Origin of the sequence: Streptosporangium sp. NBC_01810, from assembly GCF_035917355.1 — a bacterium.
GTDB lineage: Bacteria > Actinomycetota > Actinomycetes > Streptosporangiales > Streptosporangiaceae > Streptosporangium.
The window spans coordinates 4690704-4746554 of sequence record NZ_CP109070.1; the positions used below are offsets into that span (position 1 = coordinate 4690704).

55 protein-coding genes, 1 tRNA gene, 1 pseudogene and 1 riboswitch (2 of these 58 running past the window's edge) are annotated in these 55851 nt (G+C 69.2%); of the genes and pseudogenes, 25 read left to right on the forward strand and 32 right to left on the reverse strand.

Features of this window, described 5'->3' with window-relative positions:
• Window positions 1-998: the 3' portion of a galactokinase gene (gene galK, locus OIE13_RS20305; RefSeq protein WP_326828561.1), read on the forward strand. It extends 151 nt beyond the left edge of the window; only the last 998 of its 1149 coding nucleotides appear in the window; its start codon lies off the left edge, out of view; it ends in the stop codon at window positions 996-998.
• Window positions 999-1126: 128 nt separating this feature from the next.
• Here the strand turns inward: galK and OIE13_RS20310 are convergent, their stop codons facing one another.
• Window positions 1127-2836, reverse strand: a complete 1710-nt coding sequence (locus OIE13_RS20310) for a methionine--tRNA ligase (protein WP_326828562.1) — start codon at window positions 2834-2836, stop codon at window positions 1127-1129.
• Between the two features lie 223 nt (window positions 2837-3059).
• On the reverse strand, window positions 3060-3794 hold the full coding sequence (locus OIE13_RS20315; protein ID WP_326828563.1) for an FAD/NAD(P)-binding protein: 735 nt from the start codon (window positions 3792-3794) through the stop codon (window positions 3060-3062).
• Window positions 3795-3943: 149 nt separating this feature from the next.
• A riboswitch (SAM riboswitch) is annotated at window positions 3944-4056 on the reverse strand.
• 52 nt (window positions 4057-4108) lie between these two features.
• On the opposite strand from OIE13_RS20315, the gene OIE13_RS20320 reads away from it, so the two are divergent.
• A complete protein-coding gene (locus tag OIE13_RS20320) occupies window positions 4109-4630 on the forward strand; it encodes a DUF402 domain-containing protein (RefSeq protein WP_326637512.1) in 522 nt (173 codons plus the stop codon).
• A 177-nt stretch (window positions 4631-4807) separates the two neighbouring features.
• Here OIE13_RS20320 and OIE13_RS20325 read toward each other — a convergent pair whose 3' ends face one another.
• The 6 genes from OIE13_RS20325 to OIE13_RS20350 all read right to left on the reverse strand — a co-directional run bounded on the left by OIE13_RS20325 (window position 4808) and on the right by OIE13_RS20350 (window position 10515).
• Window positions 4808-5575, reverse strand: a complete 768-nt coding sequence (locus OIE13_RS20325; RefSeq protein WP_326637510.1) for an ABC transporter ATP-binding protein — start codon at window positions 5573-5575, stop codon at window positions 4808-4810.
• The gene (locus OIE13_RS20330; protein ID WP_326637508.1) at window positions 5572-6522 is read right to left on the reverse strand and encodes an ABC transporter permease; all 951 of its coding nucleotides are present in this window, start codon (window positions 6520-6522) and stop codon (window positions 5572-5574) included. The genes OIE13_RS20325 and OIE13_RS20330 overlap by 4 nt, the downstream gene beginning before the upstream one ends.
• A gap of 16 nt (window positions 6523-6538) precedes the next feature.
• Window positions 6539-7543 (reverse strand): ABC transporter substrate-binding protein, encoded by a 1005-nt coding sequence (locus OIE13_RS20335; RefSeq protein WP_326830303.1) that lies wholly within the window; start codon window positions 7541-7543, stop codon window positions 6539-6541.
• Window positions 7543-8718: an agmatinase family protein gene (locus tag OIE13_RS20340; RefSeq protein ID WP_326637506.1), complete on the reverse strand. Its 1176-nt coding sequence runs from the start codon at window positions 8716-8718 to the stop codon at window positions 7543-7545. The genes OIE13_RS20335 and OIE13_RS20340 overlap by 1 nt, the downstream gene beginning before the upstream one ends.
• 236 nt (window positions 8719-8954) lie before the next feature.
• On the reverse strand, window positions 8955-10163 hold the full coding sequence (locus tag OIE13_RS20345; RefSeq protein WP_326828565.1) for a nitric oxide synthase oxygenase: 1209 nt from the start codon (window positions 10161-10163) through the stop codon (window positions 8955-8957).
• Between the two features lie 276 nt (window positions 10164-10439).
• Window positions 10440-10515: transfer RNA gene (locus OIE13_RS20350), tRNA-Asn, on the reverse strand.
• A 173-nt stretch (window positions 10516-10688) separates the two neighbouring features.
• Between OIE13_RS20350 and OIE13_RS20355 the strand changes: the two genes are divergently transcribed.
• Window positions 10689-10988, forward strand: a complete 300-nt coding sequence (locus OIE13_RS20355) for a YtxH domain-containing protein (RefSeq protein WP_326828566.1) — start codon at window positions 10689-10691, stop codon at window positions 10986-10988.
• A 131-nt stretch (window positions 10989-11119) separates the two neighbouring features.
• Here OIE13_RS20355 and OIE13_RS20360 read toward each other — a convergent pair whose 3' ends face one another.
• The 4 genes from OIE13_RS20360 to dnaG form a co-directional block, all read right to left on the reverse strand.
• Window positions 11120-11581, reverse strand: coding sequence for a hypothetical protein (locus tag OIE13_RS20360; protein ID WP_326637502.1), 462 nt, complete (start codon window positions 11579-11581; stop codon window positions 11120-11122).
• 99 nt (window positions 11582-11680) lie between these two features.
• Entirely contained in the window at window positions 11681-12979 is a 1299-nt protein-coding gene (locus tag OIE13_RS20365) for an MGH1-like glycoside hydrolase domain-containing protein (RefSeq protein WP_326637500.1), read from the reverse strand.
• Between the two features lie 157 nt (window positions 12980-13136).
• Window positions 13137-14273 (reverse strand): RNA polymerase sigma factor RpoD, encoded by a 1137-nt coding sequence (gene rpoD, locus OIE13_RS20370; protein WP_326647010.1) that lies wholly within the window; start codon window positions 14271-14273, stop codon window positions 13137-13139.
• A gap of 152 nt (window positions 14274-14425) precedes the next feature.
• Window positions 14426-16276 carry a DNA primase gene (gene dnaG, locus OIE13_RS20375; RefSeq protein WP_326637498.1) on the reverse strand — a complete coding sequence of 617 codons (1851 nt, stop codon included), beginning with the start codon at window positions 16274-16276 and terminating at the stop codon, window positions 14426-14428.
• A gap of 258 nt (window positions 16277-16534) precedes the next feature.
• Between dnaG and OIE13_RS20380 the strand changes: the two genes are divergently transcribed.
• On the forward strand, window positions 16535-17368 hold the full coding sequence (locus OIE13_RS20380) for a M23 family metallopeptidase (RefSeq protein ID WP_326828567.1): 834 nt from the start codon (window positions 16535-16537) through the stop codon (window positions 17366-17368).
• Window positions 17369-17394: 26 nt separating this feature from the next.
• Here OIE13_RS20380 and OIE13_RS20385 read toward each other — a convergent pair whose 3' ends face one another.
• The 5 genes from OIE13_RS20385 to OIE13_RS20405 all read right to left on the reverse strand — a co-directional run bounded on the left by OIE13_RS20385 (window position 17395) and on the right by OIE13_RS20405 (window position 24405).
• A complete protein-coding gene (locus tag OIE13_RS20385; RefSeq protein WP_326637494.1) occupies window positions 17395-18627 on the reverse strand; it encodes a deoxyguanosinetriphosphate triphosphohydrolase in 1233 nt (410 codons plus the stop codon).
• 249 nt (window positions 18628-18876) lie between these two features.
• A complete protein-coding gene (gene ppdK / locus OIE13_RS20390) occupies window positions 18877-21519 on the reverse strand; it encodes a pyruvate, phosphate dikinase (protein WP_326828568.1) in 2643 nt (880 codons plus the stop codon).
• A gap of 325 nt (window positions 21520-21844) precedes the next feature.
• On the reverse strand, window positions 21845-22516 hold the full coding sequence (locus tag OIE13_RS20395; protein ID WP_326828569.1) for a response regulator transcription factor: 672 nt from the start codon (window positions 22514-22516) through the stop codon (window positions 21845-21847).
• Window positions 22517-22609: 93 nt separating this feature from the next.
• Window positions 22610-23995: a glycine--tRNA ligase gene (locus OIE13_RS20400; protein ID WP_326637489.1), complete on the reverse strand. Its 1386-nt coding sequence runs from the start codon at window positions 23993-23995 to the stop codon at window positions 22610-22612.
• Between the two features lie 131 nt (window positions 23996-24126).
• On the reverse strand, window positions 24127-24405 hold the full coding sequence (locus OIE13_RS20405; protein WP_326637487.1) for an antibiotic biosynthesis monooxygenase family protein: 279 nt from the start codon (window positions 24403-24405) through the stop codon (window positions 24127-24129).
• A 73-nt stretch (window positions 24406-24478) separates the two neighbouring features.
• Here OIE13_RS20405 and OIE13_RS20410 point away from each other — a divergent pair, with 73 nt between their 5' ends.
• The 6 genes from OIE13_RS20410 (at window position 24479) to OIE13_RS20435 (ending at window position 29018) form a co-directional block, all read left to right on the forward strand.
• On the forward strand, window positions 24479-24868 hold the full coding sequence (locus tag OIE13_RS20410) for a DUF6703 family protein (RefSeq protein ID WP_326637485.1): 390 nt from the start codon (window positions 24479-24481) through the stop codon (window positions 24866-24868).
• 326 nt (window positions 24869-25194) lie between these two features.
• A complete protein-coding gene (locus tag OIE13_RS20415) occupies window positions 25195-26172 on the forward strand; it encodes a metal ABC transporter substrate-binding protein (RefSeq protein WP_326637483.1) in 978 nt (325 codons plus the stop codon).
• A gap of 36 nt (window positions 26173-26208) precedes the next feature.
• Entirely contained in the window at window positions 26209-26961 is a 753-nt protein-coding gene (locus tag OIE13_RS20420) for a metal ABC transporter ATP-binding protein (protein WP_326647009.1), read from the forward strand.
• A complete protein-coding gene (locus OIE13_RS20425) occupies window positions 26958-27791 on the forward strand; it encodes a metal ABC transporter permease (protein WP_326637482.1) in 834 nt (277 codons plus the stop codon). Before OIE13_RS20420 ends, OIE13_RS20425 begins: the two co-directional genes overlap by 4 nt.
• Complete coding sequence (locus OIE13_RS20430; RefSeq protein WP_326637480.1) at window positions 27788-28195, forward strand: Fur family transcriptional regulator; 408 nt, start codon at window positions 27788-27790, stop codon at window positions 28193-28195. Before OIE13_RS20425 ends, OIE13_RS20430 begins: the two co-directional genes overlap by 4 nt.
• Before the next feature lie 274 nt (window positions 28196-28469).
• Window positions 28470-29018, forward strand: coding sequence for a CGNR zinc finger domain-containing protein (locus tag OIE13_RS20435; protein WP_326637478.1), 549 nt, complete (start codon window positions 28470-28472; stop codon window positions 29016-29018).
• A gap of 82 nt (window positions 29019-29100) precedes the next feature.
• Here OIE13_RS20435 and OIE13_RS20440 read toward each other — a convergent pair whose 3' ends face one another.
• Window positions 29101-29880, reverse strand: a complete 780-nt coding sequence (locus OIE13_RS20440) for an isoprenyl transferase (RefSeq protein WP_326828570.1) — start codon at window positions 29878-29880, stop codon at window positions 29101-29103.
• Window positions 29877-30614 (reverse strand): DNA repair protein RecO, encoded by a 738-nt coding sequence (gene recO, locus OIE13_RS20445; protein ID WP_326637474.1) that lies wholly within the window; start codon window positions 30612-30614, stop codon window positions 29877-29879. Before recO ends, OIE13_RS20440 begins: the two co-directional genes overlap by 4 nt.
• Before the next feature lie 177 nt (window positions 30615-30791).
• On the opposite strand from recO, the gene OIE13_RS20450 reads away from it, so the two are divergent.
• The 5 genes from OIE13_RS20450 (at window position 30792) to rocD (ending at window position 35939) form a co-directional block, all read left to right on the forward strand.
• Entirely contained in the window at window positions 30792-32369 is a 1578-nt protein-coding gene (locus tag OIE13_RS20450; RefSeq protein ID WP_326828571.1) for a CDP-alcohol phosphatidyltransferase family protein, read from the forward strand.
• On the forward strand, window positions 32366-33073 hold the full coding sequence (locus OIE13_RS20455; protein ID WP_326637469.1) for a DUF5941 domain-containing protein: 708 nt from the start codon (window positions 32366-32368) through the stop codon (window positions 33071-33073). Before OIE13_RS20450 ends, OIE13_RS20455 begins: the two co-directional genes overlap by 4 nt.
• 193 nt (window positions 33074-33266) lie before the next feature.
• The gene (locus OIE13_RS20460) at window positions 33267-33764 is read left to right on the forward strand and encodes an Lrp/AsnC family transcriptional regulator (protein ID WP_326637467.1); all 498 of its coding nucleotides are present in this window, start codon (window positions 33267-33269) and stop codon (window positions 33762-33764) included.
• A 126-nt stretch (window positions 33765-33890) separates the two neighbouring features.
• On the forward strand, window positions 33891-34685 hold the full coding sequence (gene ddaH / locus OIE13_RS20465) for a dimethylargininase (RefSeq protein ID WP_326637465.1): 795 nt from the start codon (window positions 33891-33893) through the stop codon (window positions 34683-34685).
• A 42-nt stretch (window positions 34686-34727) separates the two neighbouring features.
• Window positions 34728-35939 (forward strand): ornithine--oxo-acid transaminase, encoded by a 1212-nt coding sequence (gene rocD, locus OIE13_RS20470; RefSeq protein ID WP_326828572.1) that lies wholly within the window; start codon window positions 34728-34730, stop codon window positions 35937-35939.
• Between the two features lie 159 nt (window positions 35940-36098).
• Here rocD and OIE13_RS20475 read toward each other — a convergent pair whose 3' ends face one another.
• Window positions 36099-37676, reverse strand: coding sequence for a DUF7800 domain-containing protein (locus OIE13_RS20475; protein ID WP_326637461.1), 1578 nt, complete (start codon window positions 37674-37676; stop codon window positions 36099-36101).
• Window positions 37677-37904: 228 nt separating this feature from the next.
• On the opposite strand from OIE13_RS20475, the gene OIE13_RS20480 reads away from it, so the two are divergent.
• On the forward strand, window positions 37905-39173 hold the full coding sequence (locus OIE13_RS20480) for a Glu/Leu/Phe/Val family dehydrogenase (RefSeq protein ID WP_326828573.1): 1269 nt from the start codon (window positions 37905-37907) through the stop codon (window positions 39171-39173).
• Between the two features lie 107 nt (window positions 39174-39280).
• Here the strand turns inward: OIE13_RS20480 and OIE13_RS20485 are convergent, their stop codons facing one another.
• Window positions 39281-39730, reverse strand: a complete 450-nt coding sequence (locus OIE13_RS20485) for an NAD-dependent epimerase/dehydratase family protein (protein ID WP_326637457.1) — start codon at window positions 39728-39730, stop codon at window positions 39281-39283.
• An 8-nt stretch (window positions 39731-39738) separates the two neighbouring features.
• The gene (locus tag OIE13_RS20490) at window positions 39739-40083 is read right to left on the reverse strand and encodes a YrdB family protein (RefSeq protein ID WP_326637455.1); all 345 of its coding nucleotides are present in this window, start codon (window positions 40081-40083) and stop codon (window positions 39739-39741) included.
• A gap of 114 nt (window positions 40084-40197) precedes the next feature.
• Here OIE13_RS20490 and OIE13_RS20495 point away from each other — a divergent pair, with 114 nt between their 5' ends.
• The 4 genes from OIE13_RS20495 to OIE13_RS20505 all read left to right on the forward strand — a co-directional run bounded on the left by OIE13_RS20495 (window position 40198) and on the right by OIE13_RS20505 (window position 44018).
• Window positions 40198-40896 carry a TetR/AcrR family transcriptional regulator gene (locus OIE13_RS20495; protein ID WP_326637453.1) on the forward strand — a complete coding sequence of 233 codons (699 nt, stop codon included), beginning with the start codon at window positions 40198-40200 and terminating at the stop codon, window positions 40894-40896.
• A gap of 71 nt (window positions 40897-40967) precedes the next feature.
• The gene (locus OIE13_RS20500; RefSeq protein WP_326828574.1) at window positions 40968-43211 is read left to right on the forward strand and encodes a DUF262 domain-containing protein; all 2244 of its coding nucleotides are present in this window, start codon (window positions 40968-40970) and stop codon (window positions 43209-43211) included.
• Window positions 43212-43572: 361 nt separating this feature from the next.
• A complete protein-coding gene (locus OIE13_RS36765) occupies window positions 43573-43818 on the forward strand; it encodes a Scr1 family TA system antitoxin-like transcriptional regulator (protein ID WP_442816073.1) in 246 nt (81 codons plus the stop codon).
• On the forward strand, window positions 43806-44018 hold the full coding sequence (locus tag OIE13_RS20505) for a DUF397 domain-containing protein (protein WP_326637449.1): 213 nt from the start codon (window positions 43806-43808) through the stop codon (window positions 44016-44018). Before OIE13_RS36765 ends, OIE13_RS20505 begins: the two co-directional genes overlap by 13 nt.
• A gap of 196 nt (window positions 44019-44214) precedes the next feature.
• Here the strand turns inward: OIE13_RS20505 and OIE13_RS20510 are convergent, their stop codons facing one another.
• Complete coding sequence (locus OIE13_RS20510) at window positions 44215-44442, reverse strand: hypothetical protein (protein WP_326637448.1); 228 nt, start codon at window positions 44440-44442, stop codon at window positions 44215-44217.
• Window positions 44443-44538: 96 nt separating this feature from the next.
• On the opposite strand from OIE13_RS20510, the gene OIE13_RS20515 reads away from it, so the two are divergent.
• The gene (locus tag OIE13_RS20515; protein ID WP_326637446.1) at window positions 44539-45180 is read left to right on the forward strand and encodes a type IV toxin-antitoxin system AbiEi family antitoxin domain-containing protein; all 642 of its coding nucleotides are present in this window, start codon (window positions 44539-44541) and stop codon (window positions 45178-45180) included.
• 82 nt (window positions 45181-45262) lie between these two features.
• Complete coding sequence (locus OIE13_RS20520) at window positions 45263-46069, forward strand: nucleotidyl transferase AbiEii/AbiGii toxin family protein (protein ID WP_326830304.1); 807 nt, start codon at window positions 45263-45265, stop codon at window positions 46067-46069.
• A gap of 44 nt (window positions 46070-46113) precedes the next feature.
• On the opposite strand, the gene OIE13_RS20525 is transcribed toward OIE13_RS20520, so the two are convergent.
• Window positions 46114-46317, reverse strand: a complete 204-nt coding sequence (locus OIE13_RS20525; RefSeq protein ID WP_326647008.1) for a D-arabinono-1,4-lactone oxidase — start codon at window positions 46315-46317, stop codon at window positions 46114-46116.
• A 32-nt stretch (window positions 46318-46349) separates the two neighbouring features.
• Here OIE13_RS20525 and OIE13_RS36770 point away from each other — a divergent pair.
• Both OIE13_RS36770 and OIE13_RS20530 read left to right on the forward strand, forming a co-directional pair.
• Window positions 46350-46556: pseudogene (locus tag OIE13_RS36770) on the forward strand (ATP-binding protein); the annotation flags it as partial.
• A gap of 49 nt (window positions 46557-46605) precedes the next feature.
• Window positions 46606-47163 (forward strand): LuxR C-terminal-related transcriptional regulator, encoded by a 558-nt coding sequence (locus OIE13_RS20530; protein ID WP_326637441.1) that lies wholly within the window; start codon window positions 46606-46608, stop codon window positions 47161-47163.
• Window positions 47164-47193: 30 nt separating this feature from the next.
• On the opposite strand, the gene OIE13_RS20535 is transcribed toward OIE13_RS20530, so the two are convergent.
• The 3 genes from OIE13_RS20535 to leuA form a co-directional block, all read right to left on the reverse strand.
• Window positions 47194-47835 carry a hydrolase gene (locus tag OIE13_RS20535; protein WP_326828575.1) on the reverse strand — a complete coding sequence of 214 codons (642 nt, stop codon included), beginning with the start codon at window positions 47833-47835 and terminating at the stop codon, window positions 47194-47196.
• A gap of 439 nt (window positions 47836-48274) precedes the next feature.
• Complete coding sequence (locus tag OIE13_RS20540; protein ID WP_326637435.1) at window positions 48275-48583, reverse strand: SSI family serine proteinase inhibitor; 309 nt, start codon at window positions 48581-48583, stop codon at window positions 48275-48277.
• 833 nt (window positions 48584-49416) lie between these two features.
• The gene (leuA, locus tag OIE13_RS20545) at window positions 49417-51129 is read right to left on the reverse strand and encodes a 2-isopropylmalate synthase (RefSeq protein ID WP_326637433.1); all 1713 of its coding nucleotides are present in this window, start codon (window positions 51127-51129) and stop codon (window positions 49417-49419) included.
• A 284-nt stretch (window positions 51130-51413) separates the two neighbouring features.
• Here leuA and OIE13_RS20550 point away from each other — a divergent pair, with 284 nt between their 5' ends.
• A complete protein-coding gene (locus OIE13_RS20550) occupies window positions 51414-51659 on the forward strand; it encodes a DUF2630 family protein (protein WP_326637431.1) in 246 nt (81 codons plus the stop codon).
• On the opposite strand, the gene OIE13_RS20555 is transcribed toward OIE13_RS20550, so the two are convergent.
• The 5 genes from OIE13_RS20555 to urtC form a co-directional block, all read right to left on the reverse strand.
• Window positions 51653-52759 (reverse strand): hypothetical protein, encoded by a 1107-nt coding sequence (locus OIE13_RS20555; RefSeq protein WP_326637429.1) that lies wholly within the window; start codon window positions 52757-52759, stop codon window positions 51653-51655. The two genes, OIE13_RS20550 and OIE13_RS20555, sit on opposite strands and share 7 nt — an antisense overlap.
• Window positions 52756-54210 (reverse strand): transporter substrate-binding domain-containing protein, encoded by a 1455-nt coding sequence (locus OIE13_RS20560; protein WP_326828576.1) that lies wholly within the window; start codon window positions 54208-54210, stop codon window positions 52756-52758. The genes OIE13_RS20555 and OIE13_RS20560 overlap by 4 nt, the downstream gene beginning before the upstream one ends.
• Before the next feature lie 112 nt (window positions 54211-54322).
• Complete coding sequence (gene urtE, locus OIE13_RS20565; RefSeq protein ID WP_326637425.1) at window positions 54323-55012, reverse strand: urea ABC transporter ATP-binding subunit UrtE; 690 nt, start codon at window positions 55010-55012, stop codon at window positions 54323-54325.
• Window positions 54990-55748 carry an urea ABC transporter ATP-binding protein UrtD gene (gene urtD / locus OIE13_RS20570; protein WP_326637424.1) on the reverse strand — a complete coding sequence of 253 codons (759 nt, stop codon included), beginning with the start codon at window positions 55746-55748 and terminating at the stop codon, window positions 54990-54992. Before urtD ends, urtE begins: the two co-directional genes overlap by 23 nt.
• Window positions 55745-55851 carry the final stretch of an urea ABC transporter permease subunit UrtC gene (gene urtC / locus OIE13_RS20575; protein WP_326637422.1) on the reverse strand. 1003 nt of this gene lie beyond the right edge of the window, so only the last 107 of its 1110 coding nucleotides appear in the window; its start codon lies off the right edge, out of view; the stop codon is at window positions 55745-55747. Before urtC ends, urtD begins: the two co-directional genes overlap by 4 nt.

Genomic DNA, 55851 nt, shown 5'->3' on the forward strand with positions numbered 1-55851 from the left:
CGGCCTCGCCGCGCGAGGACGGGGTGATCCGGCTGCGGTCGTTGCAGGCGGGCGAGCCGGTCACGCTCGCGACGCTCGACGAGGCCGAGAGCTGGGCCCGCTACGTGGCCGGGATGTTCTGGGTGCTCCGCGAGGCCGGGCACCGGGTCGGGGGCGCGGACGTGGTGATCGGCGGGGACGTGCCGCAGGGAGCGGGGTTGTCGTCGAGCGCGGCGCTGGAGGTGGTCGTCGGCACGGCGCTGAACGAGTTGTACGGGCTCGGCCTCACCAAGATGGAGATCGCGCTGGCCGCACAGAAGGCCGAGAACGACTTCGTGGGCATACCGTGCGGGATCATGGACCAGGCGGCCTCGGCGCTCGGCGAAGAGGGGAAGGCCCTGTTCATGGACTGCCGAAGCCTCGGCACCAGGAACATCCCGTTCGACCTGGCGAGCCACGGCCTCCAGTTGCTCATCATCAACACCGGAGTGCACCACGAGCTCGCCGACGGGCAGTACGCCCGCCGCCGCCGTGACTGCGAGAACGCCGCGAAGCACCTGGGCGTCGACGCGCTGCGCGACGTCACCGACCTGGGTGGCGCCCTCGCCAGGCTGAGCGGTGACGAGCGCAGGCGCACCCAGCACGTGGTGACCGAGAACCACCGGGTCGAGGCGGTGATCGGGCTGCTGCGGGCCGGGGCGGTACGGGAGATCGGCGCCCTGCTGAACGCCTCCCACCTGTCGCTGCGCGACCAGTTCGAGGTGTCCTGCGCCGAGTTGGACGTGGCCGTGGAGTCGGCGGTCAGGGGTGGTGCCCGGGGAGCTCGGATGACCGGCGGCGGGTTCGGCGGCTCGGCGATCGCACTGGTCACCGACGAGCGGGTGGAGTCCGTGCGGGAATCCGTTACCCGCGCCTACGCCGAGCGCGGCTGGGCCGAGCGCGGCTGGGCCGAGCGCGGCTGGGCCGCACCGGAGATCTACCCGGCGACTCCGGCAGCGGGAGCCCGTCGTCTGATCTGACCCGCACGCGAGCACATGCCCCCGTGCTCTGCCTCGGCATCGTTCCCCAGTGCGGTGACCGCCGCTCCGGCCAGGCCCGTATCCGTGGATCGCGGACCGCTCAGCCGGGTGAACGTTCCCGGCCGTTGCTAGCCCGCGACTCCCGCGACTCCCGCGACTCCCGCGGCTCCCGCAACTCCTGCGGCGGGGGCTCGAGCCGGGGCGGGACCCCGGGGGCGGTGGCGGGGGAAGAGCGGGACCGGGTCGGCAAGCCGCTCTCCCCTGCACTGGCCGGCGATCCGCGCCGAGGCGTCCGGGAGGAAGGGGGACAGCAGGTCCGCCAGCTCCCTGCAGGTGGCGACGAGGGTGCCGAGGACCTCGTCGAGCCGGGGCGAGCCCTCGCGAGCGAGGCGCCACGGCTCGGTGCGGTTGACGTACCGGTTGGCCTCCTCGGCGACCGCGTAGACGGCGGCGGTGGCCGCGCGGAAGTCGAACACCTCCAGAGCCTCGATCACCGCGCCTCGGGCATGACCTCTGACCTCGTCCAGAGCCGTCTCACGCTCTTCGGGCACGATTCCGCCCCGGTATCGGTGGACCATGCTGACCACCCGGTTGACGAGGTTGCCCAGCCCGTCGGCCAGTTCGCCGTCGTGGCGGGCGACGAGCCGCCTCGCGGTGAAGTCGACGTCGCCGCACCTGGGCACCTCGCGCAGCAGCCACCACCTGACCGCGTCCACGCCGTACACCTCGACGAGCCCGATCGGGTCGACGGCCGAGAGGTCGGTTCCCACGGGGCCGCCACCGGAGTGGCCGGAGACATCGAGGCCGCCCGGAACACCGGAACCGCCCAAGACTCCAGGGCCGCCCGGAACACCGAAACCGCCCGGGACGTCGAAGGCTCCGGTGGAGACGCCCACACCGCGAGGAGCAGCGGAGGCACCCTGCCCGCCGGCGACACCGTAGCGGGCCGATTTACTGATCTTCCGGCCGTCCACGGTCAGGTAGTCGTGGACCAGGATGTCCGTCGGCGGCAACTCCCCCGCCGACAGCAGCATCGCCGGCCAGTAGACCGCGTGGAAGCGCAGGACGCCCTTGCCGAGCACGTGGATCCGCCGGTCGGCACCGGACCACCAGCGGCCGTGCTCTCCCTTCGCGTAGTCCAGCGCGGTCAGGTAGTTGCCGAGCGCGTCCCACCACACGTAGATCACCTGTCCGGGGTCGCCCGGCACGGGGATGCCCCAGCCACGCGCCCGCGCCTGGGATCGAGAAACGCTGAAGTCGGACAGCCCAGCCGCGATGAAGGTGAGGATCTCGTTGCGGCGCTCGGCGGGCTCGACACGAATGCGGCCGCTGTCGATGAGGCTGTACAGCTCGTCGCGGTAGCGGGACAGGCGGAAGAACCAGTTCTCCTCGGACACGTGCTGGAGGGGGGCGTCGTGCTCGGGGCACTGTTCGTCGGGCGGGTAGAACTGCTCGCAGCCGACGCAGTAGAGGCCCTCGTAGTGCCTGCGGTACAGGTCGGCGGAGCAGGCCCGCCAGAACCGTTCGACGCCGGGCCGGTGCCGGGGGTCGGCGCTGGTACGGATGAAGTCATCAAAGGAGAGCGAGAGCGGTCCCGCCAGCCGGGCGAACTCGGCGGCGTTGCGGTCGACGAGATCCCGTACGGAGATCCCCTCGGCCTCGGCGGCCCGCACGTTCTTGAGCGAGTTGTCGTCGGTGCCCGTCTGAAGCCTGACCTCGTCACCGAGCAGGCGGTGGTGCCTGGCGAGTACGTCTGCCTGGACGAGCTCCAGGGCGAAGCCCAGGTGGGGGCGCGCGTTGATGTACGGGATGGTCGTGGTGAGCAGGATTCGGGACATCGGAACCTCCGCTGAAGCCCGAAAACAGATCGAGGCCCCGTTTCAGGGCCTCGAGAAGACGTCAGGCGACCCCGGTTTCAGGGGGAGAGCATCACCAGGAAAGTCATGTTCTCATGCTAGCGATCCGTTCCCCGGTTCGACATGCGGTTTTCCGCGCTCCGAGCCCGTCCCGGCCTCCGAATCCGCCTCCGGCACGGACCTCGACCGCGACCTCGACCTCGACCTACGGGCTGATGACCGGCGGTCTGGCGTTCATGTCCCCGCTCTGGGAGACCGCCGTGCAGGAACACATCCCCACCGAGGCGATCTCACGGGTGTCCGCGTACGACTGGCTGCTCTCCATCGGGCTGACGCCCCTCGGCATGGCCCTGGCCGGGCCGCTGGCCGGCGCGGTGGGCAGGTAGCGCAGCCCGTCGCGCGCGGCCAGGTCGGCCAGCGCCCGCTCCTCCCCGTTCGGGATCACGTCGCCGTGCCCCTGAGCCAGGATCACCGCGTCGGCCTCGATCGTCCGGCCGTCCTGCAGCAGCACCGCCTGACCGCCGGGGATGTCCGCGAGATCGACGGCGCGGGTGGGGTGCACGTGCACCCGGACCCCGCGCGGTGCGGTCGCCACCGCGTGCCTGAAGACGTGGGAGAGGTAGCCGTTCTGGGCCGGACGGGAGGCGAAGGTGCCGGGGTCCCCGCCGAGCCACTCGGCCAGCGTGGGGCCTGGACGGATCGGCCCCTCACAGCGCACCGACTCGTCGGTGAAGAGCGTCACGTCGGCGGCGGCGGAGTTCATCCAGAGCAGGTCGGGCTGGTCACGGCGCCAGACGCGGCCGCCGCCCGGCGGGTGGGGGTCGATCACGTGGACGTCCAGCGAGGGCCAGCCGAGCAGGTCGGCGGCGTTGGCGCAGATGCGCTCCACCAGGCAGGTGCCCGTCGGGCCGGCGCCGACGACGGCGATCGAGGCGCTCATACGGCGGCTCTGCGGTGCCACTGCCCCGGCTCGGCGGGAATCCCGGGGAAGGGGCGGCAGGTGTCGAGGCCGGCGGGGCTCGCCTGGTTCGATGTGCTGATCTTCGACATGTGGCTCTCCCGGGCATGTCTCGGTGACCCCGGTGAGGGGGTCCGCGCTTGCGGCACGCCGACCGTGCCGCCAGGTCTCCCCCGGGGGCACCCCGCCGCGGTGCGAGGGTTGCCGGTCAGCCAGCCGGGGCTCCGCACTGACGCTCGTAACCTACTTATAAAGTAGGAAATACATAGATCTCTGTCAAGCCTTATTGTCGGGGAATGCCCTATGAGACGGTGAATGTGGTCTACCGCAAGTACGACGGATCGCTGCACTGGCACCACCGCGGCCTGCTGCTCGGCGAGGACGAGCACGGGGTATGGACCGGTTGCGTGGCCAATTCCAGCGGTCGCAAGGGGGACGGACCCGAGATCGCCTGGCCTCACCCGTTCGTGATGCTCTTCCCCCACGACGCCTGGTGGACCGCGGCCTTCAACACCGCCCCGCACAAGCACGAGATCTACTGCGACATCTCCACGGTGCCGATATGGGGAGACGGCGAGGTCACCATGATCGACCTGGACCTGGATGTGATCCGGACGCGCCGCGATCTGGCGAGGGGCCGCACCAGCCGGGTCTTCCTGGACGACGAGGACGAGTTCGAGGAGCACAGGGTCAGGTACGCCTACCCGCCCGAGGTCGTCCGGAGCGCCCGCGCCTCGGCCGCCTGGCTGATGGAGGCCGTCGCCGCCCGCACGGCCCCCTTCGACACCGCCCCGCACTGGCTCACCCTGGTCAGCTGAGAGCGTCGTAGCGACTACAGCGGCGGGAAGCCGGCGACGCCCTCGGCGAAGTCCGGCCGGGTGAAGGAGTCGACCATCGCCTCTCCCTCCCGGAAGCCCTCGGGGCGCTCCCGCACAGGAGCTCCCCATTCGGAGAGCCACAGGAGCTCCCCGCCCGGAGAGCCACAGAATGTCGTTCTACACCTTTTCCTTCCCAGGTGTCAGCATGTGCGAGCGGACCAGGTCCTCGACGGTGGCGCGCAGGCCCAGGAAGAGGGAGGTCCGCTTGACGGCGAGGGCCCGGTAGGCGGGCAGGTCGATCGGGACCTCGGCGGCGACCCTGCCGGGCCCGCAGGCGAAGACGAGGACCCGCTGGGCGAGCAGGACCGCCTCCTCCACGTCGTGGGTGACCATCAGCACGGTCGTGCCCGTGTCGCGCCACACCTCGCGCAGGAAGAGCTGCATGTCCTCCTTGGTCTGCACGTCCAGCGCCCCGAACGGCTCGTCGAGCAGGAGCACGGCCGGCTCGCACGCCAGCGCCCTGGCGATCGCCACCCGCTGGCGCTGCCCACCGGACAGCTGCCGGGGCAGCGCGTCCGCCAGGGACGACAGCCCGACCTCGCCGAGATACCAGCGAACCCGCCGTTCCCGGTCGGCCCCGGAGATCGGCAGCAGCCGCAGTCCGAAGGCCACGTTCTCGGCGACGGTGAGGAAGGGGAACAGCGCTCCCGACTGGAAGACCAGCCCGCGCTCGGGACCGGGGCCGACAACGGGTGCCCCGCCGAGCGTGATGGAGCCCGCGCTGGCCGGGGAGAGCCCGGCGATCAGCGACAGCAGCGTCGACTTGCCCGAGCCGCTCGCCCCGACCACGCACACGAACTCGCCCGGCTCCATCGACAGGTCGATGCCGTCCAGGACGCGGGTGGTCCCGTAGTCCTTGGCCACGCCGCGCAGCACGAGGGTCATGCCGTCCACCTTCCGAGACGGTCGCGCAGCACGCGCAGCACGACGTCGATCAGCAGGCCGACCACCCCGATCACGATGAGCACCGCGAAGATCTTGTCGGTCTGCAGGAACCGCTGGGCCCGGATGATCCGGTAGCCGAGCCCGGACTCGGCGGCGATCAGCTCGGCCACCACCACGAAGTTCCACGCGGCGGCGGCGTTGATCCGCGCCGCGTCCACCACCGCCGGGAGCGCGTACGGCCAGATCACCTTCCTGAGGATCTCGCCACGCCGGGCGCCCAGGGTGGCTGCCGCCTGGCCGAGCTCGCCCGGCACCCGCCGTACGGCGTCGGCGACCATCAGCGTGTTGAAGAACACCACGCCCAGCAGCAGAATCGCGACCTTGGACGGCTCGCCGAGGCCCAGCCAGATGATCAGCAGGGGAATGAACGCGGCGGCCGGCATGTAGCGGAGCAGGCCGACCGCCGGTTCCAGCAGGGCCAGTGCCACGGCCGAGGTGCCCATCGCGACGCCCACCGGCACCGAGATCGCCACCGCCAGCCCGAACCCGGCCCCGACCCGGCCGAGGCTGGCGAGGGTGTCGTCGAGCAGCAGGCCGGTGCCCAGCATCTCCGCGAACGCCTCCAGGACGGCCAGCGGGGACGGCAGGAAGGTCGGATCGACCAGTTCCGCCATGCTGACGACGGTCCAGAGGGCGAGCGGGACCAGTACCGAGGCCGCCCGCAGACCCCAGCGGGCACGGACGGACACCCCGGAGCTCCGCTTCCAGGCCGGACCCGGCCGGCCCGCGCGCCGGGGCAGCGGCTCCCAGGCTCGCCGCCCCACCTCGGGGGGCGCGACGGACTCCGCGGTCCTCACGCTCATGACTGCCGCGACCTTCCTGGTGGCGAGCAGGGCGAGCTGAACCCGCCCCGGCCACAATCGGTCGTCGCCCGGTGTGCTCTCCATATCGGCGCTCCCGCACTCACGGCTTGAGGCTCCTGACGAACCTTGGCTCGAAAAGACCGTCCAGCGACGGCTCGGTGTCGGCCAGGCCCGACGCGACGAGGAACTTCGCGATCAGGGCGGCCTGGTGGTCGAGGTGGTCGTCGGTGTCGCCGGGCTCGAAGGCGGCCAGGTTGTCGTCCAGGGAGAAGATCGTGGTTCCCGCGTCGTAGCTCGCGTAGTCGGCCTCGTTCACCCCCGCCCGCCTGGCCATGATCGCGGTGGCTTCCGCTCTGTTGGCCGCGATCCACTCCAGGGTCTCGAACCAGGTCTTCACCAGTGCCTGCACCTCCTGCGGCCGCTCGGCGACCAGCGAGCCGGCCACCACCAGGTGGTCGGGGATCGCGCCGGGGAAGTCCTTGGAGGTGGCGATGGCCGTGGAACCCGGCAGCCCCAGGGCGGTGGTGGTGAAGGGCGCGAACACGCCGACCGCGTCCACCTGGCCCGCCTTGAAGGCCGCCGCGGCGGCGTCCGTCGGCAGCGGCTTGAAGGTGACGTCCTTCTCGGTCAGCCCCGCCTTCCGCAGCGCGAGCAGCAGCAGGTAGTGGTCGACGGTGCCCTGCTCGGCCGCGACGGTCCTGCCCTTCAGGTCGGCCACCGTGGAGATGCCGGACCTGGCGATGATCTGGTCGTTGCCGGTGGAGTTGTCGTTGACCAGCACGATCGTCTGCTTCGCCCCGCCGGACACCGAGGCGAGGGTGTCGTTGAGCGTCTGGCTGTTGGCGTCGACGTTGCCGGTGGCCAGCGCGGTCAGGCTGTCGGTGTAGCTGTCGAAGTACTTCAGCTCGACCTTGATGCCGTTCTTGGCGAACAGCCCCTTCTCCTGGGCGACCTGCCAGGGGAACCAGCCGGGCCAGGCGGAGAAGCCCAGGGTGAGAGCCTTCTTCTCGCCGGACGCGGCCGGCCCGGCGGACCCGCCGGGGGTGGACGCGCACGCCGCACAGGCGGCGAGCAGGCAGAGCGAGACGAGCAGGCGGCGGAGCATCACGCGGTTCCCTTCCTCTTGGGCAGGTGCCCGGAACGGACCAGGCAGCCGAGGGTGTCGCAGATGACGCGGGCGGCGATCAGCGAGGTGATCTCCGCGTTGTCGTAGGGTGGCGAGCACTCCACGACCTCGATCCCGGCCAGCGGCGCCGCGTCGGCGATGATCTGGATGAACTTCAGGACCTCGCGCGGCAGGAAGCCGCCGGGTTCCGGCCAGCCGGTGCCGGGGACGAACGCGGCGTCCAGGCAGTCGACGTCGAAGGAGAGCCACACGGCCTCGGCGTCCTTCCAGGCGACCTCCAGCGCGCGCTCGGCCGCCGCCTCGATGCCCATCTCCACGCAGTCGGTGACCGTCATGATCGTGGTGCCGCGCTCACGACCGACCTTTACCCCAGGTCGGGGCGCCTGCCACCCGCCGATGCCGATCTGCACCAGGTTCTCCGGCGGCACGTTGGGAATGTCGGTGGCGTGGAACCACGGCGTGGTGTGCATGCGCTCGTCGAGGTCGGTCTCCTGGGTGTCCACGTGCCGGTCGAAGTGGATGATCCCGAGGTTGCCCGACAGGTGCTCGGCCACGCCGCGCACGGTCGGGTAACCGATGGAGTGGTCGCCTCCCAGCACGACCGGGAACGCCCCGCTGGAGTAGACGTGCGAGACGGCCTTGGAGATCTGGTCGAAGGTCTTCTCGATGTTGCCGGGGATGGTGAACACGTCCCCGAGGTCGGCCATCGTGATCGACTCGCGCAGATCCACCCCCAGCTCGAAGCTGTAGGGGCCGTACAGGGCGGAGATCTTCCTGATGCCCTGCGGGCCGAAGCGGGTGCCCGAGCGGTAGGTCGTGCCGCCGTCGAACGGCGCGCCCAGGATCGCCACGTCGTACGCGCCGCAGCGCCGCACGTCCTCGACGTACGGAGCCTTGAGGAAGGTGTTGATCCCGGCGAAGTGCGGCAGTTCTCCGCGGGAGAAGGTCGGGATGCGCCGGTCGACGATGGAGTCGGCGCCCTGCAGGCCCACCTCCAGGGCCCAGGCGACCTCGCGCTCCCAGTTGGTGGTGGGCAGCTCGGCCTCGCGGTCGACGGCGAAGCGGGCCTCGGGACCGTACCTGTCGGGGCCCGAGGGGGCCGCGCCGGAGGGGCCCTGGCGGGCGGGGTCGGAAGCGGACGGGTGCCAGTGCATGGGAGCTCCGATCAGCTCGGACCCCGGCTGGAGGACAGCCGGGATCGGCCGGCCTCCCGGGCTTTTGTCCCGCCGTGGAACGGCCACGCGGCCGCCTGCACCTCTCGGACCAGTCCCGCGCCGTCGCCGTACGGCCTCACGGTCGTGACGCCCGGCGTCGGCGGCGGCGGAACCCTAGATGCGCCCCACCATGCGGTGGGTCACTGCAAGTGCACCGCCGGCACGTTTCCCCTGGATTAACCTCCCGTTGCAGTCCGGTGACCAAGCGCACACCTCAGGGAGTCGGCGTGGTGGACGAAGTTCGGTGACAGCCGCCTGTCCTCGTAGTAGCGGTGGAAGACCGGCGTGGCCGAGGCCGACATGGGCGGCACGATCCAGGTCCAGTCCGCGGGGCAGACCCGGCCTGCCCGCTCCTCGCGCTCCAGGTGGATCAGGAAGTGCCTGGCCTCGGTGTGGTGGTCCGTCATCGTCACCCCCGCCCGCTCGAAGGAGTGCAGGACCGCCACGTTCAGCTCCACCAGCGCCTGGTCCCGCCAGAGCGAGCGGTCGGTGCCGGTGTTCAGCCCCAGGCGCTGGGCGATCAACGGCATCAGGTCGTAGCGGTCGGCGTCGGCCAGGTTGCGGGCGCCGATCTCGGTGCCCATGTACCAGCCGTTGAACGGCGCCGCCCGGTAGCAGACGCCGCCGATCTCCAGGCACATGTTCGAGATGACCGGCACGGCGTGCCAGCGCAGCCCCAGCTGCTCGAACCACGGGTGGTTGGGGTGCGAGAGCGCGACCTCCAGCACGGCGTCGCCGGGGATCTCGGACAGCAGCGGCGGCCTGTTCCCGACCGAGATCGCCAGTGGGAGGACGTCGAAGGGGCTTCCGGGGCCGCCGGGCCAGCCCAGCTCGCGCAGCATCGCGGTGAAGCCGATGTAGCGGGGGTCCCCGACGACCGAACCGTCCGCCGTCGGGTACCCGGCGTATCTGATGAGCTGCTCGTTCCAGATCCGCGGTCCCGGCGCCCCCGGTCGGTCCTGGGGGAACACGGTGATCGTCGGGCGGATCCGGCGGGCGGGCGCCGCGTCCCGCAGGTGGTTCACGCACTCGACGGCGACCCCCTCGGCGGTGGTGACGTGCCGCCGGTCGCGCACCCGCAGCGAGCGCCAGTACAGCCGCCCGATGCATCTGCCGCTGTTGCGCCAGGCCACCCTGGCGCCGAAGATCAGCTCGCCGGTGGTGTGCGTGTACGTTCCCGTGTCGGCGATCTCCCGCCGGATCTCGCGCAGGCGCTCCCGTAGAACCCCCGTGCCGGGATTCTCCGCGTGAAACAGCCTCAGGTAGTCCTCGGCCGCCGCCATCACGTCGACTGGAGGCGTCTCGGGGACCTTGGGGACCTCGTGGGCCGGATCCGGCGCACGCCGCCGGGACCTTCGCCAGGTCAGCACAGAAAAACCACCCATTGTGGCTCACGAGCACGACTACCGTTCCGGGCGGCGTGGTGCCCTGAACGCGGCGGCCCTTCCCCGCTGCGATCGCTGTTGTCCGCGGCGACCGCGCACCGGTTCACTCGCCACGATCGCGGCGACACCGGGCACGGCCTCCCCTATTTTCTGTGATTCACCGTGGTTTGTCCGCCGAATCAGGGCATGGGGGGACGCCAAACCCAGGCGTGAGACGCCAAACCTGGGCGTGAGACGCCAAAAGCCCCGGAAGCTGGGCTTCCGGGGCTTTGACGCTGGCTCCCGCGATAGGACTCGAACCTATAACCTGCCGGTTAACAGCCGGCTGCTCTGCCGATTGAGCTACACGGGATTGCGCTTTGCGCTGGTCGGGCCGGGTGCTCCCCGTTCCTTGCGGCGCAGGAATAGATTAGCGCACTCCATGGGTGTGTGTCGCATCGATACTCCGGGGTAGGTGCGAGACGAGTGGCTATCCGCAGGTGATCACAGGACGGCGGCCGGCGGAACATGGTTGTGGAGGTGGACATGCGTTATCGGTTGATGTTCGGGGTGGGATTCGCGTCCGGCTACATCCTGGGGAGCCGCGCCGGACGGGAGCGTTACGAGCAGATCAAGAGGATGGCCCAGCGGGTCGTCGACAACCCCACCGTGCAGGAGACGGCCGGCCTGATGGGCGCCAAGGTCTCCAGGGCCACCGGTGCGGCGAGGACCAAGGTGGGCGACGCGGCCAGAAACCGGCTGCCGTTCATGCAGTCGGCGAACGGCCGGCACGACGACACGGGCACCGGCTGGCCGGAGAACCAGAGGACCGACGCACCCCACTGATCCCGCCGGTGCCGCCCGGCCGGCGCCCACGGGCAGCGCGGCCCTCCGGGCACCCACGGGCAGCGCGGCCCTCCGGCGCGAAAGGCCCCGCCAGGGGCCTTTCGCGTGTCCGGGCACCCCGGCCCCCCGGCTCAGACGCCGAAGCTCCTGCGGGTCTCCTCAAGCGCCTGCTCCGCGAGAGCGCGCAACCCGGCGTCGTCCGGGTCCAGACCCGCGTCGAAGACGAACTCCCAGACCAGCCGGTCGGCGTCGGCCTTCCTCGCCACCAGCCGCACTCCCCCTCGCGCGTCCAGCGGGACGTACTGGTTGACCACGATCGAGGCGGTCACCCGCTCCCGCACGGCCTCGGGGACCCTGCCGGGCTCGGGCAGCAGCGCCCGGTGCGACCGCCCGTCGGTGGTGACGACGGTCAGCCCCTCCTCGTCCCATGCTCCGCGGTCCACCTGGAACCAGGGCAGGCGCTCGCCGCCCAGGTAAAGTGCCCTGTCCGCGGCGATCACGTAGCCGTCCGGGCCTTCGGCATAGGTGAGCACCCGGTCGCCGGGATCGACGGCCCCGCGGACCTCGGCGGGCAGGCGGTGGAAGAGCTTCATCTGAATCCTCACAGCGTGGAGAGCTCGGGCGCGGCGCCCACGAGGAGACGCGGCGCGACCCCCCGCAGGTTCGGTGTCGTGTCCGGCGATGGCCGTACCTCAACACTCCACGGTATCCGCGAGCAGGTCGAGGGTGAGCGCGGCCGACCAGGAGAAGTCCCGGCTGCCTCGCCCACTGCCGTCGAAGGGGTCGAAGCACTCGCGGAAACCCGCCTGCCGTACAAGGCGCAGGGTCTGCGAGCCCAGCACCCGCGCCAGCCCCGCCAGGCCGTGCACCGCCGCCGCCCGCCGCAGCAGCCAGTTGGTGTTCACCCAGGACGGCCCGCGCCAGTAGCAGGACCGGTCGAACTGCGGAGCGCGGATCTCGCAACTCGGCACCGGGTACCCCGCGGCTCCCATGAAGCCCGCCGACTCCAGCACCCCCACCAGCTCCGCGACCCTGTCGGCCGGCAGCCCCTCATCGAGCATCGGCCCGAAACAGCCGACCGTGCGGATGGAGCTGAGCCGCCCCGCGCGCAGGTCACGGGCGTGGAAGACACCGTCGGCCCAGAGCCGGTCCAGCAGCGCCGCGCGGATCCGCTCCACCGCCTCCCGGTGCGGGCCCGCGTCCGCGCCGGCCACGGGGGCCAGCTCGGCGAGAGCCTGGCAGGAGGCGAGCCAGATCCCGTTGAACATCGGGTCCTCGACCGCGAACGGGTGCTCGTCTCTCAGATAGGCCGGATCGTAGCCGGAGTCCCGGTAGCCCAGGACCAGCGCCATGTAGCGGTCGTGTTGGCTGTCGGGATGCCGCTGGGAGGGATCCTCCCGCCGGTAGGCGTGGCGGACCGGGGGCAGCGCCTCCAGCGGGGCGTCCCAGACGGGGCTGTCGTCCATCCCCGACTCCCATGGATGCACGATCGCGGCCAGCCCTCCCCCGCCAAGGTCCCTGGACGTGGCGAGGTAGTCGTGCTGGGCGACCAGCATCGGGTAGATCCGCCGTACGAGGGCCGCGGCCGTGTCACGGTCGACCGCGTGCCTCCACACCCACCACAGGGCCAGCGCGTGCAGCGGCGGCTGCGTCAGCCCGGAGGTGCACACCCCGTTGGGAGAGGCTCGGTGCTCCTTTGAGCGCCAGACCGACGGGCCGGGGAAGTAGACCTCCGCGTGGGCGGGCTGGAAGACGATGTGCGGCACCATCCCGGTGTGCCACTGCCCCGCCAGCAGGCTGAGCAGCTCGGTCCCGGCCCTACGGGTGTCCCAGCGGGCCAGGCCGATCGCGACGAAGGTCGAGTCCCAGTTCCACTGGTGCGGGTAGAGGCCCGGCGCGGGCACGGTCGCGGCCCCCGTCGAGTTCGCGTCGAGCACGGACCACGCCTCGCGCCCGAGCGCGGCATCGTCGACCGCCGCTCGCGACTCCATTCGCCCAGTCTGCGCCTGTATCGGCCAGGAGAACAGTCCAGCGTCGCCCCGGCCTTTCCGAATGCGGGGAAAAGGCCCGCGAAACGATGCGGGAAAAAGGCCGCGAAACGGCGCGGCCCCGGGAACCTGGGTTCCCGGGGCCGCGCCGTGTGGCTCCTCAGTCGAGGTAGTCGCGAAGCATCTGCGCCCTCGTCGGGTGGCGTAGCTTGGCGAGGGTCTTCGACTCGATCTGGCGGATGCGTTCACGCGTCACGCCGAACTCCCTGCCGACCTCCTCCAGCGTCCGGGGGTGGCCGTCCGCGAGCCCGAAGCGCAGCTGGATGATGCGCTGTTCACGATCTGAGAGCGTCGCGAGGATGTCGTCGAGCTGGTCCTGCAACATGATGAAGGCCGCCGCCTCCATCGGGACCACCGCGTCCGCGTCCTCGATGAAGTCACCGAGGTCGGAGTCCTCCTCACCGATCGGCGACTGGAGCGAGACCGGCTCCTGGGCGATCCGCTGGATCTCGATCACCCTGTCGATCGGCAGGTCCATCTCCAGGGCGATCTCCTCGGGCGCCGGCTCGCGGCCGAGGTCCTGGTGAAGCTGACGCTGGACGCGCACCAGCTTGTTGATCGTCTCGACCATGTGCACCGGAATCCGAATGGTGCGCGCCTGGTCCGCGATGGCCCTGGTGATCGCCTGGCGAATCCACCAGGTGGCATATGTGGAGAACTTGTAGCCCTTGGTGTAGTCGAATTTCTCGACCGCCCGGATGAGCCCGAGGTTGCCCTCCTGGATGAGGTCCAGGAACAGCATCCCGCGTCCCACATATCTTTTGGCGATTGACACGACCAGCCGCAGATTGGCCTCGATCAGCCGCTGTTTGGCCCGTGTGCCCTGCCAGGCGAGCTCCTTGAACTCCGGGAAGACCAGACGCGAGACGACGCTGGTCAGCTTGTCCTCGGCGAACAGGCCCGCCTCGATGGACTTGGCGAGCTCCACCTCCTCCTCGGCCGTGAGCAGGGGCACACGGCCGATCTCCCGCAGGTAGATCCGGACGAGATCGCTGGTAGGAGCCCTTTTTCCGACATCCTCCTCATCGGACCGGGCGGGCTCCTCGTCGCTCTGGGGCTCAAGGACCTCCACTCCCTGCTCGGCGAGCATGCGAACGACGCGCTCAAGCGCGTCGGACGGCAGCTCGGACTTGTCGAGAGCGGCGGCCACGTCATCGACCGTGACGCTTCCGCGCTCTCTTCCCTTCGTGACGAGGTCGGCCACCTGGTCTACCGATGGCGGCCCACTTGGCAGCACCGATGCACCCACGGGAGACAGTCTGCTGTATTGGGTCCCCTAAATGGCAGACCTATTTTTGTCACCGAAGGTAAGGCCGCGATCATTATCGGATCGAGACCTTATTCGGGTTTGGTGGAATCGCCTCGCGGATATTAAAGCCAATTACGCGGTCAGCTCGCGGCGGCGCGTTCCCTCAGCACGCGCCGCTGCTGCTCGAGCGCGACCAATTCCGCGTACAACCGCTTGTAATCCTCCGGCGCCTCGACGGGATTGGTCCGCTCCATGCGTGATTTGAGCTGATCGAGCACCCGAGTGACGGTGATCAACTCAAGTGCCACCAGCAGTCCCGCCGCGTACCGTTCCTCACTTGTCAGGTCGGCGCGGATCTCCTCGACCGCGAAACGCGTCAGGAGTCCCCGCAGGGAGTCGTTCACGCCGCCCAGCAACCGGTCCACCCATTCCCGCCCGCCGGCTCCGGCCGCCGCCGTGCCGCCCGCGTCGGCGATGAGCTTGTAGAGGGCGAGATGTTCGGGAAGGGTGAACGCCTCCCCGCCCATCACGTCGAACTCCGGGCCGAGCAGCGCGGGACGTTGCACCGCCAGTTTGAGAATCTCGGCCTCGGTCCTGACCGTGGGGTCGGTCAGGTCGGCGATCTTCCTCGGCCTGGCCTTCTGGCGGGGACCCGGTTGTGCCCGCAGGGACACCTCCATGATCCGGTCCAGCACGAAGCCCTCGTCGTTGAAACCGAGCCAGCGGTCCAGGCTCACCGCGTACAGCTTGCGCAGTCCCTGGTCCTTGATCCGGGCCACGATGGGTGCCGCGGCGTCGAGCCCGGCGAGCCGCCCCTCGTTGGTGCTCGCGTCGTAGCGGGAGATCACGCTGCGAATGGCGAAGGCGAACAGCGGTTCCCTGCCGGCGATCAGGTCGCGTACGGCCGCATCGCCATGCCTGATGCGCAGGTCGCACGGGTCGAGCCCGTCCGCCTGCACCGCCACGAAGGTCTGGGTGGCGAACTTCTGCTCGTCGGCGAAGGCGCGCAGCGCCGCCTTCTGCCCGGCGGAATCGCCGTCGAAGGTGAAGACCACCTCGCCCTGGGAGCCCGTGTGGTCGAGCAGCAGCCGCCGGAGCACCTTGATGTGCTCCTCGCCGAACGCGGTGCCGCAGGTGGCCACCGCCGTCGGCACGCCCGACAGGTGACAGGCCATCACGTCGGTGTAGCCTTCGACGATCACGGCCTGGGAGCGCTTGGAGATCTCACGCTTGGCCAGGTCCACACCGTAGAGGACCTCACTCTTCTTATAGAGCGGGCTTTCTGGAGTGTTCAAGTATTTCGGCCCGTCTTCGGCGTCATTCAACTTCCGCGCGCCGAAACCAATGACATCACCGGTTATATCGCGAATAGGCCAGACCAGCCGTCCCCGGAAGCGGTCGATCGGACCGCGCCGCCCCTCCTTGGCCAGTCCTCCCTTGATCAGCTCCGCGCTGGTGAACCCCCTGGCCATCAGATGCCGCGAGAGCGCCTCCCACTCGGCCGGGGCGTACCCGACGCCGAAACGCTCGGCGTCGACCCTCTCGAACCCGCGCTCCGACAGGAACCTGCGCCCGATCGCGGCGTCGGGCGCGGCCAGCTTCGAGACGTAGAACTCGGCCGCCGCCCGATGGGCCTCGATCAGGCGGGTGCGCTCGCCCTGCTCGCGCCCCGGGACGTAGCCGCCCTGCTCGTAGCGGAGCTGGATGCCCGCCCGGACGGCCAGCCGCTCGACCGCCTCGCCGAACGACAGGTGCTCCAGACGCCGGACGAAGGTGATGACGTCACCTCCCTCGGCGCAGCCGAAGCAGTACCAGTAACCCCGGGTGGGGGTCACGTTGAACGACGGGCTCTTCTCCTCATGAAAGGGGCAGAGCCCCTTCAGGTTGCCGCCGCCCGCGTTGCGAAGCTGGATGTGCTCGCCCACGATGTCGGCGATCGGTGAGCGCTCCCGTACGAGCGCGATGTCCTCGTCACTGATCCGGCCTGCCACGCCGCGAGTCTAGTCCGGCCCCCTGACAGGTCGGAGCAGTCGGCCCGGTCCGCCTTCCGACACGTGGGAGCAGTCGGCCCGGTCCGCCTTCCGACACGTGGGAGCGGTGCCGCCGGGACGGGACGGACAGGAGGAACGATGACTTTCCCAAAGAGGTCGTGACCAACCATGACGTCGGTTACAAAGGTAAAGGTGGATTTTCGATAATGTACGCGGGTGGAGATCATGCGATCGGGGCAAAAGACACGATTGGCCGCTGTGACAGGTGCGGTGCTCGTTACCGGAGCCTGCGCGTCGCCAGGTGGGGTGGCGGGCATCGGCACGGTGACTCCGAGCTTCGAGGCCGCCGCCGGGGCGCCGGCCTCGGTCACCGCGACCATGCCCGAGGCGACGCCGACTCCCGCCCCGCAGACGGCGGTCGACCGTCCCAAGCCCGACCCCCCGGTGCAGATTCCGCCGCCGAAGGTTTCCGAACACACCTACGTCTTCCCGGTGAAGGGCTGCTCGGTCGACTACCAGCGCAAGCTCCTGGTGCTGCCCAAGACCACGATCTGGGCGGCCAAGGGCTGTTCCTTCGTCTCACCGGTGGACGGCGTGGTCGACGAGGTCAACGTCAAGAACCGCTGGAAGCCCTCCACCGATCACGGTGCCGCCCGTGAGGGGCGCTTCGTCACGATCATCGGCGACGACGGCGTGCGCTACCTGGGCGGTCACCTGGACAAGGTCGCCCCGGAGATCAGGCCGGGGCTGCGCGTCAGCGCCGGCCGGCTCCTGGGCCAGATCGGCAACTCGGGCAATGCCCGCTCCATGGCCAGCAACCTCTATTTCGCGATCTCCTGGAAGACCGACCCCTCGCTGTGGTGGATCCGCCGGGGCATGGTCAAGCCGTGGAACTACCTGGACGCCTGGTCGAAGGGCAACCCCACGTTCTCCCCGGCCGACGAGATGCGGGCCGTGATGAAACGGACCGGGGCGGCTCCCAGGTGCGTCACCCTCTGCGCGTCGAAGCCGGCGCCGACGAAGAAGCCCTCCAAAAAGCCGGAGAAGCCGCCGGAGCCGGAGCCGGAGCAGGTCACGCTGGGCGGTGGCTGAGCGCGACGGCGACCGCCCTCAGGAGGTCAGCGACCCGCCAGGTGTCGGTGCCAGGCGACCGCGGAGGTGTCGGTGAGCGAGGCGATCTGGTCGATGACCACGCGTAGTCGATCGGCGTCCCTCTCGGCCCTGGTGAAGGCGGGCCTGAACGCCGGTTCCAGGGTGCCGGGGGCGCCCAGCATGATCTGGTGGGCCAGATCGTGGATCAGCTCGCGCTGCCTGGCCTGGTTGGCGTTGTGCGCGTCGCTGGCCATCACGTAGTGGGCGGTGACCCCCTTCAGCAGCGCGCACTCCAGCCGGGTGGCTCTGGGCACGATCAGGTCGGCACTGTAGCGCCCGGCAGCCGGGCCGTACGCCTCGCGGGTGGCCACCTCGGCGGACCTGCAGAAGTGGCCGATCAGCGAGCTGGTGAGCCCCTTGATCGCGGCGAGGTCGGTGAGCGAGCGGTCGAAGTGGCGGGGCCAGAGCGGCTGGGTGATCAGGCGTCCGAAGAGATCCTCCAGCTCGCCGGGCTCGACGTCGGGGGCGTACCACTCGCGGGTGGTCGCGCAGACCTCGCGGCGCTCCGCCGGGTCGCGCATCGCCTCCAGCACCACGTTGCCGGAGTGCAGGGCGTCTTCCAGGTCGTGCACGGAGTAGGCGACGTCGTCGGCCCAGTCCATGATCTGGGCTTCGAAGCTGACCCGCCCCTCGGGCGCGCCCTCCCTGATCCACTCGAAGACCGGCAGGTCATCGTCGTAGACGCAGTACTTGGCACTTCTTTCCCTGGTCCACGGATACTTGACCGCCGCGTCCAGGGAGGCGCGGGTGAGGTTGAGGCCGGCGCTACGGCCGTCCTCGGTGACCACCTTGGCCTCCAGCCGGGTCAGCAGACGCAGGCTCTGCGCGTTGCCCTCGAAGCCGCCGCACCCGGCGGCGAGTTCGTTGAGCGCCGTCTCCCCGTTGTGACCGAACGGCGGGTGGCCGAGGTCATGGGCCAGGCAGGCGGTCTCCACCAGGTCGGGATTCCGGCCGAGCGTCTCGCCCATCTCCCTGCCGATCTGGGCGCACTCCAGCGAGTGGGTCAGGCGGGTACGGGGGATGTGCTGGCCACTGCCGAAGGTCTCTCCCGGGCCGACGACCTGGGTCTTGGCGGCGAGCCGCCGCAGCCCGGCGCTGTGCAGCACCCGCGCCCGATCCCGCCCGAACGGGTTTCTGCCGGGGTTGCCGGGCGGTTCCGGCACCCATCTGACCTGGTCGTGTTCGTCATAACCATGCATAAGTGCAGTGATTTTATCCGCGAAAAGAGCGTGCTATGCGGAACGGCAAGAAAACACCTGGTTACCGGGCCGGTGACCTTCATCCTCGGCTCGTACCGGACCCCGCGGCCGCCCCGGTGAGATGGGACGACCACGGGGCCCGGGCTTCACGGGTGTTCCCTCCGGCGGTGCCGGAGGCGAAACACCCGTGAAGCCCGGGCGGGATCCGAAAGGTCACACACCCGTGAAGCCCGGGCGGGATCCGAAAGGTCAGCGAGTGTCGGATCCGTCGCAGACCAGGGAGGCGCGGGCGGCCTCCAGGCGGGCTACCGGAACACGGAACGGCGAGCAGGACACGTAGTCCATACCCACCTGGTGGCAGAAGTGGATCGAGTCCGGGTCTCCGCCGTGCTCGCCACAGATACCCAGCTTCAGGTCGGGCCGGACCTTGCGGCCCTCCTCGGCGGCGATGGTGACGAGCCTGCCGACACCGTCACGGTCCAGGGTCTCGAACGGGGAGACGCCGAAGACACCGAGCTCAAGGTATTTGGAGAAGAACGCGGCCTCGACATCGTCGCGGGAGAAGCCCCAGGTCATCTGGGTCAGGTCGTTGGTACCGAAGGAGAAGAACTGGGCGGCCTCGGCGATCTGGCCGGCGGTCAGCGCCGCGCGCGGCACCTCGATCATCGTGCCGATCAGCGCCTCGACCCCGGCCTCGGCGAGGATCTTCCGCGCCTCGTCCTTGACGTGCTCCAGCTCCTGTACGGCGGCCACGAGCGGAATCATGATCTCCGCGCGACTGCCCGGCACGGCCTTGGCCGCCGCCGCGATCGCCCGGACCTGCATGGCGAACACACCGGGGATGACCAGGCCGAGCCGTACACCGCGCAGGCCCAGCATCGGGTTCTGCTCGTGGAGCCGCTTGAGCGCGGCCAGCAGCTCGCGGTCCTTCCGGTCGGCCGCGTCGCCCGCGAGGGCGACCTTCACCGACAGCTCGGTGAAGTCGGGCAGGAACTCGTGGAGCGGCGGGTCGATCAGGCGGATCGTGACGGGCAGCCCCTCCATCGTCTGGAAGATCTCCGTGAAGTCCGCCCGCTGCAGCGGCTCCAGCGCGGCCAGCGCCCGCTCACGCTCCGCCTCGGAGGTGGCCAGCACCAGGTCCTCGACCAGGCTGCGGCGCTCGCCGAGGAACATGTGCTCGGTACGGCAGAGCCCGATGCCCTGGGCACCGAACCTGCGCGCCCTGGCGGAGTCCTCGGCGTTGTCGGCGTTGGCGCGCACGGCCAGCCGGCGTACCTCGTCGGCGTGGGACATGATCCGGTGCACGGCGCCGACGAGCTCGTCGTCCTGGTCACCGGAGCCCTCGAAGTACTCCACGATCGGGGAGGGGACCACGGGCACCTCGCCGAGATAGACGGCCCCGCTGCTACCGTCGATGGAGATGACGTCTCCCTCGGAGACCACAACGCCGGAAGACGTGGTGAACCTGCGATTCCTGACCGAGACCTCCAGCTCCTCGGCCCCGCAGACGCAGGTCTTGCCCATGCCCCTGGCGACCACGGCGGCGTGCGAGGTCTTGCCGCCGCGACTCGTCAGGACGCCCTGGGCGGCGATCATCCCGGCCAGGTCGTCGGGGTTGGTCTCCCTGCGGACCAGGATGACCGCCTCTCCTTGCGCGGCGAGCTCGACGGCCCGCTCGGTGGAGAAGACGGCCTTGCCGACGGCCGCGCCCGGTGAGGCGTTCATCCCCTTGGCGATCATCTCGGCGCCGGATTCGCTGGTGAAGCGGGGGAACATGAGCTGGGCCAGCTGGTCGCCGGTCACCCGGGTCACGGCCTCGTCGAGGTTGATCACACCCTGGTCGACGAGTTGCACGGCGATGCGGAAGGCCGCGCCCGCGGTCCGCTTGCCCACCCGGGTCTGGAGCATCCAGAGCCTGCCGCGCTCGACGGTGAACTCGATGTCGCACAGGTCGCGGTAGTGGTTCTCCAGCGTCTCCATGGTGTGCATGAGCTCGTCGTAGACGGCCTTGTCGAGGCTCTCCAGCTCCTGCAACGGCATGGTGTTGCGGATGCCCGCGACCACGTCCTCACCCTGGGCGTTCTGCAGGTAGTCGCCGTAGACGCCCTGCTGGCCGGTACCGGGGTCACGAGTGAAGGCCACACCGGTGCCGGAGTCCATGCCACAGTTGCCGAAGACCATCGAGCAGACGCTGACCGCCGTGCCCAGGTCGGCCGGGATGCGTTCCTGACGGCGGTAGAGGACGGCTCGCGGGGCGTTCCACGACTTGAACACGGCCTCCACCGCCATGTTCATCTGCTGGTGGGGATCCGCGGGGAAGTCCTCACCGGTCTGGGCGCGGACGATGCCCTTGTAGGTCGCGACCAGGCGCCGGAAGTCGGCCGCCTCCAGCTCCAGGTCGTGGCGGCCGGCCTTGAGCTCCTCCAGGGCCTCGTCGAAAAGCTCGCCGTCGATGCCCTGGACGGTCTTGCCGAACATCTGGATGAGGCGCCGGTAGGAGTCCCAGGCGAAACGCTCGTTGCCGCTCGCCTGCTTGGCCAGTCCGTGGACCGAGTCGTCGTTCAGACCGATGTTGAGAACGGTCTCCATCATGCCGGGCATGGAGAACGCGGCGCCTGAGCGCACGCTCACCAGGAGCGGGTTGTCAGCCTGGCCCAACCGGCGCCCCATCTTGGTCTCCAGCGCGGCCAGGTGCGCCGAGACCTCCTCCTGCATTCCCCCGGGAATCACCCCGTCCCGCAGGAAGCTCTGGCATGCCTCGGTGGTGATGGTGAAGCCGGGGGGCACCGGCAGCCCGAGATTGGTCATCTCGGCGAGGTTCGCCCCCTTACCGCCAAGCAGACCTTTGAGATCTTTGTTGCCCTCGGTGAAGTCGTAAACGTACTTGGGCACGGTTGCTCCTTCTTCGACTTCAGAACGGCGTCCAGTCCCGCCTCCCTGCGGACTCTACCGACGAACAAGGCGACGAAACAGTACCCAATGCGCAACACTGCATTTTCCCAGTTCAGAGCAGATAAACTGGTCTAATCCAATTCAAATCTAGATCAAATACACGAGGGTATTGACCGCTTCGAGAATCGGCTTATATCAATTGATGTGGGCTGGTTTCCCTAGTATTCGACCCTGTTCACGGCGGGTTCAGCGACCGGCCCGGCATCGCACGCCGCCACCCGGGGCAGGCTTCCGGTGCAATGCCGCAGGGCACGGGGAGCGGCCTTTACGAACCTTCCCGCAGCCGATACCCCCTGCTGATCACGGTCTCGATCACACCCTCGGCGCCGAGCTTGCGCCGCAGATTGCCGACCGTCACCCGTACGGTGTTGCTGAGGGGGTCGGCGTGCTCGTCCCAGACATGCTCAAGCAGTTCCTCAGCCGAGACCACGTGCCCGTAGTGGGCCATCAGGTAGTGCAGCACGCCGAACTCCTTGGGGGTGAGCCCCAACTCCCGGCCCCTCGCGCGAGCCTGCGCCCTGGAGACGTCCAGCCGCAGGTCCCCCACCTGCAAGATCGCGGTGCCGCCGCTCGGCTCCCCGTGCGGCAACGCGCTCACCCTGGCCAGCAGTTCGGGAAAGGCGAACGGTTTGACCAGGTAGTCGTCGGGTCCCTCGTCCAGTCCGAGGACCCGGTCGTCCAGCCGGTCCCGCGCGGTCACCATGATGATCCGCGCGGCCCCGCCGTTGGCGGTCCGCCGCAGCGCGCGGCACAGCTCGAAGCCGTCGCGGCCGGACAGGTCGAGATCGAGCAGGACCACGTCGTACGGGTCGAGTTGGAGCCGCTGTTTGGCCTGCGCCGTGTCGCGGGCGACGCAGACCGTGTAACCAGCCCGGACGAACCCCACTCGCAGGGCTTCGACCAGGTCTTTCTCATCCTCGACAACGAGCAGTCGCATGGTACGAACCTAGATCGTGCACGGCCCGAAACGCGGCTGCCACCGCCGTCCCCGCCTCCGTCGCTCCCGTGTCGTCGCGGAGCGGGTCGTTTCTCAGTCGTTGAGGTGCTGGCGGAGGTAGGGCTCGACCTGGTCGAGGGCCACGCGCTTCTGGGCCATCGAGTCACGCTCACGGACGGTGACCGCCTGGTCGTCGAGAGTGTCGAAGTCGACGGTGATGCAGAACGGCGTGCCGATCTCGTCCTGGCGGCGGTAGCGGCGGCCGATCGCACCCGCGTCGTCGAACTCGACGTTCCACCGGCGGCGGAGCTGGGCCGCCAGGTCCTTGGCCTTGGGCGACAGGTCGGCGTTGCGCGACAGCGGGAGCACCGCGACCTTGACCGGCGCGAGCCTGTGGTCGAGCCGCATGACCGTGCGCTTCTCCATGACGCCCTTGGCGTTGGGCGCCTCGTCCTCGGTGTAGGCGTCGATCAGGAAGGTGAGCGTGGCGCGGTCGACACCGGCGGCCGGCTCGATCACGTACGGGACGTAGCGCTCGCCGGTGTCCTGCTCGAAGAAGCTGAGGTCGGTGCCGGAGGCCTTGCCGTGCGCGGTCAGGTCGAAGTCCGTGCGGTTGGCGATGCCCTCAAGCTCGCCCCACTCGCTGCCGGTGAAGTTGAAGCGGTACTCGATGTCGACGGTCCGCTTGGAGTAGTGAGAGAGCTTCTCCTGCGGGTGCTCGTAGATGCGCAGGTTGTCGGGGGTGATGCCCAGATCGGTGTACCAGCGGAAGCGCTCGTCGATCCAGTACTGGTGCCACTCCTCGTCGCTGCCCGGCTTGACGAAGAACTCCATCTCCATCTGCTCGAACTCACGGGTGCGAAAGATGAAGTTGCCCGGAGTGATCTCGTTACGGAACGACTTGCCGATCTGGCCGATGCCGAACGGGATCTTCCTGCGCGCCGACTGCTGCACGTTGAGGTAGTTGATGAAGATGCCCTGGGCGGTCTCCGGCCGCAGGTAGGCGAGGCCCGACTCGTCCTCGACCGCGCCGAGGTAGGTCTTCAGCAGGCCGCTGAACTGCTTGGGAGTGGTGAATGAGCCCTTGTTGCCACAGTTGGGGCAGGTGATGTCGGCCAGGCCGTTGGCGGGCGGCTTGCCGTGCTTCTCCTCGTACGACTCTTCGAGGTGGTCGGCGCGGTAGCGCTTGTGACACGACTGGCACTCGGTCAGCGGGTCGGTGAAGGTGTCCACGTGGCCACTGGCCTGCCACACCTCGCGAGCCAAAATCACACAGGAGTCGAGACCGACCACGTCGTCACGGCCCTGCACCACGGTCTTCCACCACTGCCGCTTCACGTTGTTCTTGAGCTCCACGCCCAGCGGACCGTAGTCCCACGACGCGCGCAGGCCGCCGTAGATCTCGCTGGAGGGATACACAAGACCACGCCGCTTGGCGAGGCTGACGATGGTGTCCATGATGTCCGTACGGCGTGCCATAAGGGAAAATCTCCATCCGGCTGGAGGTCGGCGAGGAATTGATTGAGTCTCCAGCTTAGGGGAGACGGCCCCTCGGGACGTGCGCATAAACCATGACGCCCGCCTCACTCCGGCAAAGCTTCCACGGAACCTCAGGGACGGCCGACGTCCTCGAACGCGCTGGGCTCGTTGATCATGAGCGTCATCAGCGGATACATCGCCATCCGCGCCGCGCCCAGCGCCCTGCGGTAGAACCCGGCGCCCTCCCACTCGCTGACCAGCGCCCACAGCTCCGGCTCGTCCACCGATCTCGACACCCTGCCGCGCAGGTAACCCGGCTGCTCCGCCAGCGTGTCGATGATCTCGTGGGCCCCGGCCAGAAACTCCTCGGTCCGGCCGGACGGTACCGAATAGCGGATGAGAGCAAGCATCCGCCCAGCATGCCAGAGCCCGCCCCCCGCCCCGCGACATCCCGTAGGGCCACGATGACGTTAGGCTCGACTCGTGGCCGACAAGCGTGGGAAACGCCCCGCACACCCGCTGGCACAGTCCCGCCCCAGGCAGGGCAAACGCCCGCTGCCGGCGGGTGAGCAGTTCTTCACGCCGGGGGCGACCGGGCTGCGAAAGAAGGCCGAGCGGCGCAGCGCGGCCCCGCTCGTCTTCCTGTTCCAGCTCCCCCGGTGGATCGCCCCGGTGGTGCTGGTGATCCTCCTGTTGACCGGCTTCGCGGTGCCGTCCTTCTGGGGTGGCATCGCCGTGCTTCCGGTGATCGGGTTCGTCGGCTGGCTCGCCTACATGTCGTGGCCGTCCCTGGGGGCCGGGGGCCGCCTGCTGCGTGTCGCGCTGCTCACCTTCCTGATCCTGCTCGCCGCCGACCGCTTCGGCGCCTTCTGACGCCACCTCGCCCTCGCCCCGGGCGTGGCGGCGCCCGTACGTCGCGGGCACCCGGCGCGTGGAGCCGTCACACCGGGGGTGATCGGGCTGACGTGGGTGTCCCCCCCGTCCGCCGGGCCGGCGGGTTCCCTGACCTCGGCGCCGTCGATCACAGGGTCGGCGATCACTGGGGCGGCGATCACTGGGGCGGCGATCACTGGGGCGGCGATCACTGGGGCGGCGATCACGGAGTCAGTGATCACAGGGGCGGCGATCACGAGGCCGACGATCATGGGGGTGGCGCACGGTTTTGACAACCGTTTTCATTTGCGCGCATACTGGGTGACATGATGTCCGAGTCCTCCCGACGTATCCGCATACGTAACGCGAGCCTGGTCGCGTCCGCCGCCCTTGTCGCCGCCACCACCGCCTGCGGCGCCGAAATCGGCTCAACCGATGAATCGCCCGGGGGGGCGTCAGGCGCCTCCGCGACGGGCAAGCCCGTCGTCACCGCGGCCATGTATCCCCTGCAGTGGCTCACCGAGCGGGTCGGCGGCCCCGACGTGGCCGTCACCGGCCTGACCAAGCCCGGCGTCGAGCCACACGACCTGGAGCTGTCCCCGCTCCAGGTGGCCGGGTTGCAGGAGACGAGGCTCGTCGTCTACATCAAGGGCGTTCAGCCGGCCGTGGACGAGGCGGTCGAACAGCACGCCGCCGACCGGGGCTTCGACGTGGCCTCCTCGGTCCCGACCCTGCCCGCGACCGAGGAGGAGGGCCACGACGGCGAGGAGGGACACGGCCACGAGGAGGCCGGCCACGACCCCCATCTCTGGCTCGACCCGGCCCGCTTCGCGACGGTCGCCACCAAGCTCGGCGAGAGGCTCGCCGTCGTCGACCCCGCGCACGCGCCGGGCTACCGGGAGCGTGCCGCCGGAGCCGCGGCCGACCTCACCGCCCTGGACGGCGAGCTGGCCAAGGGCCTGGCCACGTGTTCCTCACGCGCGATCGTCACCAGCCACGCCGCGTTCGGCTACCTCGCCAACCGCTACAAGCTCCACCAGATCGGCATCAGCGGCATCGATCCCGACGCCGAGCCCTCTCCCGCACGCCTCGCCGAAGTGTCAAAAGTGGCTAAGCAGGAGAAAGTGACTACGATTTTCACCGAGACTCTCGTCAGACCGAAGGTCGCCGAGGTTCTCGCCCAGGAGGTCGGCGCGAAGACCGCGGTCCTCGACCCGGTCGAAAGCCGGCCGGCGACCGGCGACTACCTGTCCGCCATGCGCCAGAACCTCACAGCCCTCCAATCGGCACTCAGCTGCTCCTGAAGGCCAGACGTGACATCCAGCAAAACGGTTTTCACCATGAACGGCGGCAGGGTCAACCTGGACCGCCGCCCGGTGCTCCGCGGGATCGACCTGTCCGTCGAGCCGGGTGAGGCGGTGGCGGTGCTCGGTGCGAACGGGTCGGGGAAGTCAACCCTCATCCGCGCCCTGCTCGGCCTCATCCCCCTGTCCGGCGGCGAGACCCTCCTGTACGACAGACCCCCCGCCCGGTTCCGCGAGTGGTGGCGAATCGGCTACGTGCCCCAGCGGCTCTCGGTGGGCGGCGGCGTGCCGACCACGATCCGCGAGGTCGTCGCCTCGGGACGGATCGCCAGGCAGCGACGCCTGCGGCCGGCCCGCGCGGCCGATCGGGAGGCGACGGACAGGGCGCTGGCCGCCGTCGGCCTGGCCCATCGCGCCTCCGACCCGGTGCAGACCCTGTCCGGCGGCCAGCAGCAGCGGGTGCTGATCGCCCGCGCCCTCGCCGGGGAGCCCGACACCTTCGTCATGGACGAACCCACCGCCGGCGTCGACTCCGGGAGCCAGATGCTCCTGGCCGAGACCCTGTCCACGCTCGTGGAGCAGGGCAAGACGGTCCTGCTGGTCGCGCACGAGCTCGGCCCGCTGGAACCCCTGATCACCCGCGCGGTGGTCCTGCGGGACGGGTACGTCTGCCACGACGGCCCGCCGCCCCAGGCGGTCGGCACTCACGCGCTGCCCGGCCACGACCACGTGCACCCGCACGCCGAGGAGGAGCCCGTGAGCCCGCTCGACTGGAGGCCCTCGTCGTGATCGAGCTTCTGCAGTTCGACTTCATGCGGCGGGCGCTGATCGCCGCCCTCCTGGTCGGCCTGGTCGCCCCCGCCATCGGCACGTTCATGGTCCAGCGCCGCCTGGCCCTGCTGGGCGACGGCATCGGGCACGTCGCGCTGACCGGCGTGGCCCTGGGCTTCCTGACCGGGACCGCCCCGGTGCTGACCGCCGTACTGGTCTCCGTGCTCGGCGCCGTGGCCATCGAAGTGGTCCGCGCACGCGGCAGGACCAGCGGTGACGTGGCGCTCGCGCTGCTGTTCTACGGCGGCATCGCCGGAGGGGTGCTGCTCATCTCGCTGGCCCCCGGCGGCAGCAACGCCACCTTGATGTCCTACCTGTTCGGCTCGATCAGCAGCGTCCCCGTCGAGGACGTGTGGGTGATCGGCCTGCTGGCGGCGGCGGTCCTCGGCGTGCTGGCCGTCTTCGGGCGGGAGCTCTACGTGCTCTGCCAGGACGAGGAGGTCGCCAAGGCCAGCGGCCTGCCGGTCCGCTTCCTCAGCCTGCTGATCGCCGTGACCGCCGCGCTGACCGTGGTCATCGCCATGCGCGTCGTAGGATTGCTTCTGGTCAGCGCGCTGATGGTGGTGCCGGTGGCGACCAGCCAGCAGCTCACCCGAGGTTTCGTGAGCACGATGCTGCTTTCCATGCTTTTCGGGATGATCGCCACGGTCGGTGGCCTGACCTCCTCCTTCTACGTCGAGGTCCCGCCGGGTGCGATCATCGTGATCGTCGCTCTCACCGGGTTCGTCCTCGCCCTCGGGCTCGGTAGATTCATACGCCGAAGCCGACCCCAGGAGTCCAGCTCATGAGCAACAGGCGTGATGCCGTCCACGCGGTCCTCCGTCAGAGCGAGGGTTTCCGCAGTGCGCAGGACGTCTACGCGGAGATGCGCGCGGAAGGCGCCAAGATCGGACTGACCACCGTCTACCGGGCGCTCCAGGCGCTCGCCGACACCGGTCACGTCGACATGCTGAGAACCGACGACGGTGAGTCGGTCTATCGGGCGTGTGCCAGCGGCGACCACCACCACCATCTGGTCTGCCGCATGTGCGGCCGTACCGTGGAGGTGGCCGGACCCGCGGTGGAGCGCTGGGCCGAGGCCATCGGCTCCGAGCACGGGTTCACCGAGGTCACCCACACGGTGGAGATCTTCGGGACCTGTGCCTCCTGCTCCACAGCCGCCAAACCGGCCCATGCGCCGAGCCGCGTCTGAGCCCGCCGGATCCTCACCACCCGGGGAAACGCACCGGGCCGCGTCTGAGCCCGCCGGATCCTCACCACTCGGGGAAACGCACCGGGCGACGGGGGCGTACCGGACGTGGAGCCGCTGAAGATCATGCCGGCTGGGTGTTCACAGGGCGTGCCACGGCGATGTGCGCGAGAGAGAACGAGAGAGAGAAGGCGCGAAGGTCCGCCGGAGAGATACGCTTCCGACACGGCAAGCCACCGCGAGCCTCACGCTGTAACCGCTTTCTACAGGAGTCAACATGCCATTCGGACATGACATGGTGCACTCACTCGCCACCGCGGTCGACCTGGTCAACACCTCCCCCTCCACCGGAGGCGAGGACACCCTGACCGATCTGCGGGAACTGGGCGACTTCGTGGCACGCTGGGAGGTCAGCGGGATCGGTGAGCTGGACGCGGGCGACCTGGCCGAGGTGCGCGCCCTGCGCGAGGCCTTCCACAAGGTCTTCACCGCCCCGGACCAGCCCACCGCGGTCATCCGGCTGAACACCCTGCTGAGCGGGACCCGCATCACCCCGCGCCTGGCGGAGCACGACGGCCACCCCCTGCACGTCCACTACTTCGCGCCGGACGCCTCACTCGACGAGCACCTGGCGGCCGACATCGGGGTCGCCCTGGCCCACCTGCTCGTCGAGGACGAGTGGGAGCGCCTGCGCACCTGCTCGGCGCCCGACTGCGACCATGTCTTCGTGGACGAGTCCCGCAACCGTTCGCGGGTCTACTGCGACAGCCGCACCTGCGGGAACCGCATGCACGTGGCCGCCTACCGTGCGCGACGCCGGGCCTGAGGTCACTCGCCGCCCGTACCCGCTCCGGCGTTGGACCGGGCGCGCCTCCTGGCCCGTCGAGGGCGCCCGGAAGACACCATTGTCATTCCGCGGTCGCGTTCGGCACGGCTCCGCCGTACCTCCTGTCGCGCTTGGCGTATGTCTCGCAGGCCTGCCACAGATCACGGCGGTCGAAGTCGGGCCAGAGACGGTTGAGGAAGACCATCTCGGCGTACGCCGTCTGCCAGATCAGGAAGTTGGAGATGCGCTGTTCGCCCGAGGAGCGCACGAACAGGTCGACGTCGGGGATCTGCGGCTCGTCCAGGTAACGGGCGAAGGTCTCCTCCTTCACCCGGCCCGGCTTGACCCGCCCCTCGGCGATGTCCTGCGCCAGGCGCAGGGCGGCGTCCACGATCTCGGCGCGGCCGCCGTAGTTGACGCAGAACTGCAGGGTCAGGGTGGAGTTGCCCTCGGTCATCTGCTCGGCGTCGCGCAGTTCCTGGATGACGCTTCGCCACAGCCGTCCGGGGCGGCCCGCCCAGCGGACCCGCACGCCCATCGCGTGGAGCTGGTCCCTGCGTCGGCGGATGACGTCGCGGTTGAAACCCATCAGGAAACGGACCTCGTCCGGGGAGCGCTTCCAGTTCTCCGTGGAGAAGGCGTAGGCCGACAGGTAGGGGATGCCGAGCTCGATCGCGCCCTCGATCACGTCGAAGAGCGACGCCTCGCCCGCCTTGTGGCCCTCGGTACGGGGCAGGCCGCGCTGCTTGGCCCACCGGCCGTTGCCGTCCATCACGATCGCCACGTGCCGCGGCACGAGGTCACGCGGGATCGGGGGCGGGATTGCACCGGAGGGGTGCGGGACGGGCGGGCGGACGTTCACGTGGCGAGTTCCCTTTCTACGTGTCGAAGAGAGCGTATGCCGTGTTCGAGGTGCCACTGGAGATACGCGGCGACCAGGCCGCTGCACTCCGCGCGGTGCCTGGCCCCCGATGCGTCGGCGGTGAGCCAGTCCCCCTTGAGCAACGCCACCATCAGGGCCAGGGTCTCCCCCTCCGGCACCGCCGCGCCCGCGGGACGGCAGGCCCCGCACACCACACCGCCGGCCACGATGGCGAAGGCCCGCACCGAGACCGCCTTGCACCGGGCACAGGCCTCCAGGGCGGGGGCGTAACCGGCGACCGCGAGAGAGCGCAGGAAGTAGGCGTCCAGGACGAGCCTGGCCTCGTGGGCGCCCGAGCCGAGCGTGCGCAGGCCGCCGACCAGCAGCAGGAACTGGCGGAGCGCCGGTTCCTTCTCCCCCATGATCAGGCGGTCGGCGGTCTCCAGCATGGCGATGCCCGCCGTGTAGCGCGGGTAGTCTGCGACGAGTGGCCGGCCGTACGGCTGGATGGTCTCGGCTTGAGTGATCACGTCGAGGGTGCGGCCGGTGTGGAGCTGGAGATCGACATGGGTGAACGGTTCGAGCCGACTGCCAAATCGTGATGTCGTGCGCCGGACGCCCTTGGCGACCCCTCGGATCTTGCCCGTCCGCCGGGTCAGGACTGTGACGATGCGATCGGCCTCGCCCAGCTTGTGGGTGCGCAGCACGATGCCGTCGTCACGGTACAGACTCACCCGCACAGTGTAGTGGGGGCGTGGGGCGATTCACTTGGCAGAGGTGCAACCATGATCAAACGACACGGATAGATCACTGGTGCGTGTTGTTCACCTAAAACTCACTAAACTTTGGCCTCTGGCGAAATACATCCCCCGCTACACCGCCTCACACCCGTCTCCGCATGAAAGGGTGCCATGCCCCGCGTGGTCCTGCTGGGCTCATCGCCCGGCCCCGATGCCGCTACCGGCCAGGCGACGCCGCCCGCCGCGTTGACCCTGCCCGCGCTTCCCGGTTGCCCCACGGTGATCGGCAAGCTGCACGGCCAGCTCGCCTCGATCGACCCCGAGCCGGTGACGATCGCCCGATCGAGTGAGGCCGCCGCCTACCGGGGCTTCCCCGGCAGCCTCGTCGAGACCTCCGACCTGGCCGGCGACCTGCGCGCCGTGGCCGAGGCGGCCGAGGCCGCCACCGAGAACCTGCTCATCCTGCCCGCCAACTCGCTGATCCACGACGAGCTGATCTACCAGATCACCAAGTCGAAGCGCGGGGCGCTCGCGCTGATCGTCAGGGAGCCCCGGGAGGAGGACGAGAACGGCGACGCCGTCGTCCCCGACGTCCCGATCGAGGAGGCGCAGCCGGAGATCGGCGACCGGACGCTGGAGGACCTGCCCGTCCGGGTACGCGCCCGCAGGTCCCGCATCATCTCGGTGGGTTCGGCCTTCCATGCGGTGACCAGGCCCAACGCGGTCCTGCTCGGCCCGCTGCACCTGCACCACAAGCACGCGCCGGTCCTCGCCGAGGCCGCCCGCGAGCTGGCCGACATGGCCCACCTGCTGGGCCCCGACGACGACCTGGTCCAGCTGCTGGTCCTGGGCCTGGTCCGCAAGGGCGTCTCGGTCGGCGTCCGCGGCCGCCGGGACCTGTTCTTCCGCCGGGTGTCCACTCCCGGGCAGGCCATCGAGGCGCCGGCCGAGATGGTCACGTTCAACGAGGACAGTGCCAGGCTGAACAACGCGGTGAAGGGCGCCGACGGTTTCTTCACCACCTATTTCGTCAGCACCTACTCCCGGTTCATCGCCCGCTGGGCGGCCAGGCGGGGGCTGACCCCCAACCAGGTCACGCTGATCTCGATCGCGCTGGGCGTGGCCGCGGCGCTCTGCTTCGCCACCGGTGAGCGGGCCGGGATGGTCGCGGGCGGCGTGCTGATCTACTTCGCGTTCGTGTTCGACTGCGTGGACGGCCAGGTCGCGCGGTACGCCCGCAAGTTCGGCGTGCTCGGGGCGTGGCTGGACGCGACCTTCGACCGGTTCAAGGAGTACGTGGTCTTCGCCGGTCTGGCGGTCGGCGCTGCGGTCTCCGGCGTGGGCGACGTGTGGACGCTGGCGCTGATCGCGCTCGGTGTGCAGTCCATCAAGCACCTGCTCGACTTCTCCTACGGCGCGGCGAACCGGCGTAAGCCCCCGTCGCCGCTGCCCTCGGTGCCGCTGTCGGTCAGCGCCGACACCGGCCTTCGCCAGGCGCTGGAACAGCGCAAGGCCGCCCAGACCGGCGGGATCCGCAGCCTGCTGAAGATGTGGGGCAGGGCCGGCAGGTTCCGGGCCGTGCACTGGGCCCGCAAGATGATCGTGTTCCCCATCGGTGAGCGCTTCGCCGCCATCGCGATCGTCAGCGCCCTGTTCGACGCCAGGATCACCTTCCTGACACTGATCATCTGGGGTGGCATCGGTGCCGCCTACTCGCTCACCGGACGCCTGATGAGGTCTCTCGCATGATCACCCAGCCGCAGACCATCCCCGCTCCGGACCCGTACCAGGAGCGGCTGCGCATCCAGACCGCGCGACTGCTCGCCTACCGCGACGACGGCCCGCTGGTGACGCTGCTGCGTGAGCGGGTCGGCCCCGGGCTGCCCCCGGTGCCCGCCACGCTCGCCGCGCTGCTGGCGATCATCGCGATGGCGGTGACCGGGATGCTGGTGGACGGGCCGATCCTGCTCGTCCCCGTGCTGATCATGATCGTCCTGGTGCTGCCCACCGCGGCCCGTGACCACCTCGGCAAGCTCGACTGGCTGGCGCCGCCGCTGATCCGCGGGGCCGAGTTCCTCACGATCATCCTGATCGGCCTGGCGGCGGACGCGCCCAAGTGGCTGCTGTACGTGCTGATCTACGTGATCGGCTACCACACCTACGACACGGTGTACCGGACACGGCAGAGCATCTGGCCGGCCCCCTGGGTCTTCCGGGCCGGCCTGGGCTGGGAGCTCAGGCTGCTGCTGATCGGCGCCGGTGCCGCGCTGGGCGTGCTGACCTGGGTGCTGGCCGCGCTCACGATCTACCTCGGTGTGCTGTTCGCCGTCGAGAGCGTGACGAGCTGGGTCCGCCTGGACAAGCAGACGGCGCTCGCCCAGGCGGGCGACGACCTGGAGGCCTCCCCCGAGGAGGCCCAGGAGCAGGCCACCGGCGAGGCCGAGCAGACCTGACCGGAGACCGCACAGATGGCGGATGCCGCCGGACAGGTCATCTGTCCGGCGGCATTTTCATTGATCACAGGACCGGGTGCGCGGCCGGACGCACGGCGACACGGATTCACCTCGGGTCGCCGCCGTCCGCCGTGAGCGCGGGTGGACCGCTCGTCGCGAGCCCGGACGGACCCGAAGCGATATACAGGTCAGCGTGGAACTGGACAGGCTGGATCGCGACATCATCGGGGCGCTCGTCGAGGACGCCCGAGCCACATACGCGGAGATCGGACAGCAGGTGGGCCTGTCGGCGTCGGCGGTGAAACGCCGGGTGGACCGGCTGCGCGAGACCGGCGCCATCACCGGGTTCACCGCCAGGGTGGAGCCCGCGGCGCTCGGCTGGACCACCGAGGCCTACGTGGAGCTGTTCTGCGCGGGGAAGACCTCGCCGTCGGAGATCGGGGTGGCCATCGGCCGCCATCCCGAGGTGGTCTCGGCGTGCACCATCACCGGCGAGGCCGATGCGCTGCTGCACATCAGGGCCACCGATGTGCGGCACGTGGAGAGGGTGATCGAACGCATCGCCTCGGAGCCGTTCGTGGTGCGGACCAAGAGCTCCATCGTGCTCTCCCGGCTGATCGAGGCGCCGCTCATGACCTCGCGCGACGAGCCGTTCATCGCCCCGCACAACGAATCACCGTTCATCGCCTGAAGCGCGCAAGAAACCCGCGCCAGAACGCAAGAGCAAGCTCTTGGCCTGCGAGAACACCGTTTCCTAGGCTGATGACGCCGCCACTGAGCCGGCGTTTTCACCACGACCTTCGATACGGGGTTATTCATGACGAGGCACTACCTCATGTGTCGGCCCGACCACTTCGCGGTTGAGTACGCGATCAACCCGTGGATGCGTCCCGAGGCCGGTGCCGACCGCGAGGTGGCGATCAGGCAGTGGGAGACGCTCAGGAGCGCCTACGAGGATCTCGGGCACCGCGTCAGCCTCATCGATCCGGTGAAGGGTCTGCCGGACATGGTCTTCGCCGCCAACGGGGCGCTGGTGGTCGGCGGTCGCGTGTACGGCGCGCGGTTCACCCACCCGCAGCGGGCGGCCGAGGGGCCCGCCTACCTGAAATGGTTCGCCGACAACGGCTACCAGCGGGTCCGCGAGGCGACCTTCACCAACGAGGGTGAGGGGGACTTCCTCACCCTCGACCACCTGGTGCTGGCCGGCACCGGCTTCCGTACCGACATCACCGCTCACGCCGAGGCCCAGGAGTTCCTCGGCCGACCGGTGGTGACGCTGCAGCTGGTGGACCCGCGGTTCTACCACCTGGACACCGCCCTCTTCCCGCTAAACGGACACAACGTGGCATACTTCCCGGGGGCTTTCTCCCCTGGAAGCCAGGAGGTGCTCCGCGGCCTCTTCCCCGACGCCGTCATCGCCGGTGAGGACGACGCCGCCGTGCTGGGCCTCAACGCGGTCAGCGACGGCAGCAACGTGGTGATCAACGTCGAGGCCGCCGATCTCCAGCTGGAGCTCAAGCGCCGGGGCTTCGAGATCATCCCCGTTGACCTGTCGGAGCTCCGCAAGGCCGGGGGCGGTCCGAAGTGCTGCACGCTGGAGATCAGGGGATAGTGCCGGGCGAAACGGCCACGGACCAAAAGGGGCGGACATCAAATGACCAGCACTGACGACTTCATCGAGCTGAGCGAGCGCCGCAGCGCTCACAACTACCATCCGCTGCCCGTCGTGATATCCGAGGCGCAGGGCGCCTGGGTGGTCGACGTGGAGGGCAGGCGTTTCCTGGACTGCCTGTCCGGCTACTCCTCGCTGAACTTCGGGCACGGCAACCCGAAGATCATCGCAGCGGCCCAGGAGCAGCTGTCCAGGCTCACCCTGACCAGCCGCGCCTTCTTCCACGACCAGTTCGCCACCTTCGCCGCCGGGCTGGGCGACCTCACCGGCAAGGACATGGTCCTGCCGATGAACACCGGCGCCGAGGCCGTGGAGACCGCGATCAAGGTGGCCCGCAAGTGGGGCTACGAGGTCAAGGGCGTCGCCGCCGAGCAGGCCAACATCATCGTGATGGAGGACAACTTCCACGGCCGCACCACCACGATCGTCAGCTTCTCCACCGACCCCGACGCCCATGACGGCTTCGGCCCGTACACCCCCGGCTTCAAGATCGTCAAGTACGGCTCCGTCGAGGCGATCCACGAGGCCATCGACGCCAACACCGTCGCGGTGCTGCTGGAGCCCATCCAGGGCGAGGCAGGCGTGCTGGTCCCGCCGGACGGCTACCTCACCCAGGTCCGCGAGCTGTGCACCGCGGAGAACATCCTGATGATCGCCGACGAGATCCAGTCGGGTCTCGGCCGTACCGGCGACACCTTCGCCTGCGACCACGAGGGCGTCGTCCCCGACATCTACGTGCTGGGCAAGGCCCTGGGCGGCGGCGTCGTCCCGGTCTCGGCGATCACCGCGAACGAGGACGTGCTCGGCGTGATCGGGCCGGGGCAGCACGGCTCCACCTTCGGCGGCAACCCCCTCGCCTGCGCGGTCGCGAACGCGGTCATCGAGATGCTCGGTACCGGCGAGTACCAGGCACGGGCCAGGGATCTCGGCGAGGTCATGCACGAGAGACTGCGCGGCCTGATCGGCCAGGGCGTGGTCACCGTCCGCGGGCGCGGCCTGTGGGCGGGCGTCGACATCGACCCGTCCCTGGCCGGCGGGCGTGAGGTCTCCAAGGCGCTCATGGCCCACGGCGTCCTGGCCAAGGACACTCACGGCTCGACCGTCCGCCTCGCCCCGCCGATCGTCATCTCCGAGGAGGACCTCGTCTGGGCGATCGACCAGCTCGGCGCCGTCCTCGCCGAGCTGGCGGAGTGAGCCACCGGCCCGGACGGGCCGGCAGAGCCCCGACATGACGGAGCCGGTTCGGCTCACGCGTCCGTGACGCGTGAGCCGCAATCGCTCCGGGTACGGACGGTGGTTCCGCACCGGGCGTCGACCGGAGAACTCCCGGCGAGAGACAGCGGCCCCGCCCCGCTAAATCCCCTTCAGCTCCACCGTGGCGATCTCCGAGACATCGGTGCCGGTGGCGGTGTCCCAGCGGGCCGACATGGGAGCGGTGTCCAGGGACAGGACGGCCACCGCGTTGGAGAACCACGGGCCGTCGGTGATCCGCCACGTGAAGGGCGTCCTGGGGATCCTGGCCAGGCGGGAGAGCGAGCGTCCGATCAGGCCGGCGACGCCGAACTGGGCGACGATGTTGGCCAGGCGGAGCGTGCGGCTCAGCGGGTTGCGGATCGGCGAGCAGACCAGCTGGTAGATGGGGAGCCCGCGCGCCTTTGAAACGTAGGAGTAGTGCACGTCTCCGGAAAGTATGATCACCGGCTTCCCCAGCCCGGCCAGCAGCCTGGACAGATCCTCGAAGGAGCGCCGGAAGGCCGCCCAGTGCTCCAGGTCCAACGCCTGGCGCAGCGCCTCCGACCAGCGAGCCACCCTGGCGCCCCATGCCCCCTGTGCCAGGGCCTCGTTCCAGTTCTGGATGTGATGGATGCCCGCGGGAAGCAGGAACGGCACCGAGGAGCCGATCACGAAGCGCTTCGCGCCGTCCCCGCGGAGCCGCTCGGTGAGCCACTCCCACTCCACCGGGTCGATCATGCGCCGGTCTGTTGGGGTGAGCCGGCGGGAGCAGCGGGAGTCGAGCATGATCAGACGGGTGTCCCCGAGATCGCGGGCGTAGCTCCACCGGCTGTCGGCCGGAACGTCATAGGCGTGCTCGGCGAAGGCGTCGAGGACCTCCGCACCGTCCCCCTCGGCCGCGCAGACCTTGCTGAGCAGCTCGTCGGCGGCGCGCTCGGCCGGCGACATGTTGCCCAGGTGCTGGTAGACCCAGTAGGCGCCGATCCCGGAGATCACCCGGTGCCGCCACCAGGGGACGCGCTCCATCTGCTCGCGCCAGGTGCTGGAGGTGTTGAAATCGTCGCGCAGGTCGTGATCATCAAAGATCATCGCGGTGGGCACCGTGGAGAGGATCCAGCGGATCTCCGGGTCGGTCCACGCCCGGCGGTAGATCTCGGCGTACTCCTCGAAGTCGGCGATCTCCTTCTTCGGCTCGCTGTCCCGGCGACTCCCGATGAACTCCAGCATCTCGGCGGACGGCTCGTCGGCGTAGACCTGGTCGCCGAGGAGCAGCAGCAGGTCGGGCCACCGGTCCTCGGGAGTCTCCATCAGGGTGCAGCCGTACGCGCGCAGCATGTCCACCCCGTGGGAGATCGTGTGCAGGGTGTCGTGCGGCACGCTGGTCCGGCAGGAGCCGAACATCACCCGGTTCGGCCCGCCGGGGCCGAGCAGGCGGATGCGGCTGGGCGGCCGGCCGGGCGGCGGCCACACGGCCTCGGCGCCCAGACGCACCTCGTAGGCCCCGCCGCCGGCCACGTCCACGATCGCGTAGTGGTGACCGTGGACCGTGAACGTCCCGGCCTGCGAGCTCACCCCACCGACCTCGACCGTCACCTCGCACGGCTCGCTCGTCTCCAGCCATACCGACGCGCTCGTCTCGTCGACATAACGCAACATCGGCCCGACCACAAGTTCCGGCACGTTCAACCCCTCCGCCACTGCACGACGGTAGGAATCCTTTATCGGAGCCCACCGGATTCGTACGTTCCTCCCAGATTGCCCGGAGAGGCCGCCAGATAACAACGCATCATCAGGTCAAGATGGCGCGACCGGGCCCGGGAGCGGTCACGAGAACGAAACACTGCCTGTCCCCGCAGGCAAAAAACCGCACCTACTCTGAGCGTGACCATGTGCTCCGTACGGAGGTTTCCTTTGAGGACGCTCACGGTGCCGTCGACGACGCCGGCCACCACCGCTCCCGCCAGCCCTGGCCGGCAGGCTCTCGACTCCGCGCTCTTCCAGCTCGACCAGGCGGCCGACCGGCTGGGCCTGGACGACAGCCTGCGTGCCATGCTCGCCACGCCCCGCCGCTCACTCACCGTGTCGGTTCCGGTCCGCCGCGAGGACGGCCGGATGGACGTCGCGCAGGGTTTCCGGGTGCAGCACAACATCACCCGCGGCCCGGCGAAGGGCGGCATCCGCTTCCACCCCCGCACCGACGTCCACGAGGTCACCGCGCTGGCCATGGGGATGACGTGGAAGTGCGCGCTGGCCGGCCTCCCGTACGGGGGCGCCCAGGGCGGCGTCTCGGTGGACCCCGCCTCGCTGAGCACCCGCGAGCTGGAGCGGGTCACCCGCCGCTACGTCAACGAGGTCCTGCCGATCGTCGGCCCCGAGCGGGACGTCCCGACCCCCGACGTCGGCACCGACAGGCGGACCATGACCTGGATCATGGACACCTACTCGGTGAACGCGGGCTACCCGGTGCCCGGCGTGACGATCGGCGGACCGACGACCTCCGGCGGCGCACCGGAGCGGGTGGAGGCCACCTCGCGCGGCGTGCGGATCGCCACGCTCAGGGCCATGCGCGGCTCCCCCCAGGGCCGCACCGTCGCGATCCAGGGCTTCGGCAAGGTCGGCGCCCCCGCCGCGCGCCACCTCGCCGACGCGGGCTGTCTCGTGGTCGCGGTCTCCGACAGCACCGGGGCCGTGGTCAACCGCTCGGGCCTGGACGTCGACGGCCTGCGGGCGTGGTCAAAGGAGACCGGCGGAGTGCGCGGCTACCCCGAGGCGGACCCGCTGTCCCACGACGACCTGCTGGAACTCGACGTGGACGTGCTCGTTCCCGCGGCCCTGGAAGGGGCGATCACCGAGGAGAACGCCCCCCGGATCAGGGCAGGTCTGATCGTGGAGGGTGCCAGCTGCCCCCTCACGCCCGGGGCGGACCGCGTCCTCGCCGACGCGGACATCACCGTGGTACCCGACATCCTGGCCAACGCGGGCGGCGTGATCGTCTCCTACCTGGAGTGGCTGCAGGAGGCGCAGGGTCGCTCCTGGAGCGCACGCGAGGTGGACGCGAGGCTCCGCGGTCTCGTGGAGAACGCGTTCGACACGGTCACGGCGGTCTCGGCCGAGTGCGGGATCACCCTGCGCCAGGCCGCCCACGTGATCGGCGTCGGCCGGGTCGCCGAGGCGCACCGGGCCCGCGGGCTCTGACCCCGAAGCGGCTCGACGACCTCTCCGTGCGCCTCCGTCGCGACGTGCACGAAGGCCGCCTCGACCCCCGCGCCGCCGCACGCGCCGTACGGCAGGCGACCGCGTCCCTACGCCGCCGCGGCCAGACGGTCACGCCACCACGCGATCGTCTCGGCCAGCGCCTCGTCCATCGGGGTCGGCGCGATGCCGAAGGCGGCCTGGAAGTCGCCCGAGTCCAGGACGAAGGGCCGGACGAACTGGTAGCGCAGTTCCTCCAGCTCACCGAGCATCGGGGAGAAGGCCCCGACGGTGCGCAGCAGCGACGCGGCGAGCGGCGGCCAGTCGCGCGCCCACCGGTGGTAGGGCGGGTTGACGCAGTTGTAGAGGACCGCGGCGCCCTCGGTCAGGGCGGTCAGTCCCGCGCGGTCGCCCGCGTCGGCGGCGACCCTGCGGATGCCCGGCACCTCGGGTCCCGAGCCCGAGCGGCTGACGAGGACGACCTCGTGTCCCTGCCCGGCCAGCAACCGGGCGACCTCGGAGCCGACCTGACCGGCTCCCGCGACGACGTGCTTGGCCATGATCTTCCTCACTGATTCCAGACGAGCCGCAGGGCGGCGTTGACGACGAAGACGGCGGCGAAGGCGACCCCGGGGACGACGCGGCCGGCCATGACCAGCGCCACGGCGCCGCCGCCGAACCAGAGCACCTCCAGGACGGCGCGGGCGAGGCCGGTGAGCGGGATCAGCGCGCCGTTGGCCGCGCCGAAGATCGCCCAGGCCGCGATGAACAGCGCCGGCCCGCCAAGGCCGAGGAGCAGTCTCACCGGCCAGTTCGAACCGGTGACGAAACCCCAGTAGCCGACCGAGGCCAGTACGCCCAACTCCAGCAGGAACATGACGAGCAGGTTGGTGTTCTTGGCCAGGGACATCATGGGGGGCTCCTCAGAGATTACCGCTCCGCTATGAGAGCAATGCTCTCGCCAAAGAGCACCAGTCGTCAAGAGCAGTGCTCTCGTTTCTTTCCAGTGCTCTGATATGGTCACGGCATGACTTCGAGGCTCACCGCACGGGAGAGGGTCAGGGCCGAGCTGACCCGCGAGATCACCGACGTCGCCCGAGAGCAGCTGGCCGTCGACGGCGCGAGCGGCCTGTCCCTGCGCGCGGTCGCCCGCGAGATGGGCATGGCCTCCTCCGCGATCTACCGCTACTTCCCCTCCAAGGACGACCTGCTCACGGCCCTGATCATCGACGGCTACAACGCCCTCGGCGAGGCCGTGGAGAACGCCGACGCAGCCGTCCCGCACACCGACCACACGGGCAGGTGGATGGCGGTCTGCCACGCCGTACGGGACTGGGCGCTGGCCCACCCGCACGAGTACGCCCTGCTGTACGGCTCACCCGTCCCCGGCTACCAGGCTCCGCAGGACACCGTCCCCGCCGCGGTCCGCGACACCGTCGTCTACGGCCGGATCGTCTCCGACGCCCATCGGGCCGGAACCCTGAACCCTCCCGGCGACCATCCGCCCGCCCCGCCGTCCTTCCGCGAGGACGCCGCGCGCCTGCGCGAGCTGATGCCCGACGTCCCCGACGACGTGATCGTCCGCGGCCTGATCGCCTGGACCGGCCTGTTCGGCTGGATCAGCTTCGAGCTGTTCGGCCAGTTCAACAACGCGATCCTGGACCGCACCGCGGCCTTCGACCACACCATGCGCTGCCACGCCCGCACCCTCGGCCTGCCCGCCTGACACGTCACGACTTAGCGGCGATCGGTAACGCTTGTGGGTCTGGCGTGATAAATGAGATGAATGGCTCTTGAATGAGCCGTTCCCCCCCACAGGCGAGAGGCGCTGCCGACTTCATGGTGGACAGTCCCATCCACGGCGAGGGTGTGACGGTCCGCACCCTCTTCGAGTGGAACTCCTTCGCGTTGGACTACTACCAGCGTGAGTACACCTGGACCCGGCACGAGGTCAGCACCCTGATCGACGACCTCAGCCAGCGCTTTCTCAGCCAGTGGAACCCCCTGCACGACCAGGAGGAGGCCAGCCGCTACGCCCCGTACTTCCTGGGCCCCTACGTCTACCACGAGAGCAGGGGCCGCACCTTCCTCGTCGACGGCCAGCAGCGCGTCACCACCCTCCATCTCGTGCTGATCTATCTCCGGCAGCTGCTGCTCGACCAGGAGATGTGGATCAACGTCGACGAGTTGGAAGGGCTCACCTACACGGCGCGGCACGGCAGGCGGAGCTTCAAGGTCGGCAGCTCCGAGGAGCTGTCCCGCGCGCAGCTGCTCAATTCCCTGGTCACCGATTGGAACGGTCTCAAGGGGTTCACCCTGCCCGACGACGCGCACATCTCGGTGCGCAACCTGCACGACCGGAGCAGGGAGATCGACGGGGAGTTCCCCGAGGTGCTACGGGGCGAGGCCCTGGTGCCCTTCGTCCGGTGGCTGCTGGACCGGGTCTGCCTGGTCGGCATCCGGGCACTGGACCAGGAGAACGGCCGCGAGATCTTCGTGTCGATGAACGACCGGGGGCTCCGGCTGAGCCACGTGGACCTGCTCAAGGGCCATCTCTTCCGGCGGGTCGGCGAGCAGCCGCGCGAGGAACTGGGTAGGGAGTGGGCCGATATGCTGGCCCGTCTCACCACCTCGGAGACCGACTCCCCCGAGGCCAACACTCCCAGCGCGTACGTTCGCTCGTTCCTGCTGGCGCAGTATGCGCACCTCGACAAGGACTCCAAAGACGCCGCCGAGATCGGGCGGGCCGTCCATGAGTGGATCCTGCGCAACGACGTCCAGCTCGGCCTCGGCCGCCCGGCAGAGGCCGAGAGGTTCGTGCGGAGGCTCACGGACGTGTCGAAACGCTACTGCGAGCTGCTCCGCGCCTGCCGGGAGTTCACGCCCGCCCTGGCAGCCGTCTACTTCAACGGCTACAACGGCATCGACAACCAGTTCACGCTGCTGCTCTCCGTCGTCTCTCCCGAGGACCCCGACGAGGTGTTCGTCCGGAAGACCTCGATGGTCGCCTCCTTCCTCGACCTCCTCTACGTGCGCAGATGCGTCAACAACCTGCCGGTGCAGCGCCGTGACCTCGACGAGGTCATCCACCGGCTGATTCCGCTGCTGCGAATCTGCCGGACCGCCGAGGACATCGCCACGGTCCTCGGCCGGGAGACCTCCCTGCTCGACCACGACTTCCGCGAGCTGGCCTCCTTCGGGCTGCGGGCCAACAACCGCCGCGTGGTCCGCTACCTGCTCTCCCGGATGACCGCCCACGTCCAGCGCGCCTGCGAGGGAGGGCAGCACGAGTACGCCTTCCTGCGGGGGCGGCGCGACTACGAGATCGAGCACATCTGGGCCAACCGCTTCGAACGGTACCGGGACGCCGTCAAGACCACCGCGGAGTTCTACATCCGGCGCAACCGCCTCGGCGCCCTGCTGCTCCTGCCCAAGTCGATCAACGCGAGCTTCCGCGACGACCCCTACGACAGGAAGATCGAGCACTACTACGCGGAGAACCGGCTCGCGGCCTCCCTGCACCCCAAGAGCCGCCTGCGCAACACCCCGTTCACGCACTATCTCAAGGACTCGGGGCTGGACAAGGCGTTCCGGCCCTGCCCCAGTTTCGGGGTACGGGAGATCGAACAGCGCCAGCACCTCTACCGGCTGCTCTGCGAGGAGATCTGGAACCCGGCCAGGCTCGGCTTCCGCCTGCCGGTGATCCCGCTCCCGACTCCTGTCGAGTCGCCCACGGCCCGCCGCCACTACGGCGTCGAGGTCGCCGACCTGATCAGGAGCGGCCTGATAGCGCCGAACACCAAGATCTTCCGTACGGTCAAGGGCGAGGTCCACCACGCCACGATCGAGGAGGACGGAAGGATCAGGCTGGCGGCGACGGACCAGGCGTACCACTCCCTGTCCGCCGCCGGGGCCGCGGCCGCGGGGAGCAAGGCGTGCGCCGGCTGGGACGTCTGGCGCATCGACCGCGACGGCGCGGCGATCCCGCTGAAACGCCTCCGCGAGGAGGCCATCACCCGCGGCCTCGTCTCCACCCCCTGACGCTCCGGCAGCCGGGGATGAGACCTACTCTCTCACCGCCGGACCGGTGGCCGGAAGAGGAACGGGCCGGGTGGGCGTTCGTCGCACCGGCGCAGGTGGAATCGGAATGCTTGATCGAGTTTTTTACCAGCTCGGAAGTCGCCAGTACGATGTCGTCGACCATTGGATGATCGACACCGAGCCATTCGCGCACTTCAGAGCGGGCTCGTGAGACGGATTCACGAACGCTGGGCAGATCGATGCTGCCGAGAATCCTCGGCTCCGGAGTCGTCGCTTTCATGGTTTCACCCGCTTAGAAGAATCATCTCCGATCAACCTCCCGACCATCCCAAGTTTCGGCTACATCCGGTACCGGATCACCATTCAGGTTCTTCCCTTCAAGGCATACTCAACGACCGGCCTCGCCGGTGGGTTCGCCATCGCACAGGCTCGGGGAACCTTCGACACCGCATACGTCGAGTCTGCTGGGGTCATGAGCCGAGTAACAGAGCGACCAGAGGACGTGAGCGTTTTAACATACAGATACGAGGGGATTCGTTCCGAAGCACTGTCCCAGCGCGAGTCCCTAGAATTGATCAAGGAGACGACGCAGCGATGGACGAGTTGACCCAGGAACTCAACACTGCCGTCTGGCGCAAGTCCTCCCTGTCAGGACCCGACGGCGGCAACTGCGTTGAAGTCGCCGAGTTGTCCGGCGGCCGTAAAGGCGTCCGAGACAGCAAAAATCCAACCGGCCCCGCACTGGTCTTCACCCCCGGCGAATGGGACGCGTTCGTCAAAGGCGTGAAGGGTTGCGAATTCGACTGACCGCTCCCCCTGTTTCCGAGGTTTCACCGGCGTGAACTCGGCACGAGCACCGGATCCTGTCTCCCTCCTCCTAACGGGGCGCCCATGATCCCCGAGGCGTGCCACGACCCCGCGGTGACGATCATTATGGAGCCGTCGACAGCCTCTACCGGGAGAACGCCTTCTGTGCGGCACCGCGGATGACCTCGCCCAGGCGCTACCGTTCCCCGTGCAGTGAGATGAGGGCGACGAGTGACCCGGTGACGGCAGGAAGGACCCGCTGCAGGACGCGCAGCTGCTGCGTGCCGGCAACGTCGTCGGGAGTCTCCTTGCCGGGCTTCACCGCGTCCTCCATCGGCACGTCTCCCGCGCCCGCGAGCTTGGCGCCGAGTACTCCGGTGTAGGCGGTCGGCCGACGACCAACCCCGGAGGTTGCGCTCGGCATGCTCACGCCCCATGCGTGAGCCCCATCCAGCAGACGACCCTCATGGCGCAACTGTTTCATATATGAAAGAGTTGCGCCATGACTAGAAGTAGCGCAATGGCCACCCTCGGCTCTATCGGCGAGGCACAATGGGGCCTTGTAACGACGAGGCAGGCGGTCCAGAACGGCGTCTCCAATCTGGACATGACCCGGCTCACCCAGGATGGAGTGCTCAACCGTGTCGCTTATGGTGTCTACCGCGTTTCAGGTTCACCCGCCGGTCCGCTCACCGAACTGCGTGCCGCATGGCTCATGCTCGAACCACAGACCGAGGCCGATCTTCGGGGCATCGGCGCCGGGGTCGTCTCGCACGGTAGCGCCGCCGTCGTTCACGGCGTCGGAGACTTCACCGATGAGGTCCACGAGTTCACCCGAGAGAGGCGCGGAAGATCTCGTCGCCCCGATGTCCGGATCCATTCACGGCCGATTGGCCCGGAATCCGTCGTGTGGGTGGATCAACTTCCCGTCACCTCGATACCGCGACTGATCGACGACCTGCTCGCGGATCGCCATGACGGCCAGCACGTGGCGCACGTCCTGACGGACAGCCTCGACAGGGGCCTCTCAACGCCGGAAGAGGTCGCCGAAACGATAAATCACCATGCCGCGGCGTACGGCGTCACTCCGGCTGAAACATTTCTAGATCATCTGATTGGCCTGGTCAGACCAGCATCTCCCGGGAGCCCTCATCACAACTAACATGCCGTACGCCTCTCCCCGTGCGTTTGAGGCGGCGCTCACCGCCCGATTCAAAATGCTCGCGTCGCAACGCCCTTACTCGATGTCGCAACTGCGCCGCCAGTTCGCCTATGACCGAGCGCTTGCCCGCTGCTTCTCCGGGCCATCGAGCGATCGATGGGTACTCAAAGGGGGTATATCCATCCTCGCTCTCCTCCAGGCAGCACGACACTCTTCGGACCTTGACCTCTGTACAACGGCCCCCAGCAGCTCTGAGGCATTCCACGCTCTCCAATCGTCCCTGAGCCAGGACCTTGGCGACCACTTCTCCTTCCATCTTCAACAACCCTCACTACTGATCCAAGGCGTGGAGGGGGTCCGAGCTTCCGTAACAGCGTTTCTCGGACGTCGCCCCTACGAACGTTTTCACGTAGATCTGGTAACCGGCGTGATCTCCACCGGGACAGTGGAACATGCTGATCCACTCGTTGCACTTGGCATTCCTGGGCTACATCAACCGCGATATCGCCTCTACCCGCTGTGCGACACCCTTGCAGACAAGATCTACTCGATCGGGAAATGGCACAGTGATCGTCCCAGCACGCGCTTCCGCGACCTCGTTGACATCGTGCTGATCGCGGTCAACCGCCCTGTGGACGCCGCCCGGATGCACTCCGCGCTGAGCTGTGAGCGGCTACTGCGGAAGGGGATCCAGCCGACGACCGTCACTGTGGCCGACGAACCCCTCTGGGAAGCCGGATACGCGAAAGCCGCGGCATCAGCCCCCGGTCTGGCCGGATACCGTGACCTGCACTCCGCACTGCTCCTGGCGAGAAGGTTCGTGGATCCCGTGCTCAACGGGGTGGTTACCTCGGGGACGTGGGAACCGACCACACTGCGTTGGCAGTAGCCGGCCATCCGGCGGATCCATGCTGTTGTGGCCCTACCGAACCCTTACCTGGGCTCTGCTCCCGCGAAGAGACGATCGTTCCCGAACGGGTTGCGGAACTTGCCCGTGGGGTCGTGGTCGGCGGCCAGCCGCCGGAAGTCCGGTAGCCGGTCGTACAGGGACGCCAGGCGCTCGGGGCCCATCAGGAAGAGCTTGCCCCAGTGGGGCGGGCCTCGAAGGGCTCCAGGAGCCCGGCACGAGTGCACCATGAGTACCGCTGACCAGTGGATAATCTTCAACCGTGCTGTATGGGAGAGATCGGGAGACCGCGGTCCTCGACCGTCTTCTTGACGGGGCCAAGCGAGGGCAGGGCGGGGCCCGCGTGCTCTGGGGCGATCCAGGCATCGGCAAGACGGCGTTGCTCCGGTACATCGAGGATCGCGCCGAGGGGTTCGTCGTCCTGAGCGGCAGGGGAACCCGATCGGAGTCCGCCTTGGCCTTCGCCGCCCTGCACGAGCTGGAGCGCGGCCGCGCTCCCCGAGCTCATCGAGGCCGCGGTGCTCACGGGGCGGGCGGACCTGGCCATCCCCGCTGTGGACGAACTCGCCGCACTTACCGAAGCATCTGGCACCGATTGGGGCTTGGGCGTCCTGCTGCGCAGCCGCGCCCTGCTATCCGACGACCCGGACGACCTCTACCGGGAAGCCTGCGCCCGGCTGGGCCGAACCCGCGTGAACGTGCAACTGGCCCGGACTCACCTGCTGTACGGCGAATGGCTGAGCCGCACCGGCCGTCGCGCCGAGGCGCGTGCCCGGCTCCAAGAGGCGCATCGGCTGCTGGACGCCATGGGCGCAACGGGATTCGCCACCCGGGCCGCCCGCCGATTGCGCGCACTGGGTGAACGTCCGGCCGGCGGCACCAGGCCGGCCATCGACGTCCTCACCTCGAAGGAGGCGAACATCGCCCACCTGGTGACGAGAGGCCGGACCTCGAGGGAAGTGGCCGCCGAGCTCTTCCTCAGTCCACGAACCGTCGAGGCTCACCTGCGTAACATCTTCCGGAAGCTGGGCATCAACTCGCGCAGGCAGCTGCGAGACATGAACCTGCGAGTGTGACCGGCCCGGCCCCGGTCACACTCGCAGCGCTCATTTAAGGCCGAGGAGCTGGAATTCCCAGGCGAGGGCCGCCCCGAAGCTGCCGCCGTGCGCGAAGAAGATCTCGGCCATGCCCGGCACGGTCTCTTCCCTGGCCCAGTCGCGCTGCCACTCGCCGAGCATGGTGACGGCAGCGCTGGGGATGACACCCGCCTGCACCATGCGCTGTACCGCGCGCTCGTGCGCTTCCATCGAGGTGGCGCCGGAGGCGTCCGTCACGGCGATCACCCGATATCCGTCAGCCATCGCGTGCACCGCGGGGAAGACCACACAGATGTCGGTGTAAAGGCCGGCGATGACGAGGTCCTTACGCCCCGTCGCCGCCACCGCCTCCACCACTCGCTGGTCCTCCCAGCTGTTCTGGGTGGTGCGGTCAATCGGCTCCTGATCGGGGAAGACGTCCTGCAGCGAACGGAGAAGACGGCCACCCCGATCGGCGACCACGGTCGTCAAGATGGTGGGGATGCCGAACAGCTTCGCCGCCTTGGCCAGGGCGAGAGTGTTGTTGATCACCAAGTTGCCGTCATGGCTCTGCAGACCTGCAAACTGGGCACCCTGATGGTCGATCAGCAGCAGGACGGCGCTGTCGGGGGTGGATAGAGCTTCAAGGCCGATGTACGGGTTAGTGGGCACTTTCTGGCTCCTTTCGAGCGACAAGGTGATGCTTGCATCGATCGGAGCCCCTCCGCCTCTGCGAAAACTACCTACTGCTCTTGCCAGGTGAACGCGCCGGGACGGGACACCGCCGTTCGATCCATCGCCCGGCGCCGACCGTGACCGTGCCGCGTACCGGGTCGAACTCGGGTGGCCGTGCGGGGCACGGGTCAGGACCGGTGGTCGGGTGGGGCACGACGGCGACATCACCGTGCCAACGGTAGGTCAGGCTCGTACGGTGGCGGGAGGCCCGCCACCGTACGAGCCGATGTTCCTTGGATCGACGATCACCTCTACCGGCGATCAGGTCGCCGACGGCTCCCGCCGTTTCGCGGCGAAGGTGCGACGGGGCCGGCCTGATCCTCTCCAGGCGCCGATGAGTGACTGCTCTCCTGTCCCGGATCCGCAAAAGTCGGGTCTAGAAGTCGAAGACCGGACCTGTGGCGGCGTGCATGTCGCACTCGTTACTGAAGGTCCGCCGGTACTGGATGTACTGGCCGTCCCACATGCCGGTCGCGCTCGCCGTCGTGGGGTCGTACACCCGCGCGCACCCCATCCACGTCGGCCTGACCCGGGCCGGGTCGCCCTGCGCCGGGTAGAGCGCCGCACACGCGTCCGCCGCGCGCGGGTGCGTGCCGAAGACCGGCGAGCAACTGAGCTGAACGCTACGGGTGCCCGACCTGCCCGCGATGGTCAGCGATAGATCCCTGCCCAGTGGTACGCCCACCGTCACGGGCCACGGCGGAATCGGCCACCCGGTCGGGCGGGGCGGAATCGGGCGCGGCGGCCACGGAGTCGGCCACGGCGGAATCGGCCATCCGGTCGGCCTGGGCGGGAACGGGCGCGGCGGCCACGGAGTCGGCCACGGCGGAGGCGGGATCGGGCGAGGCGGGATCGGCTGACCCCACGTTCCGGGCGGCCACGGGAGCGGAGGCCGTGGCGGGAACGGGGGTCGCGGGGGTGGAATCATCGACCCGGGCCCCGGAGGAAGCGGCCCGGGCCCCGGAGGCGTCGGCGGTCGCGGGGGCAGCATGATCGATCCGGGCCCCGGCGGCATCGGCCGCGGCGGCCACGGAGGTGGATCGGCGATCGGCCGGCCCGCGGCCGGGGCGGGCCCGCGGCCCGGCGGTTGCGGCAGCGCGTCCGCGGCGGCCGTCGTGCCGCTGAGAAGGACGAGCCCGGCGGTGGCCAGGCCGAAGATACATCGCATGAATTCCCCCGATGAATACGAATTTCGTACATAGCCGAAAATGTCGCTTTCGGTTTGTTCGGGGGGAGCGAATTACACCCTGAGCTGCAAAGATGCTATGTCGCTAACGATGGGGTACCTCGGAGCGACTCGCCGTGGAATGCCATGAATTCACCAGTTTGGAAAGGCCTCGGCCGTCGATCGAACCCGGTTCGCACCGCCGGTCGCCGCCACGGAAGGGTGAAACGACTCGACCGCGCGTCCGCGGGTTACGCGGGAGGCGCGGTCGAGTAGGCGACAGATGACCTTGTGGGTCGTTGTCAGGCGCGTTGCCCCGGCGGATCGTGCCGGGGACAGCGCGGAAGGCCGTCCTAGCGGGTGGCGCGGTTGACGGCGGAGATGACGGCCTTGAGGGCGGCGGCGGTGGTGTTGGCGTCGATGCCGACGCCCCACAGGGTCTGGCCGGCGATCTCGCACTCGATGTAGGAGGCGGCCTTGGCGTCGGTTCCGGCGCTCATGGCGTGCTCGGCGTAGTCGAGGACGCGAACCTCGACGCCGACCCTGGCCAGCGCCTCGCAGAAGGCGGAGATGGGGCCGTTGCCGACACCCTCGATCTCCCGGATCTCCCCGTCGACCCGCAGGTCGACGCTGATCGCGTCCTTCTCGTCGCCCCGGGAGACGGTGCGGTGGGCCAGCAGGCCCAGCCGGCCCCACGGGCCGGCCGCGTTCGGCAGGTACTCGTCGGCGAAGACCTCGAACATCTGGGCCGGGCTCACCTCGCCGCCGAGGGCGTCGGCGCGGCCCTGGACGACGCGGGAGAACTCGATCTGCAGGCGGCGCGGCAGGTCCAGCTGGTGGTCGGCCTTCATGATGTAGGCGACCCCGCCCTTGCCCGACTGGCTGTTGACCCTGATGACCGCCTCGTACGTGCGTCCGATGTCCTTGGGGTCGATCGGCAGGTAGGGGACCGCCCAGGTGAACTCCTCAACCGGGACGCCCGCGGCGGCCGCGTCACGCTCCAGGTGCTCGAAGCCCTTCTTGATGGCGTCCTGGTGGGATCCGGAGAAGGCGGTGTAGACCAGCTCGCCGCCCCACGGGTGGCGCGGGTGGACGGGCAGCTGGGTGCAGTACTCGGTGATCCGGCGGATCTCATCGATGTCGGAGATGTCGACCTCCGGGTCGACGCCCTGCGAGAACAGGTTCATGCCCAGCGTGACCAGGCAGACGTTGCCGGTGCGCTCGCCGTTGCCGAACAGGCAGCCCTCGATCCGGTCCGCCCCGGCCATGTAGCCCAGCTCGGCGGCGGCGACGGCGGTGCCCCGGTCGTTGTGGGGGTGCAGGGACAGCACGATCGAGTCGCGATAGGCCAGGTTGCGGTGCATCCACTCGATCTGGTCGGCGTAGATGTTGGGCGTGGCCATCTCGACGGTGGCGGGCAGGTTGATGATGACCTTGCGGTCGGGGGTGGGCTGCCACACGTCGTTGACGGCGTCGCAGACCTCCACCGCGTACTCCAGCTCGGTGCCGGTGAAGGACTCCGGGGAGTACTGGAAGTAGATCTCCGTGCCCTCCAGCTCGGCGGCCAGCTTCTTGCAGAGCTTGGCGCCCTCGACCGCGATCGCGGTGATGCCCTCGCGGTCCTGGCCGAAGACGACCCTGCGCTGGAGGGTGGAGGTGGAGTTGTACAGGTGGATGATCGCCTGCTTGGCCCCGCGCACCGACTCGAAGGTCCGCTCGATCAGCTCGGGCCTGGCCTGGGTCAGGACCTGGATCACCACGTCGTCGGGGATCAGATCCTCTTCGATGATCTGTCGTACGAAGTCGAAGTCGGTCTGGGAGGCGGCGGGAAAGCCCACCTCGATCTCCTTGTAACCCATCTTCACCAGCAGCTGGAACATCTTGAGCTTGCGGTGGGAGTCCATGGGGTCGATCAGCGCCTGGTTGCCGTCACGCAGGTCGACGGCACACCACCGGGGTGCCCGCTCGATGACCTTGCCCGGCCAGGTGCGGTCGGCCAGCCGGATCGGGGTGAAGGACTCGTAGCGCTTGAACGGCATGGGACTGGGTTGCTGCTGCGGATACATGCAAAGGCTCCTCGACTGGAAAACAATCGTGGCCGACACGCATGGCTCGCTCCGCGACGAGGGAGCCGGCCCTTACAGGCCCTCGTCGCGGCAGCTAAGAAGAAGCCCGCGCAGCATGCACAGCACGCTATCAGACGGTTCCGAATGCCCGGGCCACGGTCTCACATGGCGGGACTCGAAGATCTTCGACGCGAATCACGCCACCGCCGTCGACTCGGTTTCCAACCGTGCGATCACCCGCTGATTGGATACAGTCCAGATGAACTCTGACAGGGGGAACCGACATGAGGGACGGCGACATCCTCGCCCACATCAACGAGCTCATCGTCGAGGAGCGGGAGCTCCGGAAGAAGCTGACCTCGCACTCGATCTCCTCGCACGAGGAGAACAACCGGATCAGACAGTTGGAGGAGGCTCTCGACCAGGCATGGGACCTGCTCAGGCAGCGCCGGGCACGCCGCGAGTTCGGCGAGGACCCCGACTCCGCCGCTCCCCGCCCGATCGACGAGGTCGAAGACTACCGTCAGTGACCGTCCGGATCGAAAGACCCAGCCGAGGCCGGAGGCGGTGTCGAAGACCACCGTCGGTGACCGTCCGGACCGAAAGACCCTGTCGGGGTCGGGGACGGTGAGGCGGGGGCGGGTTCCTCCACCGGGCGGCCATCGCAGCGCGAGTCGGCCGAGGCCCGCTGCGAGACCGGGGCGAGCCAGGAGATCACACTCTGCTCGACGTACCAGCCGTGCAGGTTCGCCCACGTCCTGGGCACCTCGCCGGGGTCGGGGCAGAGGACCTTCGACCGCAGCCGGTCGTTGGGGATGAAGCTCACGGCACCGTCACGGTGCAGGACCGTGGTCATCAGGTCGTCGCCGGCGACCATGTAGCCCACGACCACCTCGGGGGACTTCTCCCCGGTGATCTCCAGGGCGATCAGCGGGAGGATCGGCGCCCTCATCACGACCGCGCCGACCAGGAACGGGGTGAACACCGCCATCGCGATCGCGATGCCGTGGGTCAGCACCCTGGCCGACGCCGCGGGCACCGGGCCGGTCAGCAGCGGCGCGCACACCGGGGGGAGCGTCAGCAGGATCGCGGTCGCCACGTCCCGCTCGGCGAACGCGGTGACGACGGCCGGCCACAGCAGCACGTACGACAGCACCGCGGCGATCAGCGGCAGCGCGTAGCAGAACGTGACCCGCAACTCCTCGTGGTCCGGGAACCGCTCGCGCACGATCAGGCCCGCCAGCGCGAGCGACAGCATCATCAGCGTCGGCAGGAAGCGCAGTTGCCAGGTGCCCACGCCCACCACGACGGCCAGGCCCGCGACCCAGCCGGGCAGCCGCTGGGCCGCGCGCACCAGCCATGAGGAACGGCCCGTGCTGATCCAGCAGAGGGTGCCGAGGAGCCGGCCGCCGACGACGACGACGGGCAGCACCCACACCGTGGTCAGCAGGATCGCGCTCAGCATGCCCAGCGGGCTGATGGTCTGCACGAGCAGGAGCAGCGTCTGGGTGTCCTGTCGGCTGGCGTACCACAGCCGCATCACCAGCAGGATGATCGGGAACACCGGCAGCAGCGTGAGGAACCACTCCTGGTTCCTCGGCGCGTTCCTGACCCGCCTGTCGGTCTTCAAGGGGCGGAGGGACAATCCCGGGCGGGGAGGGTCCGCTCCCATGGCCAGCGGCGCACCGGCGGGGGAAGCGCGCACGGCTGCTCCGCCTGGGCCACGTTCACCCCCGGGTTGGTCTTCAGCAGCGGTTCGATGTGGGCCTTGTACGCCTCCTCCCAGCGCTGGTTCTGCGGGTCGGCGTAGGAACGGTAGAGCGCGAGGTCGACCAGGGTGCGCAGCGCGGCGTTGGGACCCGCGTTGACAGCCCACATCTCCGTCTTCTCCAGCGCGATGTCGTGGTGGCGCAGGTTCCTGTCCTGCGTGACGAACCCGGCCAGGAGTGCCGCGTCGGTGGTCACCGCGTCGATGTCGCCCCTCCGGAGACGTTCCACGCATTTGCTGATCAAGCCCTCGGCGATGGGGTTGCCCCTTATCGCCTTGCTCAGCTCGGTCAGGGAGGTCGAGGTGCCGAGCGAGCAGACCTTCCTGCCCTCAAGCTGCCCCAGGGAGGCGACGTGTTCGTCCTGGTAGTCGGATCTGGTCACCACCGACTGCTCGGTGAAGAGGTAGGGCGTGGAGAAGCCGACGGAGGGGTCCGCCTTGCGGGCGGGCGTCACGCTGAAGGTCGCCACCACGAGGTCGACCCTGACGAATTCCCCGTTCCCATTCCGGGCCTGCATCCGCGCCCTGTCCTCGGTCTCGATGGACATGAACTCGACCTGGTCGCGCCGGAAGCCCAGATCCGCCGCGATCAGGTAGGCGATGTCGATGTCGAAGCCCTCGAAGCCGGACCCGTCCTTCGACCGCAGGGCGATGCCCGGGGTGTCGTCCTTCACGCCGATCCGGAGCCTGTCCTTGCTGAGGAGTCCCGCCTTCTCCCGGAGCTCGGCCTCGGTGGGCGGCCCGTTCACCCACGTGATGGACACCCCGACCACGACCGCGGCGACGACCAGCGCGATCCAGGCGGTCAGCCGGAACCGCCGGAACCCGCGCCTGGCGAACGGCCCGGCCGGCATCCCGGGGTACGCGTCCTCGAAGACCCGCGCGTCCTTGGGCCGTGGGTCGTGACCGTGCCCGTCGTCGTCCCACCGGTCACGCTCGTCGGACCGCCGCTCGTGACCGTGCCCGTCGTCGTCCCACCGGTCACGCTCGTCGGACCGCCGCTCGTGACCGTGCCCGTCGTCGTCCCACCGGTCACGCTCGTATCGGCCGTCGAAGCGCCGCTCACGGTCATGTCGATCATCGGACCGCCGGCCACGGTCGTCACCTGACTGTCGATCATGCTCATCGACATCCCGGCCTCGGCTCTCGTCACCGGGCGACCTGCCGGTCCCGCCGCCGGATCGCCCCTCGCGCTCGTCGCCGGCCGGTCCGCCGCCCCCGCGACCGCCCTGCCGGTCGGAGCGACCGTGGTGCTCGGAAGGGGTCGGTGTCCCCTCCGCTCGCGTTCCCGCGTCCGCAGGTTCCTCCGCCATGACCCCCCCGGACTCCCTTTTTGCTGGGTAGGTTATGTCGCCATCGCCCACAGTGGGAGGTTCTTCATCAAGAAGAGATCAAGCACGACCTTCTTGATATGGATAGTCCGTTTCATACAGCGAGAAGGCGGTGAATCTCCTCCCCGTGTAATTCCTCCACCGCCCCCGAGTGGACGACGTGCCCGGCGTCGAGGATGAGGAAACGGTCGGCGAGGCGGAGCGCCAGGTCCAGATACTGCTCGACCAGCAGGAGCGACAGGCCGGAGGCGTGCAGCCGCTCGATCGCCTCCTCGATCTCGATGATGATCGAGGGCTGGATGCCCTCGGTGGGCTCGTCCAGGATGAGCAGCCTGGGCCGGGTGACGAGTGCGCGGGCGATCGCGAGCTGCTGCTGCTGCCCGCCGGACAGGAATCCGGCACGCCGCTTGAGCAGCGGCTTCAGGCGGGGGAAGGTCTCCAGCGCCTCCTCCAGCGCCTCCTGCGGGCCGCCTGCGGCCTCCAGCGTGACCTGCAGGTTGGCGAGCACGCTGAGCTGGGGGAAGGTCTCGTGTCCCTGGGGGACGTACGCCATGCCGAGCCGCACCCGCTCGTGCGGCGGCAGGCGCGTCACGTCGCGGCCCTCGAAGACGACCGAACCCGCGGTGGCGGGCAGCACGCCCATCACGGTGTTGAGCAGGGTGGTCTTGCCCACCCCGTTGCGGCCCATCACACACACCAGTTGCCCTGGCTCCACTTTCAGGGAGACCCCGAACAGCACGCGGGCTCTGCCGTACCCGGCGTCAAGATCCTGTACTGACAGCATCGTCGCGCTTCCTTCCGAGATAGACCTCCTGCACGCGCGGGTCGTCGCGGACCTGGTCCACCGAGCCTTCGATCAGCACCTTGCCCTCGTGCAGGACGGTGACCTGCGAGGCGTACCTGCGCAGGAACTCCATGTCATGTTCGATCACGATCACCGTGTGGTCGTTGGCCACGGACGTCAGGAGCTCGCCGGTCCGTTCCCGCTCGTCCTTCGACATCCCGGCCACCGGCTCGTCCAGCAGGAGCAGCTTGGGGTTCTGGGTGAGCAGCATGCCGATCTCCAGCCACTGCCGCTGCCCGTGGGAGAGCACCCCCGCGGGCCGGTCCGCCAGCTCCCGCAGACCTGTGGTCTCCAGCGCGTCGGCGACGGCCTCGGAGATCCCGCGCCTGCGCCGGGCCAGCGACCAGAGCGGGCGCCGGAAGGAGGCCGCCAGGTCGAGGTTCTCCAGGACCGTGAGCTCCTCGAAGACCACGGAGGTCTGGAAGGTGCGCCCGACACCGAGCCTGACGATGTTGTGCTCGCGCAGGCCGACCAGGTTACGGCCGTCGAAGACGACCTCACCGGTGGTGGGGCGGGTGAGGCCGGTGATGACGTCGATGAGCGTGGTCTTCCCCGCGCCGTTGGGCCCGATCAGGAAGCGCAGCTCCCCCTCCTCGACGGTCAGGTCGATGCCGTCGATGGCGCGGAAGCCGTCGAAGACCACCGACAGCCCGCGTACCTCGATGATCGGACTCATCGGACCTCCTCCATGACTCTCCTGCCGGGGGCGTCGTCCGTGGGCGGGGGTTCCGGGGCCGTGGGGCGCTTCGACCGCCGGGCCAGGGCGTCGCGGGCCGATG

Coding starts and splice junctions, on each gene's coding strand:
- OIE13_RS20495 (WP_326637453.1), top strand. CDS start 40,198: ATGACTTCGAGGCTCACCGCACGGGAGAGGGTCAGGGCCGAGCTGACC.
- OIE13_RS20430 (WP_326637480.1), top strand. CDS start 27,788: ATGAGCAACAGGCGTGATGCCGTCCACGCGGTCCTCCGTCAGAGCGAG.
- OIE13_RS20520 (WP_326830304.1), top strand. CDS start 45,263: ATGTCGCAACTGCGCCGCCAGTTCGCCTATGACCGAGCGCTTGCCCGC.
- OIE13_RS20510 (WP_326637448.1), bottom strand. CDS start 44,442: ATGCCGAGCGCAACCTCCGGGGTTGGTCGTCGGCCGACCGCCTACACC.
- OIE13_RS20515 (WP_326637446.1), top strand. CDS start 44,539: ATGGCCACCCTCGGCTCTATCGGCGAGGCACAATGGGGCCTTGTAACG.
- OIE13_RS20360 (WP_326637502.1), bottom strand. CDS start 11,581: ATGAAGCTCTTCCACCGCCTGCCCGCCGAGGTCCGCGGGGCCGTCGAT.
- urtE (WP_326637425.1), bottom strand. CDS start 55,012: ATGCTGTCAGTACAGGATCTTGACGCCGGGTACGGCAGAGCCCGCGTG.
- OIE13_RS20355 (WP_326828566.1), top strand. CDS start 10,689: ATGCGTTATCGGTTGATGTTCGGGGTGGGATTCGCGTCCGGCTACATC.
- OIE13_RS20325 (WP_326637510.1), bottom strand. CDS start 5,575: ATGACCCTCGTGCTGCGCGGCGTGGCCAAGGACTACGGGACCACCCGC.
- OIE13_RS20405 (WP_326637487.1), bottom strand. CDS start 24,405: ATGCTTGCTCTCATCCGCTATTCGGTACCGTCCGGCCGGACCGAGGAG.
- ddaH (WP_326637465.1), top strand. CDS start 33,891: ATGACGAGGCACTACCTCATGTGTCGGCCCGACCACTTCGCGGTTGAG.
- OIE13_RS20500 (WP_326828574.1), top strand. CDS start 40,968: ATGAGCCGTTCCCCCCCACAGGCGAGAGGCGCTGCCGACTTCATGGTG.
- OIE13_RS20330 (WP_326637508.1), bottom strand. CDS start 6,522: ATGGAGAGCACACCGGGCGACGACCGATTGTGGCCGGGGCGGGTTCAG.
- OIE13_RS20335 (WP_326830303.1), bottom strand. CDS start 7,543: ATGCTCCGCCGCCTGCTCGTCTCGCTCTGCCTGCTCGCCGCCTGTGCG.
- OIE13_RS20485 (WP_326637457.1), bottom strand. CDS start 39,730: ATGGCCAAGCACGTCGTCGCGGGAGCCGGTCAGGTCGGCTCCGAGGTC.
- OIE13_RS20420 (WP_326647009.1), top strand. CDS start 26,209: ATGAACGGCGGCAGGGTCAACCTGGACCGCCGCCCGGTGCTCCGCGGG.
- OIE13_RS20365 (WP_326637500.1), bottom strand. CDS start 12,979: ATGGAGTCGCGAGCGGCGGTCGACGATGCCGCGCTCGGGCGCGAGGCG.
- OIE13_RS20435 (WP_326637478.1), top strand. CDS start 28,470: ATGCCATTCGGACATGACATGGTGCACTCACTCGCCACCGCGGTCGAC.
- OIE13_RS20340 (WP_326637506.1), bottom strand. CDS start 8,718: ATGCACTGGCACCCGTCCGCTTCCGACCCCGCCCGCCAGGGCCCCTCC.
- OIE13_RS20345 (WP_326828565.1), bottom strand. CDS start 10,163: ATGGGTGGTTTTTCTGTGCTGACCTGGCGAAGGTCCCGGCGGCGTGCG.
- OIE13_RS20415 (WP_326637483.1), top strand. CDS start 25,195: ATGATGTCCGAGTCCTCCCGACGTATCCGCATACGTAACGCGAGCCTG.
- OIE13_RS20450 (WP_326828571.1), top strand. CDS start 30,792: ATGCCCCGCGTGGTCCTGCTGGGCTCATCGCCCGGCCCCGATGCCGCT.
- OIE13_RS20385 (WP_326637494.1), bottom strand. CDS start 18,627: ATGCATGGTTATGACGAACACGACCAGGTCAGATGGGTGCCGGAACCG.
- OIE13_RS20490 (WP_326637455.1), bottom strand. CDS start 40,083: ATGATGTCCCTGGCCAAGAACACCAACCTGCTCGTCATGTTCCTGCTG.
- OIE13_RS20505 (WP_326637449.1), top strand. CDS start 43,806: ATGGACGAGTTGACCCAGGAACTCAACACTGCCGTCTGGCGCAAGTCC.
- OIE13_RS20560 (WP_326828576.1), bottom strand. CDS start 54,210: ATGGCGGAGGAACCTGCGGACGCGGGAACGCGAGCGGAGGGGACACCG.
- OIE13_RS20310 (WP_326828562.1), bottom strand. CDS start 2,836: ATGTCCCGAATCCTGCTCACCACGACCATCCCGTACATCAACGCGCGC.
- OIE13_RS20550 (WP_326637431.1), top strand. CDS start 51,414: ATGAGGGACGGCGACATCCTCGCCCACATCAACGAGCTCATCGTCGAG.
- OIE13_RS20400 (WP_326637489.1), bottom strand. CDS start 23,995: ATGGCACGCCGTACGGACATCATGGACACCATCGTCAGCCTCGCCAAG.
- OIE13_RS20455 (WP_326637469.1), top strand. CDS start 32,366: ATGATCACCCAGCCGCAGACCATCCCCGCTCCGGACCCGTACCAGGAG.
- OIE13_RS20525 (WP_326647008.1), bottom strand. CDS start 46,317: ATGGTGCACTCGTGCCGGGCTCCTGGAGCCCTTCGAGGCCCGCCCCAC.
- leuA (WP_326637433.1), bottom strand. CDS start 51,129: ATGTATCCGCAGCAGCAACCCAGTCCCATGCCGTTCAAGCGCTACGAG.
- rocD (WP_326828572.1), top strand. CDS start 34,728: ATGACCAGCACTGACGACTTCATCGAGCTGAGCGAGCGCCGCAGCGCT.
- OIE13_RS20320 (WP_326637512.1), top strand. CDS start 4,109: ATGCCCTATGAGACGGTGAATGTGGTCTACCGCAAGTACGACGGATCG.
- OIE13_RS20315 (WP_326828563.1), bottom strand. CDS start 3,794: ATGAGCGCCTCGATCGCCGTCGTCGGCGCCGGCCCGACGGGCACCTGC.
- urtD (WP_326637424.1), bottom strand. CDS start 55,748: ATGAGTCCGATCATCGAGGTACGCGGGCTGTCGGTGGTCTTCGACGGC.
- OIE13_RS20395 (WP_326828569.1), bottom strand. CDS start 22,516: ATGCGACTGCTCGTTGTCGAGGATGAGAAAGACCTGGTCGAAGCCCTG.